At 64.8% G+C, this 57,671-nt stretch carries 44 protein-coding genes, 1 tRNA gene, 1 pseudogene and 1 riboswitch; of the genes and pseudogenes, 20 read left to right on the top strand and 26 right to left on the bottom strand.

What is annotated here, in order from left to right; genetic code table 11:
• The 4 genes and pseudogenes from L5014_RS29130 to L5014_RS29145 form a co-directional block, all read right to left on the bottom strand.
• Positions 1–127 (bottom strand): annotated as a pseudogene (locus L5014_RS29130) (IS110 family transposase); the annotation flags it as partial.
• Between the two features lie 146 nt (positions 128–273).
• Positions 274–2,415 (bottom strand): site-specific recombinase, encoded by a 2,142-nt coding sequence (locus L5014_RS29135; RefSeq protein WP_238467269.1) that lies wholly within the window; start codon positions 2,413–2,415, stop codon positions 274–276.
• 368 nt (positions 2,416–2,783) lie between these two features.
• Positions 2,784–2,860 (bottom strand) — tRNA-Met (locus L5014_RS29140).
• Between the two features lie 197 nt (positions 2,861–3,057).
• Positions 3,058–3,603, bottom strand: coding sequence for a PadR family transcriptional regulator (locus L5014_RS29145; RefSeq protein ID WP_238467270.1), 546 nt, complete (start codon positions 3,601–3,603; stop codon positions 3,058–3,060).
• 263 nt (positions 3,604–3,866) lie between these two features.
• Between L5014_RS29145 and L5014_RS29150 the strand changes: the two genes are divergently transcribed.
• Both L5014_RS29150 and xth read left to right on the top strand, forming a co-directional pair.
• Entirely contained in the window at positions 3,867–4,853 is a 987-nt protein-coding gene (locus L5014_RS29150) for an NAD(P)H-dependent flavin oxidoreductase (protein ID WP_238467271.1), read from the top strand.
• A 103-nt stretch (positions 4,854–4,956) separates the two neighbouring features.
• The gene (gene xth / locus L5014_RS29155; protein WP_238467272.1) at positions 4,957–5,742 is read left to right on the top strand and encodes an exodeoxyribonuclease III; all 786 of its coding nucleotides are present in this window, start codon (positions 4,957–4,959) and stop codon (positions 5,740–5,742) included.
• Between the two features lie 84 nt (positions 5,743–5,826).
• Here the strand turns inward: xth and L5014_RS29160 are convergent, their stop codons facing one another.
• From L5014_RS29160 to glnA, 4 genes are all read right to left on the bottom strand, one after another.
• Positions 5,827–7,908, bottom strand: coding sequence for a prolyl oligopeptidase family serine peptidase (locus L5014_RS29160; RefSeq protein WP_238467273.1), 2,082 nt, complete (start codon positions 7,906–7,908; stop codon positions 5,827–5,829).
• 146 nt (positions 7,909–8,054) lie between these two features.
• Positions 8,055–9,662, bottom strand: a complete 1,608-nt coding sequence (gene ntrC / locus L5014_RS29165; RefSeq protein WP_238467274.1) for a nitrogen regulation protein NR(I) — start codon at positions 9,660–9,662, stop codon at positions 8,055–8,057.
• Between the two features lie 49 nt (positions 9,663–9,711).
• Positions 9,712–10,854, bottom strand: coding sequence for a nitrogen regulation protein NR(II) (gene glnL, locus L5014_RS29170; protein WP_238467321.1), 1,143 nt, complete (start codon positions 10,852–10,854; stop codon positions 9,712–9,714).
• Between the two features lie 203 nt (positions 10,855–11,057).
• Entirely contained in the window at positions 11,058–12,473 is a 1,416-nt protein-coding gene (gene glnA, locus L5014_RS29175; protein WP_238467275.1) for a type I glutamate--ammonia ligase, read from the bottom strand.
• A gap of 497 nt (positions 12,474–12,970) precedes the next feature.
• Between glnA and L5014_RS29180 the strand changes: the two genes are divergently transcribed.
• Positions 12,971–13,435 (top strand): rhodanese-like domain-containing protein, encoded by a 465-nt coding sequence (locus tag L5014_RS29180; RefSeq protein WP_238467276.1) that lies wholly within the window; start codon positions 12,971–12,973, stop codon positions 13,433–13,435.
• Positions 13,436–13,672: 237 nt separating this feature from the next.
• Here L5014_RS29180 and L5014_RS29185 read toward each other — a convergent pair whose 3' ends face one another.
• From L5014_RS29185 to hrpA, 5 genes are all read right to left on the bottom strand, one after another.
• Positions 13,673–14,509 (bottom strand): competence/damage-inducible protein A, encoded by an 837-nt coding sequence (locus L5014_RS29185; RefSeq protein ID WP_238467277.1) that lies wholly within the window; start codon positions 14,507–14,509, stop codon positions 13,673–13,675.
• A gap of 90 nt (positions 14,510–14,599) precedes the next feature.
• The gene (locus L5014_RS29190; RefSeq protein ID WP_238467278.1) at positions 14,600–15,433 is read right to left on the bottom strand and encodes an EI24 domain-containing protein; all 834 of its coding nucleotides are present in this window, start codon (positions 15,431–15,433) and stop codon (positions 14,600–14,602) included.
• A 191-nt stretch (positions 15,434–15,624) separates the two neighbouring features.
• Complete coding sequence (locus L5014_RS29195; RefSeq protein WP_238467279.1) at positions 15,625–16,653, bottom strand: sterol desaturase family protein; 1,029 nt, start codon at positions 16,651–16,653, stop codon at positions 15,625–15,627.
• A gap of 58 nt (positions 16,654–16,711) precedes the next feature.
• On the bottom strand, positions 16,712–17,743 hold the full coding sequence (locus L5014_RS29200; protein WP_238467280.1) for a YVTN family beta-propeller repeat protein: 1,032 nt from the start codon (positions 17,741–17,743) through the stop codon (positions 16,712–16,714).
• Positions 17,744–17,976: 233 nt separating this feature from the next.
• Positions 17,977–22,698, bottom strand: coding sequence for an ATP-dependent RNA helicase HrpA (hrpA, locus tag L5014_RS29205; RefSeq protein WP_238467281.1), 4,722 nt, complete (start codon positions 22,696–22,698; stop codon positions 17,977–17,979).
• Positions 22,699–22,721: 23 nt separating this feature from the next.
• On the opposite strand from hrpA, the gene argA reads away from it, so the two are divergent.
• The 3 genes from argA (at position 22,722) to proP (ending at position 26,610) form a co-directional block, all read left to right on the top strand.
• Entirely contained in the window at positions 22,722–24,110 is a 1,389-nt protein-coding gene (gene argA / locus L5014_RS29210) for an amino-acid N-acetyltransferase (RefSeq protein ID WP_238467282.1), read from the top strand.
• A gap of 63 nt (positions 24,111–24,173) precedes the next feature.
• Positions 24,174–24,449 carry an oxidative damage protection protein gene (locus L5014_RS29215; RefSeq protein ID WP_028204208.1) on the top strand — a complete coding sequence of 92 codons (276 nt, stop codon included), beginning with the start codon at positions 24,174–24,176 and terminating at the stop codon, positions 24,447–24,449.
• Between the two features lie 691 nt (positions 24,450–25,140).
• Complete coding sequence (proP, locus tag L5014_RS29220) at positions 25,141–26,610, top strand: glycine betaine/L-proline transporter ProP (protein ID WP_420800161.1); 1,470 nt, start codon at positions 25,141–25,143, stop codon at positions 26,608–26,610.
• A gap of 156 nt (positions 26,611–26,766) precedes the next feature.
• Here proP and L5014_RS29225 read toward each other — a convergent pair whose 3' ends face one another.
• The 5 genes from L5014_RS29225 to L5014_RS29245 all read right to left on the bottom strand — a co-directional run bounded on the left by L5014_RS29225 (position 26,767) and on the right by L5014_RS29245 (position 30,602).
• A complete protein-coding gene (locus tag L5014_RS29225; protein ID WP_238467284.1) occupies positions 26,767–27,273 on the bottom strand; it encodes a metallophosphoesterase family protein in 507 nt (168 codons plus the stop codon).
• Positions 27,274–27,353: 80 nt separating this feature from the next.
• Positions 27,354–27,782, bottom strand: a complete 429-nt coding sequence (locus tag L5014_RS29230) for a cupin domain-containing protein (protein WP_238467285.1) — start codon at positions 27,780–27,782, stop codon at positions 27,354–27,356.
• Entirely contained in the window at positions 27,779–29,275 is a 1,497-nt protein-coding gene (locus L5014_RS29235) for a mercuric reductase (protein WP_238467286.1), read from the bottom strand. The genes L5014_RS29230 and L5014_RS29235 overlap by 4 nt, the downstream gene beginning before the upstream one ends.
• A gap of 310 nt (positions 29,276–29,585) precedes the next feature.
• Positions 29,586–29,795 carry a hypothetical protein gene (locus L5014_RS29240; RefSeq protein ID WP_238467322.1) on the bottom strand — a complete coding sequence of 70 codons (210 nt, stop codon included), beginning with the start codon at positions 29,793–29,795 and terminating at the stop codon, positions 29,586–29,588.
• A 192-nt stretch (positions 29,796–29,987) separates the two neighbouring features.
• Positions 29,988–30,602 (bottom strand): glutathione S-transferase family protein, encoded by a 615-nt coding sequence (locus L5014_RS29245; protein WP_238467287.1) that lies wholly within the window; start codon positions 30,600–30,602, stop codon positions 29,988–29,990.
• Between the two features lie 562 nt (positions 30,603–31,164).
• Between L5014_RS29245 and L5014_RS29250 the strand changes: the two genes are divergently transcribed.
• From L5014_RS29250 to L5014_RS29265, 4 genes are all read left to right on the top strand, one after another.
• The gene (locus tag L5014_RS29250) at positions 31,165–31,413 is read left to right on the top strand and encodes a hypothetical protein (RefSeq protein WP_238467288.1); all 249 of its coding nucleotides are present in this window, start codon (positions 31,165–31,167) and stop codon (positions 31,411–31,413) included.
• 429 nt (positions 31,414–31,842) lie between these two features.
• On the top strand, positions 31,843–32,115 hold the full coding sequence (locus L5014_RS29255; RefSeq protein ID WP_238467289.1) for a hypothetical protein: 273 nt from the start codon (positions 31,843–31,845) through the stop codon (positions 32,113–32,115).
• Between the two features lie 1,055 nt (positions 32,116–33,170).
• A complete protein-coding gene (locus tag L5014_RS29260; RefSeq protein ID WP_238467290.1) occupies positions 33,171–34,373 on the top strand; it encodes an MFS transporter in 1,203 nt (400 codons plus the stop codon).
• Positions 34,374–34,503: 130 nt separating this feature from the next.
• Positions 34,504–34,641 (top strand): entericidin A/B family lipoprotein, encoded by a 138-nt coding sequence (locus L5014_RS29265; protein ID WP_238467291.1) that lies wholly within the window; start codon positions 34,504–34,506, stop codon positions 34,639–34,641.
• A 106-nt stretch (positions 34,642–34,747) separates the two neighbouring features.
• Here L5014_RS29265 and L5014_RS29270 read toward each other — a convergent pair whose 3' ends face one another.
• On the bottom strand, positions 34,748–35,743 hold the full coding sequence (locus L5014_RS29270) for an EamA family transporter (RefSeq protein WP_238467292.1): 996 nt from the start codon (positions 35,741–35,743) through the stop codon (positions 34,748–34,750).
• 663 nt (positions 35,744–36,406) lie between these two features.
• On the opposite strand from L5014_RS29270, the gene L5014_RS29275 reads away from it, so the two are divergent.
• From L5014_RS29275 to L5014_RS29290, 4 genes are all read left to right on the top strand, one after another.
• Positions 36,407–36,814, top strand: coding sequence for a GreA/GreB family elongation factor (locus L5014_RS29275; protein ID WP_238467293.1), 408 nt, complete (start codon positions 36,407–36,409; stop codon positions 36,812–36,814).
• A 106-nt stretch (positions 36,815–36,920) separates the two neighbouring features.
• Positions 36,921–37,060: riboswitch (TPP riboswitch) on the top strand.
• Between the two features lie 100 nt (positions 37,061–37,160).
• Complete coding sequence (gene thiC / locus L5014_RS29280) at positions 37,161–39,092, top strand: phosphomethylpyrimidine synthase ThiC (protein ID WP_238467294.1); 1,932 nt, start codon at positions 37,161–37,163, stop codon at positions 39,090–39,092.
• A gap of 199 nt (positions 39,093–39,291) precedes the next feature.
• A complete protein-coding gene (locus L5014_RS29285) occupies positions 39,292–39,513 on the top strand; it encodes a glycine zipper 2TM domain-containing protein (RefSeq protein WP_238467295.1) in 222 nt (73 codons plus the stop codon).
• A 457-nt stretch (positions 39,514–39,970) separates the two neighbouring features.
• Entirely contained in the window at positions 39,971–41,572 is a 1,602-nt protein-coding gene (locus L5014_RS29290; protein WP_238467296.1) for an L-lactate permease, read from the top strand.
• A gap of 132 nt (positions 41,573–41,704) precedes the next feature.
• On the opposite strand, the gene bamC is transcribed toward L5014_RS29290, so the two are convergent.
• The gene (bamC, locus tag L5014_RS29295; protein WP_238467297.1) at positions 41,705–42,940 is read right to left on the bottom strand and encodes an outer membrane protein assembly factor BamC; all 1,236 of its coding nucleotides are present in this window, start codon (positions 42,938–42,940) and stop codon (positions 41,705–41,707) included.
• 395 nt (positions 42,941–43,335) lie between these two features.
• Between bamC and L5014_RS29300 the strand changes: the two genes are divergently transcribed.
• Positions 43,336–43,824: a DUF2844 domain-containing protein gene (locus tag L5014_RS29300; RefSeq protein WP_238467298.1), complete on the top strand. Its 489-nt coding sequence runs from the start codon at positions 43,336–43,338 to the stop codon at positions 43,822–43,824.
• On the opposite strand, the gene L5014_RS38865 is transcribed toward L5014_RS29300, so the two are convergent.
• Positions 43,802–44,134, bottom strand: coding sequence for a hypothetical protein (locus tag L5014_RS38865; RefSeq protein WP_338019350.1), 333 nt, complete (start codon positions 44,132–44,134; stop codon positions 43,802–43,804). The two genes, L5014_RS29300 and L5014_RS38865, sit on opposite strands and share 23 nt — an antisense overlap.
• Here L5014_RS38865 and L5014_RS29305 point away from each other — a divergent pair.
• Complete coding sequence (locus L5014_RS29305) at positions 44,133–45,158, top strand: DUF3443 domain-containing protein (protein ID WP_338019351.1); 1,026 nt, start codon at positions 44,133–44,135, stop codon at positions 45,156–45,158. The two genes, L5014_RS38865 and L5014_RS29305, sit on opposite strands and share 2 nt — an antisense overlap.
• Before the next feature lie 34 nt (positions 45,159–45,192).
• Here the strand turns inward: L5014_RS29305 and L5014_RS29310 are convergent, their stop codons facing one another.
• On the bottom strand, positions 45,193–45,807 hold the full coding sequence (locus L5014_RS29310) for a hypothetical protein (RefSeq protein ID WP_238467300.1): 615 nt from the start codon (positions 45,805–45,807) through the stop codon (positions 45,193–45,195).
• A 194-nt stretch (positions 45,808–46,001) separates the two neighbouring features.
• On the opposite strand from L5014_RS29310, the gene L5014_RS29315 reads away from it, so the two are divergent.
• Together L5014_RS29315 and L5014_RS29320 are read left to right on the top strand one after the other, a co-directional pair.
• Positions 46,002–47,894, top strand: a complete 1,893-nt coding sequence (locus L5014_RS29315) for a VRR-NUC domain-containing protein (protein ID WP_238467301.1) — start codon at positions 46,002–46,004, stop codon at positions 47,892–47,894.
• On the top strand, positions 47,891–50,182 hold the full coding sequence (locus L5014_RS29320; protein WP_238467302.1) for an ATP-dependent DNA helicase: 2,292 nt from the start codon (positions 47,891–47,893) through the stop codon (positions 50,180–50,182). Before L5014_RS29315 ends, L5014_RS29320 begins: the two co-directional genes overlap by 4 nt.
• Positions 50,183–50,209: 27 nt before the next feature.
• Here the strand turns inward: L5014_RS29320 and xylB are convergent, their stop codons facing one another.
• Together xylB and xylA are read right to left on the bottom strand one after the other, a co-directional pair.
• Complete coding sequence (gene xylB, locus L5014_RS29325; RefSeq protein WP_238467303.1) at positions 50,210–51,733, bottom strand: xylulokinase; 1,524 nt, start codon at positions 51,731–51,733, stop codon at positions 50,210–50,212.
• A 36-nt stretch (positions 51,734–51,769) separates the two neighbouring features.
• The gene (gene xylA, locus L5014_RS29330; protein WP_238467304.1) at positions 51,770–53,092 is read right to left on the bottom strand and encodes a xylose isomerase; all 1,323 of its coding nucleotides are present in this window, start codon (positions 53,090–53,092) and stop codon (positions 51,770–51,772) included.
• A 321-nt stretch (positions 53,093–53,413) separates the two neighbouring features.
• On the opposite strand from xylA, the gene L5014_RS29335 reads away from it, so the two are divergent.
• A complete protein-coding gene (locus tag L5014_RS29335) occupies positions 53,414–54,646 on the top strand; it encodes a XylR family transcriptional regulator (protein ID WP_238467305.1) in 1,233 nt (410 codons plus the stop codon).
• An 81-nt stretch (positions 54,647–54,727) separates the two neighbouring features.
• Positions 54,728–55,804 carry an aldose epimerase family protein gene (locus L5014_RS29340; RefSeq protein WP_238467306.1) on the top strand — a complete coding sequence of 359 codons (1,077 nt, stop codon included), beginning with the start codon at positions 54,728–54,730 and terminating at the stop codon, positions 55,802–55,804.
• Between the two features lie 58 nt (positions 55,805–55,862).
• On the opposite strand, the gene L5014_RS29345 is transcribed toward L5014_RS29340, so the two are convergent.
• Both L5014_RS29345 and L5014_RS29350 read right to left on the bottom strand, forming a co-directional pair.
• Entirely contained in the window at positions 55,863–56,723 is an 861-nt protein-coding gene (locus L5014_RS29345) for a 3-hydroxybutyryl-CoA dehydrogenase (RefSeq protein WP_238467307.1), read from the bottom strand.
• A 220-nt stretch (positions 56,724–56,943) separates the two neighbouring features.
• Positions 56,944–57,510, bottom strand: a complete 567-nt coding sequence (locus tag L5014_RS29350; RefSeq protein ID WP_238467308.1) for an acyloxyacyl hydrolase — start codon at positions 57,508–57,510, stop codon at positions 56,944–56,946.
• Between the last annotated feature and the right edge of the window lie 161 nt (positions 57,511–57,671).

Here is a 57,671-nt window from a genome sequence, read left to right on the forward strand (position 1 = left end):
CATCCGCCTGCGTCGTGCCAGCCTTGCCCAGCAGCTCGACTTCACCCGAACCGCGCGCATACGCGACCGTGATCGATTCCTTGTGTACATCGAGACCGACGTACAGCGTAGTGCTATCGTGTTCCATGCTGGCCTCCGTGCCGGAAATCGCCGGGTGCGGCCCTGTCCGCACCGTGCGGCTCTGGCAGCAATGCTAACCCGCGTCTGATTCCTCACGGCAGGCCAGCCTTTGCCTCACGGGAGTCATAGTGTCTAGCGGACGCGAGTACCGCTTCAGCCCGGGCCGCCGGACGCGTCGGAACGTGCGACGAGCGGGGAGCGAGGCGGAAAAACGAATTCTCTCGGGTGGTTGCGCAAGTGCCGCAGCACGTCACCGAACAGCCGCCGTGTTTCCGCAAAGCTGACGTTACGCGCACGCAGCGCGACCCACATCGCAAGGCTGAAGCTCACGAGCAGGTTGATCGCACCTATCGCCCACGTGCCCGCCATTGCCGCCAGCAGCAACGTATGCGGCACCGCGAAGTCGAGCGAGACGCTCGCGAAGCCCGAGTAGGTCGATGCGAACGCAACATGCCTGATGTCGAGCGGCAGCCCGAACAGCATACCGAGCCCCCATACGCTGCTCAGCATGAAGCCGAACACGAAGTTGCCGATCAGCGCGCCGAGATTGCCTCCCACGTAGTTCGCGATGCGCCACAGGTGACGCTCGCCGAACAGGCGCCGCGCCCAGCGGATATGCATGATGCGCTCGGGAATGCGCTCGTAGGCGCATACGTTGTCGCAATAGCCGTTGATCTGCCCAGCCAGGAAAAGGCAAATGCCCGCGATCGCGGCATAGATGAGCGTGGACGGCTTGAATGCCACCTCGCCGAGCAAGTGAGTGGCCCGCTCCGGGCTGAGAAACGAATGTCCGATCACCTGCCGGTAAGCGAATCCAATCAACATCGCCACGGGCACGGCAAGCGCGACGTTGCCGAAGATGGCTGCGGTCTGACTGCGCATGGTGCGCACGATCAGCGTGACGAGATGGTCGAGGTCGCGCCCGCCTTTGCGGCTACTGTCCTTGATCGCGGCGGCGAGCGCGTGCGCGGTCATCGCCGGCTGCTTGGTCGCCACGGTACCGCGCAGGATATGGATCAGCACGAAGCCGAGACCGTAATTCAGGCCGAAGCCGATCGATTCGTTGAGCGGCGTCCAGCCACATCCCGCGATCACGAACTTGAGCGCCGACATGCAGGCGATGATGATGCCGCCGAGCAGCGCGGATCGCAGCAGCGCAAAGTAGTCCTTACGACTTGATGCGATATAGTGCTCGCCAGCATGACCGGCATTCTCCGTGACGCGCAGGGCGATCAGTTCGACATTCTGGCGGAAGTAATCGCGCAGATTGTTGCGGCAGCATTCCGCCTGGATCAATTCGGAGGCCAGCTCGGCGATCATGGGCAGCACATTAGCCGCGCCATGCTTCTGGCGCAGGGCGTCCGCCACGTCGATCAGCAACTCCGCGCGTGCGAGATGCTGCTTCAGGCGCAACAGATGCAGCGTCAACGAAACGCTCGTGCCCGTATGCGCGGCGCGCCTGCGAATCCGGTCGCCGACTTCGCGGCACTGGTCGAGCAGCACCACGAGATGCGCTTTGTCGGTGCCGCTCGCGCGAAGATCGCTCGTGTCGGTGTCGGTGTCGGCATCGGCGCAGTGCGCGATGATCGAGGCAGGCGCCGCACCGCATGACGTCTCGAAGCGCGCGAGATACGCGAGCATTTCCTGGTTTTGCGCAATGAACGGCGAATGCTCCGAGTCGAGCGTCGGATCGTGCCGACACACTTCGGGTTCGAGGCCGATCGCCGCAATCCGGTAGGAGAGCACGCGCAGCGCTTCGAGCAACTGGCGCAGCGGCGGCATAGCGTCTGGCGCTTCGCGGGCACCCTCCTCACCGGGAGCCTCGTCAAAACGCAGCGCACGCAGCAGATCGGTCCATGTCCCGACACCGACGTCGCGCACCCACACATGATCGCTTGCCCGCTTGAAGACCTTGGCGATCACATCGCGCAACTGGCACAGGTCGAATAGATCGGGCAGCAGCGTGCTGCGAACGAATCGATGTGTGACCTCAGTGAAAAAGCCATTGTTCGGAAAGATGCCGACATCCGTATAGAGCGACTGCTGCCTGCGTTCCGACAGCAGTCGCCACAATGCGCCGCGCAGCGCAACCCGGTAATCCTCACGGTGCTCGAGCACAAAGCACAGCGTGTAGATTGCGTGACGGGCTGCATCGCAGTCGCGCGCACGCCGCGGACGCATGCAACTGACCAGATCGTTGAACAACGCGATATCGGGCTCAGCGGCTTCGACGAAGCTGTCGAGGACGCATTCGAGTGCGGACTGATGGTTTTGCGGATCGATGGCTTTCTTCATGGGCTGCTGGGCGACGCAGAGCAGTGAAACAGCTGAGGACGTCACCAGAGAGGCGTGGCATCGGCGGCAAAGGACGAAGCCAGCTACAGGGGTAGCATCTGGCGTGTGCCGGTAAGCGCAGAAGGTTAAGGGCATCACGGCGGCAGAGAAAGCCGGAAGTCGCCGTGAATTGTCGGCAGTCAACTCGATGCAGACGTGGCTCACATGCAGGCAGCGGCGCAGCGCCCAATTGGACAAGCCGATGTGAGAGGAAGTGCGGGAGGCAAGCAGATCGCCCGGCAGCAAGGACTGCTGCGAGCAGCGGACAACAAAAAACCCGCACGCGGCGGGTTCAATGTTTTGACGTTTCTACAGACATCTTGCGATGTTGGTTGCGGGGGTAGGATTTGAACCTACGACCTTCGGGTTATGAGCCCGACGAGCTGCCAGACTGCTCCACCCCGCGTCCGTCAGAGAAAGCTATTATAGGGATGCGCCCTGGCTACGTCAACTGTTTTTCCAATCATTCTTATCACTCGCCTTGCTGGATGCAGCGCTACGCGTCTCGACGCTGTTCAAACGCGCGCGCTGCACGAGTGCCGTGCGCCAACCTCAATCGATTCGGAATCCGAATATATTCGCAGCGGCATGCATCTTGCCGCTCTACGCATCGCCATTGTCCAAAAGCTGCCGGGTTTCGTCGGCCCATTCGAGCCACGATTCCTGCGTGCGTATCCCGGCCTTGAGAATCGCATACTGCAATTGCTGGCCGCGCGTGAGCGTCGGCGCGCTGAAATCGCGCTGCTCGATCTCGCGATAGGTCTTCAGGCGCGCACGCGCTTCATCGATGAGCCGTGGCAGTTCCTTATCCAGTCCAAGCGGACCGATTACGGCATCGGCGCGCAGTTTCAGCAAAAGGACGTTGCGGTCGTCCGCGCTCAGACGCGTTTCGCGCACCCAGCGCGCGACCTCCTCACGCCCCACCGGCAGCACGCGGTACACCTTCTTGCGCGTGGCAGCCGGTTGGGTGGCCCCTTCCTCGACGACCGCCACCCAGCCGGCCGCCACCATGCGGCCAAGCTCGCGGTAGATCTGCTGGTGCGTGGCCTGCCAGAAATAGCCAATCGCCCGGTCGAAGCGCCGGGCGAGGTCGTAGCCGGAGGACGGCTTTTCAAGCAGGGCTATCAGGATGGCGTGCGGAGTCGACATGGGGCGATTCTAAACCAGGTCCCCTGCGATGCCGCCCCGGTTAACCCCCTCCCTCATCCCGGGGGCGATCCCGAATGCGGACACTATGCAACCAGTTGCATAGTGTCATTGGGTTTGCTATGTTTAGCCCTGTCGGCCCGGAAGTACGGGCGCACAACGCGAACAACACGACGGCGCCCGAGCCGGGCCGCCGCCCTCATTCAGCTTTGCATGAGATGAGACTCGGCACCAAAGCCTCGGGTCTCATCGACAAGGAGATACGCATGGCCCTGCCCGCCGTCCTGCGACGCGGCCTCTCGATTCCGGTCGTCGGCTCGCCGCTTTTCATCATTTCGAACCCCAATCTCGTGATTGCGCAGTGCAAGGCCGGCGTGGTCGGCTCCTTCCCCGCGCTGAACGCGCGTCCCGAGCACGTGCTGGGCGAGTGGCTCGACCGCATCACGACCGAACTCGCGGAGTACAACGCGAAGCACCCCGAGAAGCCCGCCGCGCCGTTCGCGGTGAACCAGATCGTCCATAAGTCGAACGACCGCCTGCAGCACGACCTGGGGGTGTGCGCCGAGTACAAGGTGCCCATCGTCATCACGTCGCTGGGCGCGCGCGAGGACGTGAACCAGGCCATTCACGGTTGGGGCGGCATCGTCCTGCACGACGTGATCAACAACACGTTCGCCAGGAAAGCCATCGAGAAAGGCGCGGACGGCCTGATCGCCGTCGCGGCCGGTGCAGGCGGCCATGCAGGCACGCTCTCGCCGTTCGCGCTCATCCACGAAATTCGCGAATGGTTCGACGGCCCACTGCTGCTCTCGGGCGCGATCGGCAACGGCAACGCGATTCTCGCAGCGCAGGCCGCCGGCGCGGACCTCGCGTATGTCGGCTCGGCTTTCATCGCCACGCATGAAGCGAATGCGGTCGACGCCTACAAGCAGATGATCGTCGAAAGCGGCGCGAGCGATATCGTCTATTCGAATCTCTTCACCGGCGTGCACGGCAACTACCTGCGCTCTAGCATCGTGGCGAGCGGCCTGGATCCCGATGCGCTACCGCAATCCGATCCGTCGGCCATGAACTTCGGCTCGACCCGCGTGAAGCCATGGAAGGACATCTGGGGCGCGGGCCAAGGCATCGGTGCGGTCAAGGACGTCCTGCCCGCGGCCGAACTGATCGCGCGGCTGAAGCGCGAGTACGAAGCGGCGCGCGAACGCCTGGGCGTGGCGAGCGCAAGTGCCGAGGCAACGGCGGTAGCTTGATAGAGGAAGGGTGAGCGGCCAGGTCTTGTGGCGCGGCCGTGGCCCGCCCTGCTTGATCGGGCGCTATGATTCGGTATTTCGCCGATCCACCGCTCATCCATCCATGAAAATCGCCACCTGGAACGTCAATTCCCTGAAGGTCCGTCTGCAGCACGTCATCGACTGGCTCGCCGAGAGCAAGGTCGACGTGCTCTGCCTCCAGGAACTGAAGCTCACCGACGACAAATTCCCGCGCGCCGAACTCGAAGCACAAGGCTATCGCAGCTGGTTCGCGGGCCAGAAGACCTATAACGGCGTGGCCATTCTCGTGCGCGAGGGCCTGGCCGTCGAGGAAGCCACGGTCGTGCGTAACCTCCCCAGCTTCGAGGACCCGCAGCAGCGCGTGATTGCCGTCACGGTGGAAGGCATGCGCATCGTCAGCGCGTATTTCCCGAACGGCCAGGCGCCGGGCACCGAAAAGTTCACCTACAAGCTGAACTGGCTGGATGCGCTGCACGACTGGCTCATCCAGGAGACGCAGCAGCATCCGCGGCTCGCACTGCTCGGCGATTACAACATCGCTCCGGAAGACCGCGACGTGCACGACCCGAAGGCCTGGGAAGGCCAGAATCTCGTCTCGCCCGAAGAGCGCACGCAGTTCCAGCGCCTCATCGCGCTCGGCTTCGTCGACGCGTACCGCCAGTTCGAGCAGCCCGAAAAGATGTTCACGTGGTGGGACTACCGGATGTTCGCGTTCCGCCGCAACGCGGGACTGCGCATCGACCACATCCTGCTCTCGCCCACGCTCGCGCCCTCGCTCGTGTCGTGCGAGATCGACAAGGTGCCGCGCAAGTGGGAGCAGCCGTCGGACCACACGCCCGTCGTGGCCGATCTCAAGGTGGCGGGCTGAGCGCTCTCATCACGCTAATCACGCCCGTGGTGCCCGCCGTACCCATCGTACGCACTGCGCGCGGGCGCATGCAGCCCGCGCCGCTCACCACGTTCCGGCGAGCGTGGTCCACAAGAAACGGTACACGAGCGCATCGTACTGTGCGCGCTCGAGCGAATCGCTGCCCGGACCATGTCCGCCTTCGGTGTTTTCCAGGTACCAGACGTTCGCGTGCCCCTGCTCCTCCATGCGCGCGACCATCTTGCGCGCATGCGCCGGATGCACGCGGTCGTCGCTGGTCGAGGTCGTGAAGAGCACGGGTGGATACGCAACGCCAGCCTTCACGCGCTGATACGGCGAGTATTCGGCGAGCGCGCGTCCTTCTTCGGAATCCTCAGGATCGCCGTATTCATCCATCCATGACGCCCCCGCGTGCAGCAGCGGATAGCGCTGCATGTCGAGCAGCGGCACTTCGCACACCACCGCGCCGAACAGCTCGGGCCGCTGCACCATGCACGCGCCAACCAGCAGACCGCCGTTGCTGCCGCCCTTGATGCCCAGTTGCGCCGCGCTCGTGTAGCCCTCGGCCACCAGTTGCTGCGACACCGCGATGAAGTCGTCGAACGAGCGCTGCCGATGCTCGCGCTGCGCATCCACGTGCCAGGTGGTGCCGTACTCGCCGCCGCCGCGAATATGAGCGATGGCGACGATCCCGCCCTGCTCCAGCCAGCCGATGCCGGAGCCGACGAGATACTGCGGCGTGAGTGCGATCGCAAAGCCGCCATAGCCCGTCAACAGGCACGGCAGCGGCTTGCGCGCATCGCCCTCGAGCGCGGCGCGCGGGCCGACCACGGTGAACGGCACCATCGTGCCGTCCGCGGAACGTGCATGCGAGCGGATCACGGCAAGCGGTGCGGCGTCGAACTGCGTGGGCCAGCGGTCGAGCAATTCCCAGCTCTGCAAGTCCTGCTGCGCAAGATCGGCGAGCCAGTATTCGGGCGGCAGCAAATAATCGTCCACGTCGACGAAGACTTCGTCGTTGAGCGTGTCTTCGACGGGCGAGACGTCCACCTGCGAACTCGCGCGCGCCGGGAAAAGGCGCGATTGCCATGTCCACGCACCGTCCTTGCGCTGCGGCTGCCACATCATCGTGCGGCTTTGCACGTCGTCGAGCCACGAGACGATCAAGACATTTTTCGTATTGCTCCAGTCGCACGCGGACGTTACCGGCGTGGGCGTGAAGAGCGGCGTGACGTTACGCTCGCCGGCGAGAAATGCATCCTCGCGAATCGCGAGCAGCGAACCGCCTGCCCAGGTTTGCTCGCCGAACGTCCAGTCGAGCCTCGGCTCCAGCAGCAGCCAGCCGTGCCATGCGCCCACTGCCACGTGCGAGGGCACGTCGTAGAGCTGCCACTGGTTGCGCTCGTCGAGACGGTAAGTCAACGAGTCGAAGAAGTCGACGCTGCGCACCACGTCATGACGCTTCTCGACGGGGTCGTAATCGCCCTCCACGCTGATGTCGTCGAACTCGCCGCGAAACACCACGGGCGCATCGGCAAGCCGCGTGCCGCGCGTCCAGCGACGCACTTCGCGCGGGTAGCCCGAGCGCGTGAGCGTCTTCTTGCCATGATCCCAGCCCACATAGACGGTATCGCGGTCGATCCAGGAAACGATGTGCTTGCCTTCCTTCTCGATGGCAAACCCGCCGTCGACGAACACGCGCCGTGCGAGATCGAATTCGCGCACGATGATCGCATCGGCGCCGCCGTCCGAAAGCTGGATCAGTGCCCGATCGCCATCGGGATAGAGAATGTCGATTCCCGCGCAAACCCAAGGCATGCGTTCAGCCGCGCCGAGCGCATCGAAGTCGATGAGCGTCTGCCACTGCGGCTTGCGCGCGCGCCAGTCGGCCCACTTCGCGCGGCGCCACAGGCCCTTCGGATTGTCCTCGTCCTCCCAGAGATCGTAGGCCCACTCTTGCCAGCGGCTCGGAATCACGGGGCGCTCGCGTGGCAGATAGGCCTGCGCGAGACGTTTCTCCAACGCCTCGAATCGCGCGCCGCCTTGCCATGCGCTTCGCGTGCGCGTGTTCTGCGCTTCGACCCAAGCCATGGCGGCGGGGTCATCGAGCGATTCGAGGGAGAGGAACGGATCGGCCTCGGCGGGCCACGGGGAAGTCACGGGCATGTTCGATCATCGACGGGAAAACAGCGTCGATTATGCCCCACCGAGCGCGCGGCGCGCCTTGCGCCTGAACACCGTCCGTGCGCGGGCGGCGCAAGCCGGCCGCCGCGCACGATTCATGCCGCGCTCATTACAAGCTCACCAGGCGCTCACTCGAGGTCGAGCTCCTGGATCTTGCGCGTGATGGTGTTGCGGCCGATACCAAGGCGCTCGGCGGCTTCGACTTTACGCCCGCGCGTATAGTCGAGCGCCTCGCGAATCACCGCAGCCTCGAAGCGGCGCGAAAGCTCGTCCATGACGCCAGCACTGTTCTCGCGCAGAAGGCGCGCGACTTCGGTGCGCAGACCGCTCTCCCACACGCTCACGGGCAGCACCGCAGCGCCGTTGCCTGCGGGAAGCGCGCCCGCCAGCGCATCAGGCGCGCCGCCGGTCGTACTGCTCGCGCCTGGCACACTTGCGCCCCCCGCTACACCCGGCACGCCCCCGCCCGCCACGTCCAGTGCGCTCACACCGCCTGCCAGGGGCGCGCCCATTGGAACCGCTGCGGCCGGCACGGCTTCGCTCAACGGGCCCGCCTGGGCGCCCCCGGCTGCCCCGGCATGCGCAGGCAGCAGATCGGGCGGCAAATCCTTGATCTCGATGGTCTGCGCAGGCGCCATCACCGTGAGCCAGTTCGCGAGGTTTTCGAGCTGGCGCACATTGCCGGGGAACGCCAGCGACGACATATACGCAAGCGCCTCGTCGGACACGCGCTTGGGCTCGACGCCCAGCTCGCGTGCGCTCTTCTGCAGAAAATGGCGCGTGAGCAGCGGAATGTCCTCGCTGCGCTCGCGCAGCGCCGGCAAGCGCAGGCGGATCACATTGAGACGGTGATACAAGTCCTCGCGGAACAACCCCTGGCGCACCCGCGTTTCGAGGTTCTGGTGCGTGGCGGCGATCACGCGCACATTCGCGCGCAACGGGTTATGCCCGCCCACGCGATAGAACTGCCCATCGGAGAGCACGCGCAACAGCCGCGTCTGCAGATCGAACGGCATATCGCCGATTTCGTCGAGGAATAGCGTACCGTTCTCGGCCTGCTCGAAGCGGCCCTGGCGCATCGCCTGCGCGCCCGTGAACGCGCCGCGCTCGTGACCAAACAATTCGGATTCCAGAAGATCCTTGGGAATGGCCGCAGTGTTCAGGGCGATGAACGGACCGTTCGCGCGTGGGCTATGACGGTGCAAGGCGCGCGCGACAAGCTCCTTTCCGGTGCCCGATTCGCCGGTGATGAGCACGGTGGCCGCCGAATGCGAAAGGCGGCCGATGGCGCGAAACATGTCCTGCATCGCCGGCGCCTGGCCGAGCATCTCGGGCGCCTCGGCGGGCCGCTCGTCCCAATGATGCTCGCCGCGCATGCTCTCATCCACGGCGCGGCGGATCAGCTCGACGGCCTTGGCCACGTCGAAAGGCTTGGCGAGATATTCGAACGCGCCGCCCTGAAACGCGGCCACTGCGCTGTCGAGATCGGAGAACGCGGTCATGATGATGACGGGCAGCCCCGGCAAGCGCTCGCGCACCGTCTGCAGCAATTCGAGACCCGAGCCGCCCGGCATGCGAATGTCCGAGACGAGCACCTGCGGGCTGTCGTGATCGAGTGCGCTTGCGGCGTCGCGCACGTTCGAGAAGCTGCGGGTCGCGAAATTCTCGCGCGCAAGGGCCTTTTCGAGCACCCAGCGTATCGATTGGTCGTCGTCTACTATCCAGATCGGCTTCATAGGTCGGTCAGAAGTCCTGAGGGCTTGCGCCAGGGGTAAGGTCGGTAGATCAGTAGTCGAGCGGCAGCAGGATCTGAAACTCCGTGTGGCCCGGCCGGCTTTCCACTTCGATCAGCCCGTCGTGCTGCTGAACGAATGTCTGCGCGAGCGTGAGCCCGAGACCGCTGCCATCCTCGCGCCCGGAGACGAGCGGGTAGAAGATGCGGTCGCGGATCTCCTCGGGAATGCCGGGTCCGTTATCGATGACATGCAAGTCCAGTGCCAGCTTGCACAGGCGCTTGGATATCGTGACCTTGCGCGCGATGCGCGTGCGCAACTCGATGCGCGCGTCGCCTTGCGCGATCCGTTCGCGCAGCGCCTGCGCCGCGTTGCGCACGATGTTCAGCAGCGCCTGAATGAGCTGCTCCTTGTCGCCGCGCAGGTCGGGCACGCTCACGTCGTAGTCGCGCTCGATCGTGAGTCCGCGCGGAAACTCGGCGAGGATCACGGCGCGCACGCGCTCGCACACTTCGTGAATATTCACGTCGCCGACAATATGCGGATGCCGGTGCGGCTCGAGCAGCCGGTCGACGAGCGTCTGCAGCCGGTCCGACTCTTTGATGACGACCTGCGTGTACTCGCGCAGCTCATCGCGCCCGAGCGTGCCGAGCTCGAATTCGAGCAACTGTGCCGCGCCGCGAATGCCGCCGAGCGGATTCTTGATCTCGTGCGCGAGATTGCGTATCAGATGCTTGTTGACGGTCGCGAGGTCGTGAATGCGCTCCTCGCGATCGCTCTTGAGATGCCGCTCGTTCTCGAACAGTTCGAGCAGCACGTAATCGGGCGCGCTCTCGAGGAAGCCGACGATCGCGTGCACGTGCAACGCCTCGCGGCCCGGGCGCTCGAGCGTGGCGTCGAGGCGCGTCGCATGAAAGCGGTGCGCCGCGATCGACGCGATCGTTTCGAGCAGCTCGTCCGCATTGGAAAAAAGATCGGACCACGCCATCTGCGCGAGCTGACGCCGCGAGAGATCGAGCATCGCCTCGGCCGTGGGGTTCGCGAACGCCACGCGCAAGGTGCGCTTGTCGAGCACGAGCACGACGGTGGGCAGCGCTTCGAAGCCGGGCAACAGACCCGACTCCACGAGCGACACCTCGTCCGAGAGCGGCTCCGCGTGGCCCTTCCTTGCCTTGATCAGATTCTTTAGCGCCATGTTGCGGGTGGGCTGGTTCAATCCATGTCGGTAAAAAGACAGCGACGCGGCAATCACGCCGGCTTCGGAGCAACGATTCGGCCCAACGAAAAAGGGACGGCAGCGCCGTCCCTTTGAGACCGAAGTGGGCACCGCAGTTGATACGATTGCCGACGTCGGACAGGTGCTTCGCCGCGTACCCGCCAGCGAAGCACCATCGTCGATTACAGCGAGTAGTACAGTTCGAACTCGATCGGGTGCGTGGTCATGCGCACGCGCTGGAGCTCGCCTTCCTTCAGTTCGAGGTAGGCGTCGAGCATCGAATCCGTGAACACGCCACCGCGCGTCAGGAACTCGCGATCCTTGTCGAGCGCTTCCAGTGCCTGGTCGAGGCCCGCGCAGACGGTCGGGATCTTTGCATCCTCTTCCGGCGGCAGGTCGTACAGGTTCTTGTCGGCAGCTTCGCCCGGGTGAATCTTGTTCTGCACGCCGTCCAGACCCGCCATCATCAGTGCCGAGAAGCACAGGTACGGGTTGGCCAGCGGATCCGGGAAGCGCGTTTCGATACGGCGGCCCTTCGGATTCGACACGTGCGGAATACGGATCGATGCCGAGCGGTTGCGTGCCGAGTAAGCGAGCTTGACCGGTGCTTCGAAGTGCGGAACCAGGCGCTTGTACGAGTTCGTGCCCGGGTTCGTGATGGCGTTCAGCGCGCGAGCGTGCTTGATGATGCCGCCGATGTAGAACAGCGCGAATTCCGAGAGGCCTGCGTAGCCGTTACCCGCGAACAGGTTCTGGCCGTCCTTCCAGATCGACTGGTGAACGTGCATGCCCGAACCGTTGTCGCCAACGATCGGCTTCGGCATGAACGTGGCCGTCTTGCCGTACGTGTGCGCGACGTTGTGGATGATGTACTTCATCTGCTGCGTCCAGTCCGCGCGCTCAACCAGCGTCGAGAACTTGGTGCCGATTTCGTTCTGGCCCTGGCCCGCCACTTCGTGGTGGTGCACTTCGACCGGAATGCCGATCTGTTCGAGCAGCAGACACATTTCCGAGCGGATGTCCTGGAACGTGTCGACCGGCGCGACCGGGAAGTAGCCGCCCTTCACGCCCGGACGGTGACCCGGATTGCCGCCTTCGATTTCGCGCCCCGACGACCACGGTGCTTCATCCGAGCCGATCTTGACGAACGTGCCCGACATGTCCGTGTTCCACTGGACCGAGTCGAAAATGAAGAATTCGGGTTCCGGACCGAAGAAGGCCGTGTCGCCGAGGCCCGTGCTCTTCAGGTACGCTTCGGCGCGCTTCGCGAGCGAGCGCGGGTCGCGCTCGTAGCCCTTGCCGTCTGCCGGCTCGACCACGTCGCAGGTCAGCACCAGCGTCGACTCTTCGTAGAACGGGTCGATGAACGCGGTGTTTGCGTCCGGAACGAGCAACATGTCCGAGGCTTCGATGCCCTTCCAGCCGGCGATCGACGAACCGTCAAACGCATGGCCCGACTCGAACTTGTCTTCGTCGAAATGCGACAGCGGAACCGAGACGTGCTGCTCCTTGCCGCGCGTGTCCGTGAAGCGGAAGTCGACAAACTTGACGTCTTCGTCCTTGACGAGTTGCATGACGTCAGCCACGGATTTGCTCATAACCTATTCTCCTGATTAACGATTTTCGGCGAACGTTGCCGCCGTACCCATTCTGTTGATCCACACTGGCCGCTATGACACGCCTCGAACAAGCCGGCTGCGAATCGATCGCGACATATAAAGCAGCTTCCGTGCCAAGTTGGCGTGAAACCGGCGCAAACCCAATATGGGCGAGCACTTGGACTGAAACGGCGCGCGCCACAACCGTGCCGGTTCCACAAACCGCCCTTCCGCTCGCACCAATTCCGTGCGCCCCCGGAATTGGTGCGCAAGACCAGCTCCATTATGGTGCATAAAAATCCATATGCACCAATTCGATGCAACTTCACCGGTGTGGCAAAGCACCCGCACCGGGCACGCATGTGCGGACCGGCTATACCAATGCACCTCCACCCAGCCCGCGCCGATTCGTGCGCCAGTGAGCCCACTTCCCGCACCCATGCAGCGCGCTAGAATGATCCTTTGATTCAACACGAGACACAAGGAGATCTGCTGTCATGAGTACGCTCGAACAGTTGTACGCCCAAGCCGAAAAGCGCCGCGCCGAGAACCAGTTGCCCTACACGGGCGCGGTCTCGCCCGCCGAGGCGTTCGAGCTTCTGCAACTCGATCCGCGCGTGAAGCTCGTCGATGTGCGCACGCGCGCCGAGCTCGACTGGGTCGGACGCCCCGTGGTCGGCGACGGTCAGTATGCCCATGTCGAGTGGACGCGCTACCCCGGCGGCGTGCCCAACGCCGAATTTATCGCCCAGCTCAAGAGCGTCGCCGAACCCGAAACGCCGGTGCTGTTCCTCTGCCGCAGCGCCGCGCGCTCGAAGCTCGCGGCCATCGAAGCCGCCAAGGCCGGCTTCACGCAGGCGTACGATCTGCTGGAAGGCTTCGAAGGCGACAAAAACAGCGAAGGACATCGCAAGACGGTTACGGGCTGGTGCTTCCGCGGTTTGCCCTGGCTGGGTGCCTGACACGCGTCTGACACGCGCCTGACACCCAGGCAGCCTGATTGACCTGGGTCGGCCGGGTTTGGCTCCATCGGCTGAATCGGCAACAATTGTGGTCCGCCGGCGCTAGCCCGGCGGGCCACTTTGAGCGCCACATATAACACGGCGATGATGGCGCCTCGGGGCGACCGGGTCCGGGACCAATCTCGCGCCAATCTCGTGCCAATCCCCGCAAGAACCCGCCGCCACCCACAGGCAGCGTTACCGGCGCGGCGCAGCGCTCTGGATGGCGGCCGGCTCGGGCGACTCCACAATGTCGCCGCCCAGCAGATGCACCCCTTCGCGCAACTTCACGAACGCTGCCGCCACGGCCTCCGGCTCCCCCTTCACGCCCAGATCGATATGCCGGCGCGCATAAACGCCGCCGCGCTCCGCGTCGCCCACGCTCGGCAGGCTGAACACGCGCACGCCCGGGAAGTCGCGCTCGATGCGCTCCATGAGCGGCGTGAGCGTCGACTCCGGCAGCTCGAACACCAGCAGCGACTTCTCCGCGTGCGGCATCTGATGATGTAGATGGGCGTACTTCGTATCCAGCACCCATTCGATCATCGGCCAGGCCATCACCGGAAAGCCCGGTACGAAATAGTGCTCGCGAATCGAAAAGCCCGGGATCTTGTTATAGCCGTTCGGAATGATTTCGCAGCCCAGCGGAAACGTCCCCATCTGGAAGCGATGCTGGTTCTCGTGCGAATTGAAGTCGACCGGGTCGGCGCCCGTATGCATCTCGCGGATGCGCTCGCGAATCGCCGTCTCGGCGTCAGGATGCAGCGCGAGCGGCACGCCGAGCGCGGCCGCGGCGCACTGACGTGTGTGGTCGTCCGGCGTCGCGCCAATGCCGCCCGTGGAGAACACGATATCGCCCGATTCAAACGAGCGCTTGAGCGTCGCGACGATGCGCGCCGGGTCGTCGCCGACGTATTCGGCCCAGTCGAGCGCGAGGCCGCGCGCGCCAAGCAGTTCGATGACCTTCGGCAGATGCTTGTCGGTGCGACGGCCCGAGAGAATCTCGTCGCCGATGATGATGACGCCAAATGCCATGAATAACCTCGTCGTGATTCGTTTTAATTCGTCGTGATTCGTCGCAATTCGTGGTAATCGCAGGAATCGCAGGAATGGATGCAGCGAACTTCAGCGCGTGATGGTCACATCATGCCCCGCCTGGCGCACCTCCTCCGCGCGCAGGCGCTGGAGCGCGCGCAGGCAGTAGTGGCCGAACCAGAGCGCCGTGAACACCAGAATGAACGCATAGATCCAGACGGTCGCCACGGCAACGAACGGGAAAAACAGCAGTAGCCACGCGGAGGCGATCCAGATCGCCGTGGGCAGCGAGCCGAGCAGACCGCTCGCCACGCCGATCGCGAGCAGCGGCAACCGGTGCCGGCGCACGAGTTCGCGCCGCTCCTCTGCGCTGGCGTGCAACGCGAGCGCGTCGTAGGTCATCACGCGATAGGTCAGCCAGCCCCATAGCAGCGGCGGCACGACCGCGAAGAACGGCGGAAAGAACCAGAACGGCAGCGAGACGCACAGCAACACGATGCAAACCACCGTGGTCCAGAGCGAATGCAACAGGCTGCCGTACCAGCTGCCGCCGTGCCGCTCTTCCAGCATGGCGTACTGCCGGGCCGTGAGATGGCGGATCACGCGCGGCATCGAGATTCCGACGATCAGCAGCAGCACGGTAATGACGATGAGCGGAACCGACAGGACGATCACCACGAACGGCCCGATCATGTTGCGCAGCGCGCCATAGCCGAGCAAGTCGAACAGATGGTAGAGGTATGCGGTGGCCCACCAATGTTCGAGCGCGGGACGCAGCGCATCGACAAGCGGTTGCCAGAAGGCATAGAGCAAGCTGCCCCACAGCCCCGCCGCCACGAGAAATGGCACGAAGGTAAGGAACAGCATGGAGGGGTGGAACGCGCCGGCAAGTGCGCGTCCGAGCGAGCGCAACAGATCGTTCATGCGAGGGAGAAAGCAACGGTCAGACGAGCAAGCATCGTGAGGCCCACGGGTTCGGTGCGTCAAATCGACAGCATAAACCACGGCGCGGTGGGCCTGCCAAAGACACGAGAGTCACGATACTCACAAAGCGCGAGAACCGATCGTGCGTCGGCGGGAAAGCGGAAGAACGGCTAAGGCTTCAGATCAGCGGATCAGGCGGCGCTGGCGTCGTCGCGGGCTCCGCCTTTGGCGCGCCGCGGCGCCGAGAGCCGCCGCGCGATGCGTCGGAACGCGAACCCTTGCTGCGCCCAGAACCCTTCGCCATAGCGCTCGCCTTCGAGCTGATCGCGAATGCCGGTAGGCTCGATTTCGCGATTGAACGAGGCGCTGCCGAACATCATGTCCCACCACGGAAACAGCACGCCGAAGTTGCAGCCATAGGTCGTGCCTTCATGGCCATAGCCGATGGCGTGATGGCGACGGTGAAAGCGCGGGCTCACGAGGAGCCGCTCGCCGAGCCAGCCGAAGTGCAGGCGGATATTGGCGTGCTGCACGTTCTGCACGAAGTTCGTGAGCGCGACGAGCCCGACGAACTGTGCGGGCGGCACACCCACCACGAGCGCGATGCCGGCGAACATGCAGGACTGCCCCAGCACGTCCAGCAGGTGATTGCGGTTATCGCACCAGAACGACATCTTGCGCTGGCTATGATGGACCGCGTGCAGCTCCCACCAGAGGCCGAAGCGGTGCGAAAGCCGGTGATACCAGTAGCCGAAGAAGTCGAGCGCCACCAGATAGATCACGAATGTGACGAGCGGCACGGTCGTCACACCCGGCCAGAGATTGTCGATGTCGACGCTCATCACGCCGTGCAACCTCAGCCAGCCCTGCGTCCGGTCAAAAACCGGCTGCAGCGCGAAAAAGAACAGCAGGTTGAAGATGCCGAGCCGCGTGATCCAGGTATAGAGGGCGTCCACGCCCACGCCCTTGCGGTCGCGCCATTTTTCCGCCGGCATGCATGCTTCGAGCGGACGCAGGATCGCGTACATCGCGGCGATTGCCAGCACCCCGACGATCACCCAGTACAGCGCGTCGAACGTGTCCTCATCCACGTCCATGAAGCCGGCGTAAAAGAGCAGCGGCTGCAGGACGTTCACATAGATGAGCGTCTGGAGCCACGACACGAGGTCGTTGGCGCCGGACGCGGCCCAATGTGCCCAGGAACTCAGAAAAGCTGGCATGTACGGAAGCAATCCATCGACGGAGCGCTTGCAGAAGCTCGCAACTCAGGCGCTAAATTCAGGCACCATTAGGCGACATGACCGGCGCGCGGTCGTAGAAGTAGATGCCATGCGGCGAGCGGCCCACGGCGATCGTCTTGATGAGCTTCTTCGTCTGCATGTCGATCACGCCGATGCGCCTGGCAAAGCGGAACGTAACCCACAGATAGCGCTTGTCGGCGGTAAGTTCCATGTCGTCGGGTCCGGGCAGCAGGCCGTTGATCTCGCCCACTTTCTCGAGCGACTCTTCGTCGAGGATGCTGATGACGTTGGACAGGCGGCTCGACACCAGCACGTGGCGGCCATCAACCAGCGAGCGGAAGTTGTGCGCCGCCTTGCCCACCTGGATCGTCTTGATGACCTTCTGGTTGCGCCAGTCCACCACCGCGACGTAGTCGGCGCCCGTCATGCCCACGAGCAGGTACTTGTCGCCGGGCGTGAGCCAGAGGCCCGCGGGCGCCGCGCCCACTTTCATCTTCCAGAGCACGCGCTGGGTGGGCAGGTCGACCGCAGCGATCTCGCCCGACACCTGCAGCGAGACGAACACCGTATTGCTGTCCTTCGTGAACGCCAGGTGGCTCGGCATGGCCGAGAGCGGCAGGCGCTTTGCAACGGTGAAATTGCCAGCGCCCCCATAATGGTAGATATCGAGGCGATCGAGACGCAGGCCCGTGGTCACGAACCACTTGTTGTCGGGCGAAAAGCCAAGCTGATATGGGTCTTCGATATTCTCGATCCAGCGCTGCGGCTTGCCCGTCTTCGGGTCGACGAACAGCAGGTTGTTCGACACCGAATTCGCGACGATGAGCGAGCTGTTGTCGGGCGTGGGGAACAGATGGTGCGGCTCCTTGCCCGTGGGCACGGTGCCAACCACGTCGTGGGTCTTGTCGTCGATGAGGCTCAGCGTAGCTTCGCCCGAATTCAGCACGATGATATTGTTCGCGCGCGCGGCGCTCGCGGTAATGCCCGCGAACGCGGCACAGGCCAGCGCCGCGCAAGCGGCCTTCGCAACGAGGCGGCCGGCGGCGCGGCGAAATGATTGATTACGCATGGAGAGTCGTTTCCGGACAGGTTCGTCATTGTAGAACGCCTACCTTTCCGCAAGGTTGACGTAGTGCCGATGAAATATGGCGGGGTGCGACACCTCGTCCCGTTTTGCCCTGCCTGCGTTGTCCGCTTTGTCCGCTTTGCCCTCTCTCCCCTCGCCGTTTTCGAATTTTTGCGATCGTCCAGTGCCTGTTCATGCCGGATGGCCCGCGCAGTGCCGCGAGCCGTCGCATGGCGTCAGCGCAGCATCGATTCCCAGACCTTGTGCAGCCGCTTGACCGACACCGGCATCGGCGTGCGCAGTTCCTGCGCGAAGAGCGAAATACGCAGTTCCTCGAGCAGCCAGCGGAACTCGGCCAGGCGCGGATCGAACACGCCGCCGCGCTGCGAAAGCGCGCGCTGATACTGCTGCGCAAGCGGCAGGAATTCGGCCGCCTGGCGCGCATCGCGGGCCGGATCGGCGCGCAGCTTGTCGATGCGCAGCGCCACGCCCTTGAGGTAGCGCGGGAAATGCACGAGCTGCGCATAGGGCGTCTCCAGAATAAAGCGCTTGCCGATGAGCGCATCGACCTGCGCCTGCATATCCGCCGCCGGCGCACCGAAGGCCTTCGCCTGCACGAGCTTCTTCGCCAACGCGGCGTATTCGGCGAGGATCTGGCCCACGAGCCGCGCGATCTCCTGCGCGAGCAGCGAGAGACGTCCGCGGCCTTCGTCCTTGCGCGCGTGGAAGCTCGCATCGTCGTCGGGCAGCGGGTCTTGCAGGCAAGCGCGGTCAAGTGCGAGCTCGATCAACTGGTCACGCAATTCCTCCTGCGTGGCCCGCGCCATGAACTGCATCGCCATCTCGCGCAGGCCCGGCAGATTCTTCTCCATATAACGGATCGGCTCGCGCAGCTGCAGCGCGAACAGGCGCCGCAAGCCCGCGCGATGGACGCGCGCGGCCTCTTCGGGCGAATCGAACACTTCGACATCGCAATGACTGCCGCGATCGACCAGCGCCGGATAGCCGAACAGCGTCTGGCCGCCCCGCCGGATCTCCAGCAGCTCTGGCAGCTTGCCGAAGTTCCATGTCGTAAGGTTCTCGTACAGCGCGGTCGGGGTCGGCTGCGCGGCGGCGGCGGCCGCGGGCGTGTGCGGCGCGTTGCCCTGCCTGGAGCCACTCTCGGCGCCGCCTTTCGGCGCGCTCGTCGACGCGTCGGCGCCCGGCTGCGACGCGTCTTGCGCAGCGGTGCGCGGCTCACCGGTCCCGCGCGCCTCCAGTGCCGCCAGCGCGGTCGCGCTCGCGAGCTTCTGGAACTGCTGCTGCGCCTGCGCGCCAAGCTCGCTGCGCAGTTGCGCGAGATTGCGGCCCATCGCAAGCTGGCGACCGTGCTCGTCGATCACCTTGAAGTTCATGAACAGGTGCGCCGGCAGCAATTCGAGTTTGAAGTCGGCCGACTTCAAGGCGACTTGCTTTTGCTCGCGCACATCGGCGATGAGCGCCTCCACGAGGCCGCCCGCGCCGAAGCGCTCGCCGCCCACGCGCTCGGCAAAGCCCGCCGCGTACTCGGGCAGCGGCACGCAATGGCGGCGTAGCTTCTGCGGCAGCGACTTCAGCAACAGATGAGCCTTTTCCTTGAGCATGCCCGGCACGAGCCATTCACAGCGGCGCGCGTCCACCTGGTTGAGCGCGTAGAGCGGCACCGCGAGCGTCACGCCATCGCGCGGCGAGCCCGGCTCGAAGTGATAGGTGAGCGCCATCGCCACGCCCGACATCGTCATGCGCTTCGGGAACAGCTCGGTCGTCACGCCGGCCGCCTCATGGCGCATCAGGTCGTCGCGAGAGAGATAGAGCAGGCGCAACTTGTCTTCGGGCTGTCCGCTCTTTTTCACCTCGTCGCGATACCAGCGCTCGAACGACGCGCCCGAATAGAGGCCCTCGGGAAGCGCCTGATCGTAGAAGCCGAAGATCAGTTCATCGTCGACCAGCACGTCCTGGCGGCGCGACTTGTGCTCGAGCTGCTCGATATCGGCGAGCAGCTTGCGGTTGTGCGCGAAGAACGCGAGCTTCGTATCGAACTCGCCCTCCACCAGCGCACCGCGAATGAAGAGTTCGCGCGCACGCGCCGGGTCCTGCTTGCCGAACGCCACCCGCCGGCGCTGATACACCGGCAAGCCATACAGCACGCCGCGCTCGAACGCGCTCACCTGCGCCGCACGCTTTTCCCAGTGCGGCTCGGAAAGCGACTTGCGCAACAGATGCGCGCCCACTCTCTCGAGCCACTCAGGTTCGATCTTCGCGATGCAGCGCGCGTAGAGCCGGCTCGTTTCGATCAGCTCGGCGGCCACGACCCAGCGCCCCGCCTTCTTCACGAGCGCCGAGCCCGGCCACAGATGGAACTTGATGCCGCGCGCGCCGAGGTAGTGCGGCTCGTCGTCGGCTTTCAGGCCGATATTGCCGAGCAGGCCCGTGAGCAGTGCGTGATGGATCTGCTCGTAGGTCGCGTCCGCTTCGTTGATGCGCCAGCCGTGCTCGCGCACCACCGTAAGCAGTTGCGAGTGGACGTCGCGCCATTCGCGCAAGCGCAGGTGCGAGAGGAAGTTCGCACGGCACGAATCCACGAGCTGCTTGTTCGACTTCTTGTGCGCGACCGCCTCCTCGAACCAGGCCCAGATCTTGAGCCACTGGAGGAATTCAGAGCGCTCGTCTACAAAGCGGCGATGCGCCTGGTCGGCCTGCTCCTGCGCCTCGATGGGCCGGTCACGCGGGTCCTGCACCGAAAGCGCGCTCGCGATGATCAGCACTTCGCGCATGGCCTGCTCGTCGCGCGCGGCGAGAATCATGCGGCCCACACGCGGATCGAGCGGCAGGCGCGCAAGCTCGCGGCCCAATGGCGTGAGCGCGTTGTCGTCGTCGACTGCGCCCAGTTCGTTGAGCAACTGATAGCCGTCCGCGATCGCGCGGCCCGGCGGCGGCTCGATGAACGGGAACGTCTCGATCGCCGTGAGATGCAGCGATTTCATGCGCAGAATCACCGCCGCGAGCGACGAACGCAAAATTTCCGGATCGGAAAATTTTGGCCGCGAAAGGAAATCCTGTTCCTCGTAGAGGCGGATGCAGATGCCGTCGGCCACACGACCGCAGCGGCCCGCACGCTGGTTCGCGGCGGCCTGCGAAATCGACTCGATCTGCAACTGCTCGACCTTGTTGCGGTACGAGTAGCGCTTCACGCGCGCAAGACCCGTGTCGACCACATAGCGGATGCCCGGCACCGTGAGCGAGGTTTCCGCGACGTTGGTGGCCAGCACAATGCGGCGCGCGTTCGACGGCTTGAACACGCGCTCCTGCTCCTGCGCGGAAAGCCGCGCGAATAGCGGCAGGATTTCGGTGTGCGGCGGGTGGTGCTTGCGCAGCGCTTCGGCTGCGTCGCGAATCTCGCGCTCGCCGGGCAGGAACACGAGCACGTCGCCGGAGCCCTCGCGGCACAGCTCGTTGACTGCATCGACAATCGCGTCCATCAGATCGCGGTCGGTATCTCTTTGCGACTTGCCTTTTTCTCGTCCAGTCGTCCCCTGCGCGGCCTTCACCGCCGGGCTGTCCTCCTGCACCGGCCGATAGCGCACTTCGACGGGATACAAGCGCCCGCTCACCTCGATCACGGGCGCGGGCTTTTCCTCGCTGCCGAAATGGCGGGCGAAGCGATCGGCATCGATGGTCGCCGAGGTCACGATCAGCTTCAGATCGGGCCGGCGCGGCAGGATCTCTTTCAGATAGCCGAGCAGGAAGTCGATGTTCAGACTGCGCTCGTGCGCCTCGTCGATGATGATCGTGTCGTAGGCCTTGAGCAGCGGATCGGTTTGCGTCTCGGCGAGCAGGATGCCGTCGGTCATGAGCTTGACCGACGCGCCCGGCGCGAGATTGTCCGTGAAGCGCACCTTGTAGCCGACCACTTCGCCGAACGGCGTGCCGAGCTCTTCGGCAATGCGCCTGCCCGTGGCCGACGCCGCGATCCGGCGCGGCTGCGTATGGCCGATGAGGCCGGTGCCGCCCGCGCCGCGCCCACGCCCGAGCGAGAGCGCGATCTTCGGCAACTGCGTGGTCTTGCCCGAGCCGGTCTCGCCGCTCACGATCACGACCTGGTTTTCGGCGATGGCGCGCGCGATTTCCTCGCGGCGGCCCGAGACGGGCAGCGCTTCGGGGAACGTGATGGGCGGAATGGGATTCGGCGTGATTGGCGCGCGCGGTTCACGAGGTTCACGTGGCGTGCGCGGCTGGCGTTCGGCGCGCGGCGCGCGCTCGCCTCCGTTGGCGGGGCGCGATGCGTTTTCGGATTTCGGCTCGGCCGGATTAGGCTCGGCCGGATTCGGCTTGGCCGGCCGCGGTGAATTCGGCTCGCGCGGCTGACGCGATGGCTTCGGTTGCTTCGGCTGTTCCGGGCGCGGCGGTTGATGGCGCTGCGTCTGCGCTTGCGCATCGCGCGGTTCGCCGCGCTGTGCCGCGCGTTGATCGGTGTGCGTTGCTCCCGGCTGCGCGCCCCTACGTTGCTGTTGCCGCGGATCGCGACGCGCCTCGCCGGCCCGCTGCTGAGTCTCAACCCGCGCTGCCGGTTTGTTCTCGCTTTGCTGCTGTGCTGTCTGCGCAGCCGGATGCGTTCCAGCGCGCGCTTCGCGCACCGCTGCCGTCTTCGCCGAGGCTTGTTCCCGCACTTGCGGACGCGCCGGCTGCACGCTCTTCTGCTCGCCGGCCTGGCTACTTTTCTGCTCGACCGCCTGCGCGCCTTTCTGCTGATCAGGCTGATTCGGCTGATTCCGCGCCCCACCGCCCACGAGCGCGGCGAGCCGCTCGGCAGACGCCAGCTTTGGCCCCTCGCCATACTTCTGCGACGCGCGCTTTTCCTGCGCGCCGCCGTGCGCCGCGTCTTTTCCTTCAGGGGTGTTGCTGCCCTGCGCCGAGGCAGGTCTTTTGGGTACATTCGACATGGGGGCGCATTATAATCCCGGGCATGAATTCCCAAACCGACCTCGTCCCCGCCACCGCGAGCGCGCCGGCCTCCGCCGCCGCGGATCCCGCTTCCCAGCTCGTCGCGCAGCACGCGCAGTTCGTCGACTGGATGCGATCGGTCGCGCCCTACATCCACATGTTCCAGGGCAAGACCTTCGTCGTCGGTTTCGGCGGCGAAGTCGTGCACCAGAATCTGCTCAATGCACTCGTCGCCGACATCGCGCTGTTGCAGGCCATGGGCATCCAGATCGTGCTCGTGCACGGCTCGCGCCCGCAAGTCGAAGAGCAGATGAGCCTGCACGGCGTCGAGTCCGAGTTCTCGCACGGCATGCGCATCACCAATGCCCGGGCGCTGGAATCGGCGAAAGAAGCCGCCGGCGAAGTGCGTCTCGACATCGAAGCCGCGATCAGCCAGGGTCTGCCGAACACGCCGATGGCGCACGCGCACATCAGCGTCGTCTCAGGCAATTTCGTGACGGCGCGCCCGGTCGGCATCCTGGACGGCGTCGACTTCCAGCACACGGGCGTCGTGCGCAAGATCGACGCGGACTCGATCCGCCATTCGCTCGCAAGCCGCAAGCTCGTGCTGCTCTCGCCGCTCGGCTTCTCGCCCACGGGCGAGGCGTTCAATCTGTCGATGGAAGACGTCGCCTCGGCAGCGGCTATCGCGCTGCGCGCCGACAAGATCATTTTCCTCACGGAAACGCCAGGCCTCATCAGCGAGGAAGGCGAGCTGATCCGCGAAATGTCGCTCGACGACGCCTACAAGCTGCAGGAAAGCGGCACCGTGCTCGGCGACGAGGGCTTCTACCTGAAGCACTCGATTCGCGCCTGCCGCGGTGGCGTGGGCCGCGCGCACATCCTGCCCTACGCGCTCGACGGCAGCGTGCTGCTCGAACTGTTCCTGCACGACGGCGTGGGCACCATGATCTCGTACGAGAACCTGGAGAGCCTGCGCGAAGCCACGCCGGACGACGTCGGCGGCATTCTCACGCTGATCGAGCCGCTCGAAAGCGACGGCACGCTGGTGCGCCGCGGGCGTCACCAGATCGAGCGCGACATCGACCACTTCTCGGTGATCGAGCACGACGGCGTGCTGTTCGGCTGCGCCGCGCTCTACGCGTATTCGCAGGAGCGCATCGGGGAAATGGCGTGCCTCACGGTCTCGCCCGAGGCGCAAGGCTCCGGCGACGGCGAGCGGCTTCTGCGCCGCATCGAGCAGCGCGCGCGGGCACGCGGCCTCACACGCATTTTCGTGCTCACCACGCGCACCGAGCACTGGTTCCTGAAGCGCGGCTTCGTGAAGGCCACGGTCGACGACCTGCCCGAAGACCGCCGCCGCCTCTACAACTGGCAGCGCAAGTCGCTCGTGCTGATGAAACAGCTCTGAGCGCCCCCATCTACGGATGAAGCGCCTCGCCGCCCACACATACGACTACAGGAGAAGCACAGCATGGCCCGTATGATCCAATGCGCGAAGCTCGGCAAGGAAGCCGAGGGACTCGACTTTCCCCCGCTGCCGGGCGAACTCGGCAAGCGCATCTACGAAAACGTCTCGAAAGAAGCATGGCAGCAGTGGCTCAAGCAGCAGACCATGCTCATCAACGAGAACCGGCTGAACATGGCCGACCCGCGCGCGCGTCAATATCTGATGAAGCAGACTGAGAAGTTCTTCTTTGGCGAAGGCGCCGATCAGGCGTCGGGCTACGTGCCGCCGACCGAAGGCTGAAGGTTCGGCGAGGCATGCCGGGCCCATCTCCGGCGTCAGGCCCACGCCCTGTCCACGATGGCCCGAAGGCGGCCATAACCACCGCAAAAACCGCGCCCGAGGGCGCGGTTTTTTTATGCGCTTCATGCGTTATCCGGGTCCATCGCAGGGTGCGCCAGCCGGTGCTTCAGCGAGGTGCGTCATCATGGCCGGCAGATCGCGCAATCCCCCGCCACACGGGGGCTGGCGCGCGCCCCCCAGAGCCCCGCCGGACGGGCCGTTTGCGCGATCTTGCGTTATCGTGCTACCATAACGCTCTGTTCGACACACATTAGTCATCAACCTCGCATCAATTGCGATCGGGCTGGCGCCCAAAAACGCCTTCTTCCTGATCGCTTTCATACAAAAAGAACGTTCCGCCACGCGGGCCTTCTTTTTCGTTTCAGCGGCGCTTCACGGGCACCCTCGTGCCGGTCCAGCGTCCTCATGCGTCTTGCCCCCCAACCACGGCCACGCAAGGCGCAACGCATACGCACAATTCGACCGAGTGTTGTTTCGCGACACTTCAGCATGCCATTCGTGCGCCGCCTGCCTCGCAGGCGCACCGGACGCCCTTGCTTTGCGGCGCTCGCGCACGACATTGCCGCTATCGCGAAACGATACTCTCCGGCAACCGTGGCGAGGCTTCGCAGGCCCGTCGCTGTCATTGGAGATGCAGACCTTGACCGCTTCCACTTCCGGTTCATCGGCGACTTCGACCGATCTTACCCTCGACGAGATTACGATCGTCGACAACAACCTCCTCAAACGCGCCGTCGGCGCCATGGCGCTCGGCAACGCCATGGAATGGTTCGACTTCGGCGTGTACAGCTACATCGCCGTCACACTCGGCCAGGTGTTCTTCCCGTCGAGCAGCCCGTCGGCGCAGTTGATTGCGACCTTCGGCACGTTCGCTGCGGCGTTCCTCGTGCGCCCGATCGGCGGCATGGTGTTCGGGCCGCTCGGCGACCGCATCGGGCGCCAGCGCGTGCTCGCGATGACCATGATCATGATGGCCTGCGGCACCTTCGCGATCGGCCTGATCCCGTCGTACCACTCGATCGGCATTGCCGCGCCCATTCTGCTGCTCGTGGCCCGCCTGATCCAGGGCTTCTCGACGGGCGGCGAATACGGCGGCGCGGCGACCTTCATCGCCGAATTCGCTCCCGACAAGCGCCGCGGCTTCATGGGCAGCTTCCTCGAGTTCGGCACGCTGATCGGCTACGTGTTCGGCGCGGGCACGGTCGCCGTGCTGACGGCCACGCTCTCGCACCAGCAACTGCTTGACTGGGGCTGGCGCGTGCCGTTCATGATCGCGGGTCCGCTCGGCCTCGTGGGTCTCTACATCCGCACGAAGCTCGAGGAAACGCCCGCGTTCAAGCGCGAAGCCGAACTGCGCGAAGCCGAAGAGCATGCGCGTCCGAAGCTCACGCTGAAGTCGCTCGTCACGGAGCATCTGCGCCCCTTCCTGCTGTGCGTGGGCCTCGTGCTGATCTTCAACGTGACCGACTACATGGCGCTCTCGTACCTGCCCAGCTATCTCTCGGCGACGCTGCACTTTAACGAAACGCACGGCCTCTTTCTCGTGCTGATCGTGATGGTCCTGATGATGCCGATGACGCTCGCGTTCGGCCGTCTTTCGGACACCATCGGCCGCAAGCCCGTAATGCTCGCGGGCTGCGTGGGGCTGATCGTGCTGTCGATTCCCTCGCTCACGCTGATCCAGACGGGCGAGCTGCTGCCGGTATTCTTCGGCCTCCTGATTCTCGGCACGCTGCTCTCGTGCTTTACGGGCGTGATGCCCTCCGCGCTGCCGGCGCTGTTCCCGACCGCGATCCGCTACGGCGCGCTCGCCATCGGCTTCAACGTGTCGGTGTCGCTGTTCGGCGGCACGACGCCGCGGGTCGCGGCCTGGCTCGTCGAGCACACGCAGAACCTGATGATGCCCGCGTACTACCTGATGGGCGCGGCAGTGATCGGCATCGTCACGGTAGTGTCGCTGCGCGAGACGGCACGCAAGCCGCTGCCGGGCTCCGCGCCGTGCGTCGGCACCAAGGCCGAAGCCCACGCGGTGATGCGCGGGGTGCGCGTTGCCCGCGAAATGGACGAGCGCTATGCCGCGCATGCCACAGTGCGGGTGTAACACTGTCATAGCGTAGCCATAACGCTTCAGACGCTGCGGATTTCGCATCGGAAACCATCGGAAGGCCAGCCGCGTGCTGGCCTTTTTTGCGTCCGGCCAAGGGCGCCTCTACTCGGGGCGTCTCCACGCGGAATGCCTCCCTTGCGTGCGACTTGCTCAGTCGATCAGCCGTGTATGCTCGATGCGCAGTGCGCCATCATTTCCGATCGTCAACATCGCAGCGGAAATCGGCAATTTGAAGCGGCGCGGTCCTGCGCTGCCAGGATTCACGTAGTGCACACCATCGCGCATTTCGAGTGCGGGCTTGTGCGAATGGCCGCTGACCACGACGGAGATGCGCTGCGCGGCCTTATCGGCGTTCAGATTGCCCTGGTTGTCCAGACCGCGCAGGTCCGTCAGTTCGTGGACGACAGCAATCGCGATTCCGCCGATTTCGACCACGGTTTGCACAGGCAGCGCCTCGGCCCATGCGCCGTGATCGTTGTTGCCGCGCACCGCAGTCAGCGGCGCCATCTGGGCGAGCCGGTCGAGCACGCCTTGCTCGCAGATATCGCCCGCGTGGACGATCGCATCGCTGCCATCCAGGAAACGTAGCAGTTCGGGTCGCACGAGATTGTGCGTATCAGAAACCAGCGCGACGCGCAGAGAATGTTGACGTGACATGGGGCAGCGTTTCGTAGCGGAAAAAACGGATGCGGCGCGCCTCGTGTCCGAAAGGAAACAACATCGCTGCGCCGACTCTCTCACTCGCGGGCATCAACGTCCGTGCCGAAATACACAGCGAGCCAGACGGTAGGCGCTGTCGTGTCAGTCCACGCCACGCGATGCCGGCAGTGTGCGGGAATATGTACGTAGTCGCCAGGATGCATCCGCTGGCGCGCGCCGCCTTGCCCCTCGAATTCCAGTTCCGCCGCGCCCGTAAGCAAAACAACCCACTCGTCGCGCGGATCGTCGTACCAGAACCCTTCTGGACTCGCCTGCCCTGTCGAGACGATCCGCTCGATCAACACGCCGGCTTGCGCAACGAGTCGCTCGAAACGCTCATCACGCGCGGCGGATTCGATGCCGGCGTAGAGGTTTCCCGAAGCGATGCCTGAAGCATTGACGGACGGACTAACCACGGGATCGCGAGCAGACTCGCCGGAGTGGGCGTTTTCGCCGGGCGCGCTCATGCGAGCGGCCTCAGCCCGCCGAGCAAGGTCGGCACCAGTTCGCTCACCGTCGGATGGATATGCATCGCGTATTCGAGCGTCGTATAGGGCGCGTCGGCGGTCATCGTGTCGATGAACGTATGAATCGCCTCATCGCCTTCCATACCGAAGATCGTCGCGCCCAGAATGCGCCGCGTTCGCGCATCCACGAGTGCCTTCATGAATCCGTCCGTCTCGCCGCGCTCGCGTGCACGGCCGACGCGCGACATCGGCATTGTCGCGATCAGCGCGGGCCGCCCGCTCGCGCGCACTTCGCGCTCGCTCAAGCCCGCGCGCGCAAGCGGCGGATCCACGAACACGGCATAGGCGGGAATGCGTGAGTCGGCGCTGCGATGCGCGCCGTCGAGCAGATTCGCCGCGACGATCTGGTAATCGTCGTAAGAAGTGTGCGTGAATGCCCCGCGCCCGTTCACGTCGCCGAGCGCCCAGACACCTGGCACGCGAGTCCGCAACTCTCCGTCGACGGGAATAAGGCCGTGCTTGTCTCGCTCGATGCCTGCCGCGTCGAGTCCGAGATCGTCGGTATTCGGAATGCGCCCCGTGGCGAACAGCAGATGCGAAACATCGAGCGCTTCGCCGCCGAGTTCGATGCGTATCCCCTCCGGGCGCGGACCGCCCGCGGCCACGCTTGCAGCCGCCACGCCGCCAGTGCCGCCAGTGCCGCCTGCGCCGCTCACGCCGAGTGGCGCCACGCTGCGCGGCGCGTTGCCGAAGCGAAACTCCACGCCTTCGCGCGCCAGCACGTCCTGTACCGCACGGGCGACGTCGTCGTCCTCGCGCGCCAGCACGCGCTCCCCGCGCACGAGCACCGTCACCCGGCTGCCGAAGCGGCGAAACATCTGTGCAAATTCGAGCGCCACATAGCTGCCGCCAACAATCGCCAGATGTGCCGGCAACGTCTCCAAAGCCAGCAACGTCGAGTTGGTTTCGTATCGGATACGGTCGAGCCCGGGCAGGTCGGGCACGGCGGCGCGTGTTCCGGTATTGACGAAGATCTTGGGCGCTTCGAGCGTCACCGTTTCGCCGCTCGCCAACGTCACGCTGACCGCATGTGCAGCACTAAAGCGCGCATGTCCTTGCAGCACCGTAACGTTGGGAGCACTACGCAGCCAGTGTTCGACACCATCGCGCGACGCACCAATGATGCGGTCTTTGCGCGCCTTCACGAACGCGAGATCGACGTTCACGCCCGCGACTTGCGCGCCGTTTTCCACGCCGTCCTGCACGGCATTGCCGATTCGCACGCCGAAGTCCGCCGCATGACGCGCCACATGTGCGGCACGCGCACAGGCCACATAGGCCTTGGTCGGCGTGCAACCGACATTTACGCAAGTGCCGCCGAACGCCGCGCGCTCGATCACCGCCGTCTTGCGTCCGCTGGCTCCAAGCCGCACCGCGAGCGGAGGACCGCTCTGCCCCGTGCCGATCACGATCGCATCAAAACGCTGTGCCATGCCGACCTCCTCGTGCAATCAACGTGCAGCTCACATGCCTGCACCACGTTCGCGCCATCTTACGCCGGCCACGCCACGTGCGAGCGCGCCGCCCCGTTGCACGTTGGTTGCGCGTTGGAGCGCCGGCATGACAGCGCAGCGAGCCCGCTAAAGCGCTCGAGTTTCGAATCGGAAAACGGGAAAAAAAGAGCCGCCCCGGATCATGAGGCGGCTCACAAGGTGACGTCACAACAGCAAACGGGCGATGCCGCTGCGCGTCGGGGGGGATCGTAAAACCAGTGCGCTATCTGTCCCTCGAAGGGAAACAGAATCAGTGGACGCGTTCGACCGGCGCCGCGCATCCATGGCTCGCGCACCAGAGTTCGCGTGAGCGCTGCAGCGCCGCGCGCGCACCGCGCGTCGCCACCAAAAGCCCGATCTGGCCCATGTTGAAGTCGAGCGACACCATCAGCTGCATGAGGTCTACCATCGGCAAGACCAGTGCTGGCTGATACAACTGTCGTTCGATAAAGGATTTCATGACGGCTCCCGCTGGAACCGCCGCGTCGCGGTGACGTAGCGGCATTTCGATGAGAGCCATTCTAGGAATGTAGCGTCCGCCGATAAATGGCCCGGACGCGAAGTCACTTGTCGCCAAACGCGAACAATCGCGCCAACGGCGAAACCGACAATCGGAAGAAGCGATCTGCGGGTCCGCTCGCGGACCCGTGGCTTATTCGAGCGGCGTCGCCACGAACTCGGGCAACGCTTCGGCGCGCTCGGAGTGCGCGGCGAGCGCCGGATAACGCGCGGGGTCCGCGATGCCCGGCAGGATGTGCTGTGTAAAGCGCCAGGCCACCGCGGCCGTGATGTCGGCCTGTGTGATCCGCCCTGCGCACAGCCAGCCAGCGCGGCCGTTCAGCAGCTTATCGAGCACCGCGTACGCGGCGTGCATCTGGACATTGACGCGCTGGAGCCACGGCTCGTGCTGGCGCTCCTCGGGCCGCAACTGGCGCTCGTAAATCTGCTGGATCGTCTTCTCCATGGCCGCCAGAGCGAAACCGTTCACGCGCAGCGCAAAGGTGCGCTCCTGCGATTCCTCGGGCATCAGACGCTTCGCTGCCGGCACCTTGCGGTCGAGATGATCGAGGATCAGCGTGGAGTCGATCAGCAGCGTGCCGTCGTCGTCGATGAACGTCGGGGCCTTCACGACCGGATTGATCTGAGCGAACTCGTCGTAGTGCCGGAACACCGAGACACTGCGATGCTCGAACGGCATCCCGAGCACGTGCAATGAAATCGCGACGCGGCGCACATACGGGGAGTCCATCATGCCAATCAACTGCATTGCCGCACCTCGCTCGAGAAAAGGGGAAAAAGGGGACTGGACAGCCGATAGTGCAACATCGGCGGATGTATTTCAAGATTCGTCTCGCCATCCCATGACTAGCCGATCCCGCCTCCACCGCCACGACGATCACGCCCGGGAAAATAGTGCCGGAAGATCTTGATTCGAACGGCTGGTGCTATGTGCATCGCGTTAACGGCTCAGCAAGAAATGATCGATATCAAACATTAAAACGGCTCAAACGAGGCCGTGTCGATGTGCCACCCAGGACTTAATTTGTCCAACGCTACATTCATTAGCTGACGGCACGCGTGACGCGACGCGCCATTGTTGCGCCGCAACGTTCCCGCGTCTCGCAGACCATCGTGACGCGCCTGCTCGCACAGGCGCGCCACATAAGGCTCGGCGCGTTGCGCTCCACAACACAAGGATGCCGAAACATTACTCCCCCGCATTTCAAGGCGTTTTCGGGCGCCGCATGTGTTGCAGTGCATCGCCGGGAAACTCCTGGATTCGTACGCCGAAAGGCTGAGATAGTCTGACTGCACAAGGAGACGAAATCATGAGACAAGCATTCAATGTTGGCATCGTCATCATCCTCGCACTCCTCCTCGGGAATCGGGTGATGACCCGCGTGCAGGCGCACGAAAACGGCGCGGTCACCTGCGCCCGGGGGTCGGAACTCGTTCGGCTCGACGCGCTCACGCGTGGCTTCACCGCCATCGGCGCGCGTAGCCAGGGAGAGAACTTCCTCTCGTCTTGCCTCGTCTCTGGCCAGGCGCAGGTTGGCGATATCATCGCGCACGACTGATTCGCCCAATCGTCCCGGACGCCCCGCATGCGGGCGTGCCGCAAGCGAAACGTGCAGCTCGCGTGTGGCGCTACTGCGCGGCGCATGGACGACCTTGGCACGTTCTGTGACATAGATATGTGTCGCGACTGCACTCGCGCCCGACTCCTGCGAGCACGCCTTGGCGCCTGCCCTAAAGCCTGCTTGTGAGCGCCTGGCGCGGCGGCGCGATTGGGCGCTGCGCACGCCACAAAGTGTTAACCCTCTTCGGGCGGTGTGTTCCGCGCTTACGAACGCACACCGTCTTCTCACAGCGCCCTCACGCTACATCCGCATGACGCGCGCTAGCGCACCCATGCTCAGCGTTTAAGGACGTTAATTAACCTCCAGCCCCGAGTTGCCAACGCCTGCATTTGGCGGCGACAATGGTGCGCGATCAGGAGGAAATTTATGAAAGGCAGCATCCTGTTGCTTGGTCTCAGCATGCTAACGGCATGCACGTCGGTAACCAGTGTGAATTCAAGACAGGATGGGCATCTTTCGCTAACGAGCCGGGCGCGCTGGGACATCGTCTCGTGGAATCATGTGCGCAGCGCCGGTTTCAAGGAAGCGCAGGCTTATTGCCACAAGCAGCATAAGGAGATGCACGCCGTCGATGTGCACAGCGAAGGCCTGCGTGGCGTCACTGCCCAAACAGTAGAGGTAATCTTCGACTGCATTTAAATCGTTCTCTCGCAGATACCCCACCCCACGCAACAAGCATTTCGCCAATCAACTCCGGCTTTTCGCGCACAAACCTTGCATAAACGCAATGGTTTGTTGTCGTTCTCCCTGATACTCAATCCGCATCTTGCAGATACACTGACGAAACATTTTGTTACGGCTTGTATCATGCTCACAGCCTTTTTCATCGCGTGTCCATTGGCGATAGCGGCGCTTTTCGGCTTTGCGCGGCTCGTCAATCCCCACACCGGCCAGATTCGCAGCCGTTGAGCGCCCGCCACGTCTTCTGCGAATCCACGAGCCCATGCAACAAAAAACCCGCGAGGCGTTGCGCCATCGCGGGTTTAGGGCTTCTTGCAAAGCATGTTCAGGATATGTCCTGGTGCCGGCGACCGGACTCGAACCGGTAAGCCGTGAGGCGGCGGATTTTCGTCACACTACGTCTTTCGACGCCGCCCGCGAGCTTCTTGCGGGTGTTCGTGCGCTGGACTATGCCTTCGCCTTAGCCCTGTGGTGCGCGGTCGAGCCGCACCGGGACCTTAGGCGCCCCCCGTCTAGTCTCTACACCTTCCTGGCCAGCGCAAAAAAGCGCCAGCCGGCTTGGCTCGGCGTCGCCTCGGCACGATGCGCGCTCGCGCACTGCAAAGTCCAGGGGGTTCGCCGAATTTGAGGGGTTCTGCACCGGCCGTTTCCGGCTGGGCACTCAATCTAGTTTTAAGTCCGCTATGTTTACCAATTTCATCACGCCGGCAAAGCGGACGCGATTCTACCATTGCCCCGCTCGCCCTCCCAAGCGCCCGCTTCACCGGGCCGCCCACGCGACGGCAACCATGCGTGAACGCCGCACCATCGAAAAGTTGTGAACACAACATCTTTGAGATCCGATGCTGACAGTCACCGTCTCGGCACGCGGTGTTCAAGACATGGCCAGCACGATCGCATACGCTCCGGTATGATCGGCACGCCCGGGCTCGTTCGGATCGCGTTTCGCCTGTACGAGCCCGGGCAGCCTTTTGCAGCACCCGGTATCGCCGGGCTCCGCCCTCACTGCGCACATGTCCACACCCGATTCCGCATCCGCTGGCGAACGCCAGTCGCTGCGCGGCCTGCTGCTTCTGCTCGCGACCATCGCGGGCGTAGCGGTCGCGAACATCTATTACAACCAGCCGCTGCTCGATGACTTCCGCCAGGCCTTTCCCGCCGGAGCCGAATGGATCGGCGCGGTGCCCGCCGCGACACAGCTCGGCTACGCGTTGGGCATGCTGCTGCTCGCGCCGCTCGGCGACCGCTTCGACCGTCGCCGCATCATCCTCGTACAGACGGGGCTGCTCTGCCTCGCGCTGCTCGCCGCCACCACCGCGCCCACGCTGCCGGTGTTGATCGGCGCGAGCCTCGCCATCGGCGTGCTCGCCACCATCGCGCAGCAGGCCGTGCCGTTCTCGGCGGAACTCGCACCGCCCGAGCAGCGTGGCCACGCCGTGGGCACCGTCATGAGCGGTCTGCTGCTCGGCATCCTGCTCGCGCGCACGGCAGCGGGGTTCGTCGGCCAGTACTTCGGCTGGCGCACGGTATTCGGTGCATCGATCGCGGCGCTGCTCGTGCTCGCCGTGGTGGTCGTGAAGAAGCTGCCGAAGAGCCAGCCGACCTCGACGCTCGGCTACGGCAAGCTGCTTGCCACGCTCTGGCATCTCACGGTCGAATTGCGCGGCTTGCGCGAGGCATCGGCGATTGGCGCGTGCCTCTTTGCCGCATTCAGTTTGTTTTGGCCCGTGCTCACGCTGCTGCTCGCAGGCGAGCCGTTCCACCTCGGTCCCCAGGTCGCCGGGCTCTTCGGCATCGTCGGCGCGGCGGGCGCGCTCGCCGCGCCCTGGGCGGGCCGTTCCGCCGACAAGCGCGGCCCGCGCGCCGTCATCACGCTCTCGATCGTGCTCATCGCCATCTCGTTCGTGATCTTCGCGTTCTCGGGCAAGAGCCTGATCGGCCTCGTGATCGGCGTGATCGTGCTCGACGTGGGCGTGCAGGCCGCGCAGATCTCGAACCAGTCGCGCATCTATGCACTGCGCCCCGAAGCGCGCAGCCGCGTGAACACCGTATTCATGGTCTGCTATTTCATCGGCGGAGCAACGGGGTCGGCAGTGGGCGCGGCCACGTGGCATGCGTTCGGCTGGATCGGCGTATGCGTAGCGGGTCTGTGCTTCAGCGCGCTCGCAGCATGGATCCACTACGCCACGCGGGCACAGTCCGATGCAAACACCTGAACGCGCGACGCGCTTTCGCCGCGCGAGTGCCGCGCCAAGTACGTGTGCGGCCAGCATCGCGAGTTCGTAAATTGGGTCAGGCACGGGGTGTGCTGAAGAAGGTTTCCCTCACTCAGTGGAGACCCCCCTCATGAAACGCCTGATTGCCTTGCTTCTCGTCACCGCGTCGGTTGCGGCGCTGGCCGCCTGCAACACCGTCGCGGGCGCGGGCCAGGATCTGTCCTCGGGTGGCCACGCCATCACGAACAGCGCCGAGAAGGCGAAGTAACCGGCGCGGCAATCGCGGCGCCAGCGCATTTGCCGGAGCCGCGACTGTTCGCCAGCATTGCGCCATAGACTGAAAAACGATTCGTGGTCCAAATGATCTCGCGAGATCAGGATGCCTTTCGCCGATCGTCGAACAGGAACGAGAGTCCGACGCTACCAAGGATCAGCACGGTTGCGACGATCGTGCCGACGGTAATCGGCTCGCCGAGCGTGAGCGCGCCCAGTATCACCGCGACGACCGGGTTCACATACATGCAGCTGCTCGCCACGATCGGGCTCGTGTGCCGAATCAGATAGCCATAAGCCACATACGCAGCCATCGTGCCGATCAGCATCAGATAGACGAACGCGACGATCGGCAGGAAATGCAGCGTGCCCATGCGCTCGCCCGTGATCCATGCCACCAGCGTCGAGATCGCGCCACCCAGACCGATCTGCAGCGCCGTCGCGATGAAGAGATCGGCCGGCAGTTCGAGCCGCCCCGCGAGATGCGCGCCAATCGCCCAGAAGAGCGCGCCGCCGAGAATCGCGAGGCTGCCGCCCGCTGTGCCGCTCGCACCGCCGCCGTGGCTGAGTATCGCGATACCGACGAGCCCCAACGCCACCGCCGCCCATTCGCCGTTCGCGATACGCCGCCCGGCTGCGGCGGCAATGAGCGTGGCGAACAGCGGCACGGTCGCGACCATCACGGCTGCGGTGCCGGTGCCGACCGTGCGCATGCCGTAAGCCAGCATGCCGCTCGACAGGCCTACCAGCATCGTGCCGACGACACCTGCGTTACGCACCTGTGCGACGGTGGGCATGGGGGGGCGCCGACGCACGGCAAATACGAATAGCCCGATGCCGGCAAGCAGATTGCGCAAGCCCGAGAGCAGCAACGGCGGAAAGGAGCCGAGCGCCACGTGTACGCCGAGATAGGTCGAGCCCCAGACGAAATAGACGACCGCGAGTGATAGCGCGACGCGGCCGCCGCGCGACTGCGGTAGCCGCACGCTGCACGCAAGGCGCCAGCACTGTGCGCCGGCCTGGATCAGGGTCTGTAGCAGCCCTTGAGCGATCGAACTGCCGGTCCAGCGGGAAGGCAAACGGGGAGGCATCGTCATTGCACCGCGGAAAGGCTGAGGGCGGACCGCGGACATCCCGCCGGACGTGAGACGGGACGAATGAGGCGCAACGGCATGATGGAAGCGGCGAAAAAAGAAAGTGCGAGATGTACCCAGGAAGGGCACGAAGGACACCCATTACAGCAACTGCGCGAAGGACCCGGACCGGGCGCCACGCATTATGCAACAAGGCACCGCGCAGCGGACGTAGCGAGCGCGCTTTATGCTCAGGCGCGCAGCTTGCGCGCAACGCCCGGTGAAACGCGGCGCTGATACCGACGCCACGACCAATGCGCAGCAAGCCGCCGTAAATCGTTCGCTTCGGCCGCGCGCAATGTCCACGGTAATTGAGGCCGTGTTAGCATGTTATCTGCTTTCAATAATCTTTCAATTCCTCTCGTCTCTCATGTATCCGTCGCTCACGCACCTTGCCGTGCACCTTGCCGCATCTTTGCCGCCGCGCGCCCAGCGCGGCGCGCAGGCGTGCGCGGGAGCGTTTCCGGATGCGCGCGCCGCCGCCCGACGACACCTCCCCGGCTCTCCGGCCCCGCTCGCCGCCGCCCGGCGTCCATACTGAACCGCCCTCCGCTTCCCGGAGCCGTTCGGTCGGGCTCCGGGCCGATCCCCCACCTTTTTCTATCCCGGATCGTAAGGAGAACCACCATGTCGAAGAAAATCCGCTATTTGACCGAGCTCGATCTCGCTCGCCTCGAAAAATGCGCCGCCGAACCTGGTGCCGCGCCCGCACGCCAGATCATGCTCGACGAACTGCTCGAACGCGCAGAAATCGTCGACTCGCGCAAGGTCGCAGCCAACGTCGTCACCATGAACTCGCAGGTCACGCTTGTGAACCAGCGCTCGGGCGAGGAAGTCACGTTCACCGTGGTCTATCCGGTGAGCGCCAACCTCGCCGCCGGGCGGCTGAACGTTTTTTCGCCCGCGGGCCTCGCGCTGCTGGGCGCCAAACGCGGCGAGTCCGTGCGCTTCACGCCCCCCAGCGGCGCCGTGGAGACGTTCAAGATCGACCGCATCCTGTTTCAACCCGAAGCTGCGGACGATTTCACGCTGTAAGCATCGCGCCATGAGCATCACCCCACTACGATCTTCCCGCCTCGCCTGACACGTTTCACACGCCAGAGCACTTGCCAGATCGTCGCACCACGGTGTATTGTTTGGCCTGCTTACGCGGGGGTCCTGCGTCATGCGCCGCTTCGAACTGTTCATATGAATATTCAAGCCGCGTATTGCGTGGGTGAGAAATACCCTTTGAACCTGATCTGGATAATGCCAGCGCAGGGAAGCGTCCGGACTTCGCAACGCATCACGCCTCACCTCACCCAGCGAAGTCCGTCAACGTTCCGTCTCATCTCCTGCTAAGCCGCTGTTCCCAATTTGCTTTGCATGGAGAGAGAGACGTATGAACGCGAATCCGAAGTTCATTTCCGCCAACGCGCACGTTGACGAAGCCGCAATCGCGCCGCTGCCCAATTCCCGCAAGGTCTACGTGACCGGTTCGCAGCCCGACATCCGCGTGCCGATGCGCGAAATCACGCAATCGGACACGCCCACGGGCTTCGGCGGCGAAAAGAATCCGCCCATCTACGTCTACGACACCTCGGGTCCGTACACCGATCCTGAAGCGAAGATCGACATCCGCGCAGGTCTGCCCGCGCTGCGTCAGGGCTGGATCGAGAAGCGCGACGACACCGAAGCGCTGCCCGGCCTCTCCTCCGAGTACGGCCGCGAGCGCGCCGCCGATTCGGCTACGGCCGAACTGCGCTTCCCGGGCCTGCATCGCACGCCGCGCCGCGCGAAGGCCGGCAAGAACGTCACGCAGATGCACTACGCGCGCCAAGGCATCATTACGCCCGAGATGGAATACATCGCGATCCGCGAGAACCAGCGCCGCGCCGAGTATCTGGAAAGCCTCAAGACGAGCGGCCCGAACGGCGCAAAGCTCGCCGCGATGATGGGTCGCCAGCACCCGGGCCAGGCGTTCGGCGCCGCGGCTTTCGGTGCAAACGCGCTGCAGGAGATCACGCCCGAATTCGTGCGTGAGGAAATCGCGCGCGGCCGCGCGATCATCCCCGCGAACATCAACCACCCGGAAAGCGAGCCGATGATCATCGGCCGTAACTTCCTCGTGAAGATCAACGCGAACATCGGCAATTCGGCGGTCACGTCGTCGATCGGCGAGGAAGTCGACAAGATGACGTGGGCGATCCGCTGGGGCGGCGACACGGTCATGGACCTCTCGACCGGCAAGCACATTCACGAAACGCGCGAGTGGATCATCCGCAACTCGCCGGTGCCCATCGGCACGGTGCCCATTTATCAAGCGCTCGAGAAGGTCAACGGCAAGGCGGAAGACCTCACGTGGGAAATGTTCCGCGACACGCTCATCGAGCAGGCTGAACAGGGCGTCGATTACTTCACGATTCACGCGGGCGTGCGCCTGCAATACGTGCCGCTCACGGCCAACCGCATGACGGGCATCGTCTCGCGCGGCGGTTCGATCATGGCCAAATGGTGCCTGGCTCACCATAAGGAATCCTTCATTTACGAGCATTTCGAAGAGATCTGCGAAATCATGAAGGCCTATGACGTGAGCTTCTCGCTCGGCGACGGCCTGCGTCCCGGCTCGATCTACGACGCCAACGACGAAGCGCAGCTCGGCGAACTCAAGACGCTCGGCGAGCTCACGCAGATCGCGTGGAAGCATGACGTGCAGGTCATGATCGAAGGCCCGGGCCACGTGCCGATGCAGCTCATCAAGGAGAACATGGATCTCCAGCTCGACTGGTGCAAGGAAGCGCCGTTCTACACGCTCGGACCGCTCACCACCGACATCGCGCCTGGCTACGACCACATCACCTCGGGCATTGGCGCCGCGATGATCGGCTGGTTCGGCACGGCGATGCTCTGCTACGTCACGCCGAAGGAACACCTGGGCCTGCCGAACAAGGACGACGTGAAGGAAGGCATCATCACGTACAAGCTCGCGGCACATGCGGCCGACCTCGCGAAGGGCCACCCGGGCGCGCAGGTGCGCGATAACGCGCTCTCGAAGGCACGCTTCGAGTTCCGTTGGGAAGACCAGTTCAACATCGGTCTCGATCCGGACAAGGCACGCGAGTTCCACGACGAAACGCTGCCGAAGGACTCCGCGAAGGTCGCGCACTTCTGCTCGATGTGCGGCCCGCACTTCTGCTCGATGAAGATCACCCAGGACGTGCGCGACTTCGCGGCGAAACAGGGCGTGAGCGACGATGAGGCACTGAAGAAGGGCATGGAAGTGAAGGCCGTCGAGTTCGTCAAGCAAGGCGCGGAGATTTATCAGCGCCAGTAAGGCACGCAAGACGGTTCGCTGCGCCGCCGCATTCGGGCCCCTCTGCGGGGCCCGAAACAATTTCTAACGACTCCCACAACTCGTTGACAAGCGCACACACCCGGATACCGGACGCGCCACTACGATGAACGTATTGGTAGTGCTCAACGGGCATGCAAACGCCCGAGGCGCCCCACCCCGATACAAAAGGAGTCGAAAAATGAAAACCCTTGCTCGCGCACGCACCCTTCTCACTGTCACAACGCTCGTCGCCGTGATCGGCAGCCTCTCGGCTTGCGACAACATGTCGAGGCGCGACCGCGACACGGCAATCGGCGCGGGTGTCGGCGGCGTCGCTGGCGCAGCGATCGGCGGCAGTGCGCTCTCCACGATCGGCGGTGCCGCGGTGGGCGGCATCATCGGCAACCAGGTCGGCAAGTAAGGGCGGCATTCGCTCCACCGCATTCGCCACATCTAACGCAGCGAAAAAACCAACGACATTACAACAGGCAAATTAGCCGGCAATACTGGATTCACAGACCGGCTTCAGAGAGGATACGCGGCGCACGTCTCGCAAGAGCGTGCGCCGCGCTTGTATCTGGCCCCACCGAAAAGCGGCCGCGGGCACTGGCGTCGCCAGGATCCACCGGTGCCAGTGACAAGCCATGCCGCCCGTTCGCGCCGCACGACCGTACTTTCCCTCCTTGACCCTCCCGAACCATTTTCTATGCTGCAATTGGGTATCGGGGACGGAAGCACAGCCTTACTGAACTCGCCCTCCCTCACGGCGGCACCCCGGTTCTACCCGCGCACCACGCGCGTCGCCGACGCCACGCCCGGCACACCCTTGCGCTCGCACGCATCGATGCACCGATACCAATCAGCATAAAGGAGACGTCATGTTCCATCAGCTGTTGACCCCCATCGGCAATTCGCTATTCCTGTCGTTCCTCGTGGCGGTGCTGCCGATCGTAGTGGTGCTCGTCCTGCTCGGCTGGGCGCGCCGGCCCGCGTGGCAGGCTTCGCTCGCGGGCCTCATCGTGGGCCTGGTCGTCGCCATCGTGGGCTGGCAGTTTCCCGTCAACCTCGCCATCAGTTCGGTGCTCAACGGCGTGGTCTTCGCGCTGTGGCCGGTCATGTGGATCGTCGTCACGGCCATCCTGCTCTACAACATCGCGCTGCGCTCGGGGCGTTTCGCGGCCTTTCGCATGTGGCTGCTCGACAATCTGCCCAACGACCGGCGCATCGTGCTCGTGGTGGTGGGCTTTTCGTTCGGCGCGCTGTTCGAGGGCATCTCCGGCTTCGGCACGCCCGTCGCGATCACCAGTTCGCTCTTGATCATGCTCGGCTTCCCGGCGCTCGAGGCACTCACCTTCACGCTGATCTTCAACACGGCACCGGTGGCGTTCGGCGCGCTCGGCGTGCCGATCACGGTGCTCGGCGCAGTCACCCACCTGCCGGCCGATGCGCTCGGGCAAATGGTCGGCCGCCAGTTGCCGTTCTTCGCCCTGGCGCTGCCCTTCTACGTCATCGCCATCTATGCGGGCGTGCGCGGCATGCTGCGCATCTGGCCGGTGCTGCTGGTCTCGGGCGGCAGCTTCGCGATCACGCAGTTCGTCACCGCTAACTTCATCAACTACAGCCTGACCGACGTGCTTTCGTCGCTTGTCTCGCTGATCCTGACGATCCTGTTTCTGCGCATCTGGAAGCCAGCGGCCGATCCGCGCTTCGAGATCAAGGTCGACCGTGCGAAGGAAGTGCGCAGCGACGTGCCGGGCGCGCAGGGATGGTATCCATGGATCATCGTGTCCGTCGTCGTGATTCTCTGGACGATCGCCAAGGTGTTTGCGATCGGCGACTTGAAGGTGCACTGGCCGGGCCTCGACAAGGCCGTCTACATCACGCTGTACAAGACGCCGTATGGCGCGATCTGGGACTTCCAGCCGCTCGGCACGGGCACGGCGATTCTCCTCGCGGCGATCCTCACCGCGTTGATCGTGCGACTGAAGCCCGCCGACTTCGGCGCCGCGATCGTCGACACCTGGGTGCAGACGCGTATCGCCATCCTGACCGTCGCGACCATCGTCGGGCTCGCGTTCCTGATGAACTACTCGGGTCTCACCTACACGCTGGGTCTGGGCGTTGCCTCGGTAGGCGCGTTCTTTCCGCTCGTCTCGGCGTTCCTCGGCTGGGTTGCCGTGTTCCTCTCGGGCAGCGATACCTCGGGCAACGCGCTGTTCGGCAATCTGCAGGTGGTGGCCGCGAACCAGCTCAACCTCAACCCCGTGCTGATGGCGGCGACCAATTCGTCAGGCGGCGTCATGGGCAAAATGATCTCGCCGCAGAACATCGCGACAGGTGTGGCGACAACGGATCTCAAGGGCAAGGAAGGCCACGTGTTCGCGAAGACCTTCAAGCACTCGATCCTGCTGACAGTGCTGCTCGGCATTCTCGTGTGGCTGCAGCAGAACGTATTCACGTGGATGATTCCGCCGCATTGAAAGCGTCGCGCGGCGCGCGTGAATGCGCACAAAAACGGCATAAAAAAACCGCCTGCGAATCGATGAATCGCAGGCGGTTTTCTTGATTGCCCTGGGGCGGCCTCGGTGCCGCCCGCTGCGTCTCGAGAACGCTTATTGCAACTGTTCGACCACGAGGCCCATGATCTCTTGAGCCGGACGCGACGAGTCGACCTGGTCTTTGTCGTCGAGCACCGACACGCGGGTCTGGTTCTCGGTCACGGCGCGCACGTTGAGCTTGTACTGCTTCGCGACCTTGTCCTTGTGGCCGTGGAAGAGCTGGCTCCAGAAGCCCTGCTCCACCGAGCTCAGGTCCTGCGGATCGACATAGCGCAGGTAGTAGATGCCCTTCGTGCGGTCGCGGTCGTCCACCGTGAAGTTCGCGCGGTCGAGCGCGACACCCACACGCAGCCATGCGCGGTCGTACGGCTCGGAGAGCGTGAGCTCGGTCGACGTGTACTGCCCGCCCGCGGCGCCGTTCGACGAGGAGGACGGCGTGCTCTGGCCAGCGGCGGCCGCGTTCTGCGCCGCGATGGCGGCTGCTGCGGCGTCGGGACCCTTGGCCGACGCATTCTTCGCGCTGCCGTTCGCCTTCGCGTCGGCCTCGGCGGAGATCTGTGCGTCGGGCACACCGGGCTTGGCGCGCGCGAGCGTCACCATGAGCCGCTTGAGGTATTCCGTTTCGAGCGCCGGATCGTTGGGCTTCGGCACCCACTTGCTGGTGTCGTTGTTGGTGCCGGTCAGCTGCTCGCTCAGGCCCTTCTGGCTGATGAAGATATACGTGCCACCCGTGGGCGACGTTTCGAGACGCGTGCGGTACTTGTTGCGCTCCGCCGTGACGTACGAATTGCCCATGGCCCACGACAGCGTATTGCGGATGAGACCGTCGTTGATCTTCGGATGGGTCTCGTTCCAGTCGGTTTCCATCACGCCCTTGTCGCGCTGGTCGACCACCAGCAGGAAGCCCTGCTCCTGCCAGAAGCGGCGCACCTGCGGCCAGACCTGGTCGGGCGTGCGGCTGTCGATGACAAGCCAGCTTTCCGTGCCGTCACGCTGAATGTGCATGCCGGGCACCTGCGGGAGCACCTGGGTCTCGTCGGAGGGCGGCGCGGCGGCCTGAACCTGCTTGAGCGCGGACAGCGAGGTTTCGCCGCCCTGCGGAGGCAGCGAGCGCTGATCGCCCGCTTCGTCGAGCATGTTGGGCGGAACGGCCAGCGACGCCTGCTTCGCCTTTGCGTCGCTGCGGTAATCGATCTTGCCGGGCGTCGGCGAGCTGCAGCCGGCGACCAGCCCGCCCGCCATCAGGAGCGCGAGCGCGCGTGCGGCAAGACGTTGGTGAAAATCACTCATGTTCGGGTAATCCCTTCGGCTAGGCCACGGGCTAGTTTCCGTGGATCAACCCGAGATTTTACCGGCGAGATGCCGTGCTGTGCAAAAACCGGATACAGCGGCGCCACCAGGCGCGCATCGGCCCGGCAAACAAAGGCCCTAACCCGCCGGGTGACGGGTCGCGAGGCCAGCTTTGACACCATCCATGTAACGTTTTTCAACATTCAAAAAAGCCCTCTCCGGGCCTGCATATCAGAAAAATCTCTTTATTGATCAATGGCTTGCGAGGAAAAGCGGCGTGCCACCGAATTTGCGCCGGTCGGCACTGGCGTCTCGCGGGTCTTGTACAAGCGACCCGGTGCTAATTTCCCCAAGAAAAAAGAGATAAGTCTGAAGAACAACATCCGGAGAGATTAATGACAGCTTGCAGCCGCTTGCAGGCGGGCCGCGCAGCGGCCTTCGCCTGCGTCTTCTCGTGCCTTGCGGCCAGCGCAGCACCGGCCCAGGCAGCGCTCGGCGACACGGCCCCGCCCAACGTCCCCCAAACCTCCGCCCTCGCTGCCTCCCAGACATTCGCGGGCGGCGCGGCGCGCGTGACGAGCTATGTCGACGCGGGCGGCACGCGCTTGAACGAGTACATCGCCACCCGCAGCGGCGAAATTTTCGCCTATACGTGGCAAGGCCCCACCCCGCCGGATTTCGATACGCTGCTCGGCCGCTATGCCGCCGACTGGCGCAGCGGCGCAGCCGTGCTTCATGCCGCCGGACGCGACGGCTTGCACGCAGCACGCGTCGATACACCCACGGTCGTCGTCGAATCCGGCGGCCACATGCGCAGCTATGTCGGCCGCGCGTGGCTGCCGGCGGCGCTGCCTGCGGGCATCACGGAAGGAGACCTGCGATGAGCACGCCGATACGACAAGCCTTGACGCGGGGAAGGCGCGCAAACACGCGCTCGATCGTGCTCGCCGGTATTTTCGCGGTGGCGCTCGTGGCCTGCGGCGGCAGCAGCGGCAACAACGGCGCGGCAGGCGCCACCGCACCGGCGAGCGCACCCGCTGCCGCCAGTGCGCCGTTGGGGGCGAGTTCGCCGCCCTCGACCGGCTCGGGCACCTCGAGCACCTCTGGCAGCACGTCGGGCACCGTGCCGCAATCGACTACGCCGAATGTCGTCGCGGTCAGCGTCGCCGCCACCGCCAACTCAGCACGCAACATGCTCATGGCCAGCGTGACCGTGTGCGTGCCGGGCACGAACACCTGCGCCACCGTCGACAACGTGCAGGTCGACACCGGCTCGCAAGGCCTGCGCCTGCTTGCCTCCGCCCTGCCGGCCGGATTCGCGCTGCCCGCCGTCAACGCCGGCGCCGGCTCGGCGCCTGCCGGCGAATGCGCGGCCTTCGGCACCGGCTACACATGGGGCGCGGTGCGCAGCGCCGACGTGCGGCTCGCGGGCGAGGTGGCTCCCTCGCTGCCGATCCAGGTGATCGCCGATCCGTCCGTGCCGACCACGCCGAGTGTCTGCCAGGGCTTCGGACTCGCGATGATCAATACCACGGCGCTGCGCTCGAACGGCATTCTCGGCGTCGGGCTCTTCAGCGCCGACTGCGGCGCGGCCTGCGTCAAACAGGCCAATAGTTCGTGGTACTACGCATGCCCTTCCGGCGTCTGCACAGCGAGTGCGCAACCGCTCGCGCAGCAGGTGAGCAATCCCGTTGCGTCGTTTGCCACCGACAACAACGGCGTCGTGATCGACCTGCCCGCAGTGCCCGACACGGGCCAAAGCGCGGTGAGCGGATCCTTGATCTTCGGCATCGGCTCGCAGTCGAATAACGCGCTCGGCGGCGCGACGGTGCTGCGCACGAATACGGTGACGGGCTTCGTGACGACCACGACCTCGGACGGCTCGGTCTATCCGCTGAGCTATCTGGACAGCGGCTCGAACGGCTTTTTCTTCGCGAGCCCGGCCCTCACCCGCTGTGGCGTGTGGTACTGCCCGAGTTCGCCGCTAAGCATCGGCGCGACGATCAAGGGAACGGATGGCATCAGCGCGCCGGCGTCTGTCTCGGTCGCGAACGCGCAAACGCTCCTCGCGAGCGGCAACTGGGCGTTCGACAACCTCGCGGGCTACAACGGCAACATGTTCGGCTGGGGACTGCCGTTCTTCTTCGGGCGGCGCATCTACACGGCTATCGAAGCTCAGGTGACCCCGGCGGGAACGGGGCCGTATTTCGCGTTCTGATCGCGTTCCGGGCTTCGTGCAAGCGCGCGCCGGGTCACTCGTCGTCGGCGTCCGGGGCGGGCGTGGTCTTCGCGAGCGCGCCCGGCGAAAGCCAGCGGAACGACGTGAGGCTACCCGTTCTGTCGTAGGTGCACTCGGCGGCCGTGGACGGGCGCGGCGCCTTGTGCAGACCGAGCTTGACGGCAAGCACGGCCATCGGCGTGGTGGGCTTGCTCTCGACGACCGGAGCCGCGACAGGAGCGGACGCTGCTGACGCACCGGACGCCGCCGAGGCCATGGATGCGATCGACGACGCCGAAGCGCCGTATGCAGCTGCGGCACCGGACGTCGCCGAGGCCACGGTGGCGCTCGCACCCGAGGCGCCGACCGCGACCGCGCCAGGCGTACCCGCGGCGGCGGCGGCGGCCGACGTGCTGAGCACCCCCGAGGCCGGCAGCGCGCCGCGCGCAAGGACCCCTTCGACGACGACACGCTTGCCGCGATACGCCACCGCGGTATGCGTGACGGACAATTCGCCCAGCGATGCGTTGGCGAGCCGGGTGCGCATTTCCTGCTCGCACGCGCTGGGGTTCTGATACTGCGCGACGCATCCCGCGAGCAGAGTGGCACCGGCGGCGAGGCCGACGAGGCAGGCTTTCCGTTTGTTCATCGCTCTTGTTGCGCTTCTCGCGCGGTTCGGTTTTCAGGCTGCGGCAATTGTAGCGTACAGGCCGCGAAGACCCGAGGCACGCCGGGTCCTTTGGTACTTTGGTAGCCACTCAGCCATCACAACCGCCACCCCCGGCGCTCGCTGGCCGCGCCGGCCTGCTATCATCGCGGCTGTATATCCATACAGTGCCGCGCGTGCTTCCCGAATCTCCCGATCCGTTCTATTACCTCGCGAACTTCGAGCGCGCGCTCGCCTCGCTCGATGCGCGCTGCGCCGATCTGTTCGACGACGCCGAGCGGCGCTTCGTACAGGGCTTCGGCGCCTTGCCGCGCGCCTCACGCGCGCTGTTCGTACGCATGCTGATGCGCAAGGGCCCGGTCTTTCGCGCGAGCAAGCTCGACTACGCCGAGATTGGCTGCCCGCGCGCGGCGGCAACGCCCCTTGTCGAAGCGCGCTGGCTGGACGCCGCGCCCGTGCTCGCGCTCGACGCGCTCGCGGCGCTCGTCAGCAAAGCCGAGTTGCAGGAGCTCGATGCGCGCCTCGCAGCGGACGCTCATGCGCATGGCGCGCACGGTGCGTCTGAGGCATTCGATGCAGCCGACGCGTCTGACGTGCCCGACGCGCTCAAGGCGCCGAACGCGCCGTTTGCCGGTACCTCCTCGCGCGCCACGCGTACCCGGTGCATCCCGCAGACCACCCGAACCACCCGAACCACACGCGCCGAGACGCTCGAAGCCCTGCATGCCGCCGCGCCCGAGCCGCGCGGCTGGTCCGCATGGTTTCCGGACTCGGCCGATACGGTCTTCCATCTGAGCGCCGCGCCGCTGTGCGAGCGGCTCAGGCTGATGTTCTTCGGCAATCTGCGGCAGGACTGGTCCGAGTTCGTGCTCACCGACCTGGGCGTCTACCGCTACGAGCCGGTGCCGCTCGATAGCGCGTCGCGCGCGTTCCAGCAACGCGCCGACATCGACGCCTGGCTTGCGCTGCGCGACTGCCGCGAGACCTTCGATCTCGCGCCGGACGCTGCGTCGGCCGTCACCGCCCTTGGCGCGGCGCTCGATACGCTCGACTCGCTCGCACCGCATACGAGGAACAACGACTGGCTGCGCGCGCGCCACGACCGGGTACGGCACGCGGCCGGCCAGGCGGCCGAGCGCCTGGACGAGCCGGCGCTTGCGTGGCGCGCCTATCTCGACAGCGGCCATCCCGAATCGCGCTACCGGCGCGTGCGCGTTCTGGAGCAACTGGGCCGCTGCGAAGAAGCCCTCGCGCTCGCACAAGCGATTGCCAACGCGCCCGCGAACGAGGAGGAAGCGCAGCGCGCAACGCGCACGCTCGCGCGTCTGGAGCGACGGCGCCCCGCAGACACGACACGGGCAAAGCCGGCAACATGCACGACGCAGACGACGCAGACGGCCACCGACACGCCGACTTTCGCAAACGCCGAACTCACGCTACCCGCCGCTTTTGCGGGCCTGCGCGTGGAAGAAGCCGCACGCCGGACGCTCGAAAGTGCCGGCGCGCCCGTCTTCTACGTCGAGAACACGCTCATCAACGGCCTTTTCGGCCTGCTCTGCTGGCCCGCGCTCTTCGCGGCGCTACCGGGTGCATTCTTCCATCCGTTCCAGCGGGGCCCCGCCGATCTGCACGCCGCCGACTTCGTCGCGCGGCGTGCCGGGCTCTTTGCCGCCTGTCTCGCCGAACTGGAAAGCGGCACGTATCGCGCGACCATCGAGCGGCGTTTTGGCGATAAGTACGGCATCCAGTCACCTTATGTCGCGTGGCCCGCGCTCGATGCCGCGCTGCTGGCGCTCGCGCTCGACTGCTTTCCCGCTGCCCACTTGCGGCTATGGTTCGAGCGTCTCCTGCGCGAGCCCGCCGCGAACCGTTCGGGCCTGCCCGACCTCGTGCGCTTCTGGCCGCACGAGCGACGTTACGAGCTGATCGAGGTAAAGGGTCCCGGCGACCGGCTCCAGGACAACCAGCGCCGCTGGCTCGCGTACTGCGCCGCGCACGGCCTGCCCGTGACGGTGCTGCAAGTCCGCTGGGCCGCGCAGGAAAGCGCGACGGCTGCGCCAGTGCCATGAGCTACACCGTCGCGGTCCGTACGCTCTGCGAGTTCACCGCGAAACGCGGCGACCTCGATCTGCGCTTCACGCCTTCGCCCGATGCAAGCGAAGGCCGCGCCGGCCACGCCGCAATCGCTGCACGCCGCCCCGCCGGCTACGAAACCGAAGTCGCGCTCACCAGTGTGTTCGGCACGCTCACCGTGCGCGGCCGCGCCGACGGCTATGACCCCGCACGCCAGCGGCTCGAAGAATTCAAAACGTATCGCGGCGATCTGGACGCGATGCGCGAGAACCAGCGCGCACTGCACTGGGCGCAACTGCGCGTCTACGGCGCGCTGATGTGCGAGAAGCTCGGCCTCGACGCGCTCGAACTCGCGCTCGTCTACTACGAGATCGGCTCGGGCCACGAGACGGCGCTCGTCGAGCACGCGAGCGCCCAGCAACTGCGCGCCGAATTCGAGTCGCAATGCACGCGCTTCGTCGCGTGGGCGGAACAGGAGAGCACCCATCGCGCGGCGCGCGACGTTGCGCTCGCGGCATTGCGGCTGCCGCATGCGACGTTCCGCGCAGGACAGCGCGATCTCGCCGAGGCCGTGTGGCGCGCGGCAACGCAAGGACGCTGCCTGCTCGCGGAAGCGCCCACCGGCATCGGCAAGACCATCGGTACGTTGTTCCCACAACTGAAAGCCTGCGCGCGCGCCGGCATCGACAAGGTGCTGTTCTTGAGCGCGAAGAGTTCGGGACGCCAGCTCGCCATCGACGCACTCAGCGCGCTCGCCACTGCGCAAGTCGATAGCGAGCCCGACGTGAATGGCGGTAGTGCTGCGCTGCCGCTGCGCGTGCTCGAACTCGTCGCGCGCGATAAGGCCTGCGAGCACCCGGACCTCGCGTGCCACGGGCAATCGTGTCCGCTCGCGCGCGGTTTCTACGACCGCCTGCCCGCTGCGCGCGCCGCCGCGCTCACGCGTATGCGGCTCGAGCGAGCGGCGCTGCGCGAGGTCGCACGCGAACATGAGGTGTGTCCGTACTACCTCGGCCAGGAGCTCGCGCGCTGGAGCGACGTGATCGTCGGCGACTACAACTACTACTTCGATGTGAGCGCCATGCTATTCATGCTCAGTGCGCACAATCAGTGGCGCGTGAGCGTGCTCGTGGACGAAGCGCACAACCTGCCTGAACGCGCCCGCGCGATGTATTCCGCCGAGCTCGTGCAAACTCGCCTGGACGCCGTGCGGCGCGCCGCGAGCGCCCCCGTGAAACGCGCGCTGACCCGCCTCGCGCGTCACTGGAACGCGCAGAACGCCGTGGAGCCGAACGCCTGGCGCGCGAGCGAGACGCTGCCCGAGGGTTTGGTCGCCGCGCTCGGCGACGTGATCGCGGCCATTGGCGATCAACTCGAGCAACCTGCCCTGGTGCGCGATGTCGAACTCGAACGCTTCTATTTCGACGCACTGCACTTCGTGCGCATGGCCGAGCGCTTCGACGCGCAATCGATCTTCGACGTCACCCCGCTTGCTGCGCGAGACGCAAAGCGCACACGTTCGACGCTCTGCATCCGCAACATCGTGCCCGCCGGTGCGCTGCGCGCGCGCATGGCGGCGGCTCACAGCGTCACGCTTTTCTCGGCGACGCTCACGCCCACGCACTACTACACCGACATGCTCGGCCTGCCTTCGAATACGGTGAACGTGGAAATCGGCACGCCGTTTCGCGCCGAGCAACTCGACGTGCGGATCGCGCGCGATATCTCGACACGCTACAAGGACCGCGAGCGCTCGCTCGATACGCTGATCGAGCGCCTCGCCAATCAATATGACGCGCGCCCCGGCAATTACCTGTGTTTCTTCAGCAGCTACGACTATCTCCAGCTTGCCGCCGATGCCTTCGTCGCACGACATCCGCACGTGAGCACATGGATGCAGTCGCGCACGATGGACGAAGCGCAACAGCAAGCCTTCGTCGCGCGCTTCGTGGAGGGCGGCTGCGGGATCGGCTTTGCCGTGCTCGGCGGGGCATTCGGCGAGGGCATCGACCTGCCGGGCACGCGCCTCATCGGCACCTTTATCGCGACGCTCGGCATGCCTCAGGTGAATCCCGTGAACGAGGCGATGCGCGAGCGCATGCAAACGCTCTACGGCGCCGGATTCGACTACACCTATCTGATCCCCGGGTTGCGCAAGGTCGTGCAGGCTGCGGGCCGCGTGATTCGCACCGAACGCGATTCCGGCGTCGTGCATCTGCTCGACGACCGCTTCGCGCGGCCGGATGTGCGCGCGCTATTGCCCGCGTGGTGGCACGTAGGCTAAACGCTCTCGATCAATAGTCCGAATCAATTATTTCGATGTTGCATTGGCGCCGTGATTTTTCAGGCGGCCCATGGCGAATACCGGTTCGAGTGCGCGATAGAGCGCATGAAACGTCGGACGACGCGTCTCGCGATACCACGCGTGACGGCCTGCGTCCGGCTCGCGCACAGCCAGCACGGGCGGTTGTGGGCACACTTCGTCGAGCGACGCTTGCGGCTCGAGCGCGAGGTGGGCCAGGCGCGCCGCGCCCAAGGCCGGACCGACCTCGCCGCCCGCGCGCAGCGTGAGCGCCCGCCCGCTGATATCGGCGAGCATCTGCGTCCACCACGCGCTGCGCGAGCCGCCGCCGATCACGGTGATCGCCTCGGGCACGAGGCCCGCCGCATGCAGCGCGTCCATGCCGTCGAGCAGCGCAAAGCCCACGCCTTCGAGCGTGGCGTTGGCGAGATCGGCGCGCGTGGTCTCCGGCGTCATGCCGTAGAACACGCCCTTCGCATTGACGTTGTTATGCGGCGTGCGCTCGCCGCTCAGATAAGGCAGGAACCAGGGCCTGCGCGCATCGAGCGTGGCGCCCGCCTGCGCGTGCGCGTCGGCGAGCAATGCGGCGACGCTTTCATGGCCCGTCAAACGCGTCGTGAAATCGAGGCAACTCGCGGCGTTGAGCATTACCGACATCAAATGCCACGTATGCGGCAACGCATGGCAGAAGCTATGGACGGCGGAATCCGGGTTCGCAAGAAAGCCGTCCGAGACGGCGAAATACACGCCCGACGTACCCAGCGACAGCATCGCATCGCCGGGCCGCACGATCCCCACGCCCACCGCACCCGCCGCGTTGTCGCCGCCGCCCGCCGCCACCGGAATCTCGCGCAAGCCGAATTCGCGCGCGATCCCGGCGCGCAGCGTACCGGTCACCTCGTTGCCTTCGAAGACCTCGGGCATCTGCGCGCGCGTCAGGCCGCAAGCGCACAGCAACGCCTCGCTATAGTCGCGCTTCGCAACGTCGAGCCAGAGCGTGCCGGCTGCATCTGACGGGTCGGTTGCGAACACGCCCGTCAACAGCCAGCGCAGATAGTCCTTGGGCAGCAGCACGTGTGCGATGCGTGCGAAAACCTCGGGCTCGTGCTTGCGCACCCAGAGCAGCTTGGGCGCGGTGAAGCCCGGCATCGCGAGGTTGCCGGCCACGGCATGAAGATCGGGCACGGCCTTTTCCAGCTCGACACATTCGGAATCCGAACGACCGTCGTTCCAGAGAATCGCCGGACGCAGCACCTCGCCTTTCGCATCGAGCAGCGTCGCGCCATGCATCTGTCCGGTGAGGCCGATCGCTTCGATACGCGCCGTGTCGATGCCATTGCGCCGCACCGTGTCGAGCAGTTCGCGCAGCGCACTGCGTGTGGCGCGCCACCAGTCCTGAGGCGCCTGCTCCGACCAGCGCGGCTGCGGCCGGCTCGCCGCGAGCGGTGCGCTCGCACTGCCGAGCACGTCGCCGGCGCGATCGAGCAACACCGCCTTCACACCCGATGTGCCGAGATCGATACCGATAAACATGTCCGCATCCCTTTCCTTGTGCTTCGCAGCACGCGTTCAACGCTGGCTGTAGATCGCCTGATTGACGATGTTTTCGAGCCGCTCCTGCTGGCCGCTCGCATGCTGCGGATTCAGGTCACGCGCAGCGGCATCGGCGGCCAACGACGCCAGCGAATAGCCGCCAGCGAGGATCTTGCGGCCGAACTCGGTATCCCATCCCGCGTAACGCTGACGCCTGAACTGTTCGAGGCGGTCGTTCTCCACCAGGGTAGCCGCGCGCTCGAGTGCGAGGGCGAGCACGTCGATCGCGCCCACGTGGCCATAGAACAGATCTTCGGGATCGACGCTTTGGCGCCGCAGCTTCGCATCGAAATTCATGCCCCCCGTGGTGAAGCCGCCATGGCGCAGGATCTCGTAGAACGCCAATGTGAGTTCTTCCACGCTGTTCGGAAATTGATCGGTGTCCCAGCCGTTCTGCGGATCGCCGCGGTTGGCGTCGACACTGCCGAACACGCCGAGCGCGCAGGCCATCGCAATCTCGTGATGAAACGAATGGCCCGCGAGCGTGGCATGATTCGCTTCGATATTCACGCGAATTTCGTTCTGCAGTCCGTACTGCGTGAGAAAACCATGGACCGTGGCGACATCGTAATCGTACTGGTGTTTGGTGGGCTCCTGCGGCTTCGGCTCGATCAGCAGCGTGCCCTTGAAACCGATGCGCTCCTTGTGCTCGACCACCATCGAAAGAAAGCGTGCGAACTGTTCGCGCTCACGCACGAGGTCCGTGTTGAGCAGCGTTTCGTAGCCCTCGCGACCACCCCACAACACGTAATTTTCGCCCCCCAGCCGATGCGTGGCGTCGAGCGCATGGCACACCTGGGTCGCCGCATAGGCAAAGACTTCGGGGTTCGGGTTCGTGGCCGCGCCCGCGGCGTAGCGCGGGTGCGAAAACAGATTCGCCGTTCCCCACAGCAGTTTCATGCCGCTCGCCTGCTGCTTGCCGGCGAGGTAATCCACCATGCGCGCGAAGTTTTCCTTGTAGTCCTTGAGATCCTTGCCTTCAGGCGCGACATCGGTGTCATGGAACGTGTAGAACGGCACGCCGAGTTTCGTGAAGAACTCGAATGCCGCATCGGCCTTCTGGTGCGCACGCTCCATCGCGTCGCCAGGCTGCTGCCACGGCCGATGAAAAGTGCCCTGCCCGAAGATATCGACGCCGGGCCACACGAACGTATGCCAGTAGCAAACCGCAATACGCAGATGCTCTTCCAACGTCTTGCCGAGTATCTTCTTCGTGCGATCGTAGTGGCGCCAGGCCAGCGGATTGTCCGATTGCGGGCCTTCGTAGCGGATCGCGGGAATAGCTTCGAAATACGACATGGCGTCTCCTGTCCCATTCAAAACCGTCATGTTGCGGCGCAACGGCATGCGTCCTGGCGTTCTGACGCCATACTGCCCGCGTCGCTCGAAAGGCCGCAATTGCGAAATTGCGCGACCTGCATAACGTTTCCTGCCAGTGGCCCGGCAGACGCGCGCGCTCGGCACGCTCTCGGCCTAAAATAGCCGGACGCTTAAAAGGACGCGCGCCCGCGCCTCTTCACCGTGAAGTTGGCACAAGCACCGCGCAAGCCCCACGCCCGAACCGGAGACAAGTGCGCTTGCCGCAATGCGAGCAAGCGCCGGCACCACCCATCGCATGCCATGAACCGTGCTCCCGCTTCTCAGAAAGCGCATCGCATCGCGCTGCTCTTCAATGCGAACAAGGTGTACGACCGCGAGATCATCGCGGGCATCGGCCATTACCTGCGCTCGACGCGCGTGGCGTGGAACCTCTTTCTCGAAGAGGATTTCCGCTGCCGGCTCGCGGGCATCGAGCGCTTTAACGGCGACGGCATCATCGCCGACTTCGACGACCCCGCCGTTGCCGATGCGCTTGCTGACTGTCCGCTGCCGGTGGTGGCGGTCGGCTCCTCGTTCGAGGATCCGGCGCAGTACCCCGCCACGCTGCCCTATATCGCCACCGACAACCACAAGCTCGTCTCGCTTGCATGGACGCACCTGATCGGCGCTGGCCTGCCGCATCTCGCCATGTACAGCCTGCCCGTCGCGCAAGAAAACCGCTGGGCGCAGGAACGCGAGCGGGCCTTCATGGCGCTCGCGCAAGCAGAGGGTGTGCAGGCGCCCATCTATCGCGGCCTTGCCACGAGTGCACCGTCGTGGAACCAGGCCATCGAGCAATTGAGCGCATGGCTGCATGCATTGCCCAAGCCCGCGGGCGTGATCGCCGTGACCGACGCACGCGCACGACATCTGTTGCAGGCTTGCCTGATGCACGGCATCGCTGTGCCGGAACAGGTAGCGATCATCGGTATCGACAACGACCCGCTCACGCGCACACTCACACGCATCCCGCTTTCCTCGGTCATTCAGGGCACCGAGGAAATGGGCAAGACGGCAGCGCACCTGCTGCATCAAATGCTGGGCGGTGCACGTTTTCCGGGACGACGCATTCTGGTTCCGCCCGTTGGCATCAATGTGCTGGAATCGACGCGGCATGAACCGCTGTCGAGCCCGCATGTGATGCGTGCACGGCACTTCATCCGCCAGTACGCATGCCAGGGCATCAAGACCGAGCAGGTTGCCGATTACGTGGGCGTGTCGCGCTCGTCGCTGGAAGAATATTTCCGGCGCGAGTTGCATTGCACCGTCCACCAGGAAATCCTGCGGCACAAGCTCGACGCCGCGAAGGCCATGCTCGCGAGCCGTGATGCGTCGAGCGCCGAAGTGGCCATCCGCTGTGGCTTCACCTCGCTCCAGTACATGTATGCGGTGTTCCGACGTGAACTGGACTGCACGCCGCGCGAGTATCAAGACAGCGTGGCGACGCCCTCCGGCAAGGCTTTGCCAGCCGCTCCCCCGCGGCCGGATCGGTGAACTGAGCGGTGACCTGAGCAGCGAACTGAGCAGTGAACTGAGCCGAGCCTGAGCCCCAACGACCTTTCAGACCCACGCCACATGAACCGAATCGCCCAATTGAGTTCCGAACCTTGGGGTACCCTGCCAGGCGGCGACGCCTGCCGGCTCTACACGCTGCGCAACGCGCAGGACATGAAAGTGCAGATCAGCGACCTCGGTGCGACGCTGGTGGCCTGGCACGCGCCCGACCGCGCTGGACGGATCGCCGACATTCTGCTGGGCCACGACACGCCTGCCGCGTACTACACGGCCACGACCTACATGGGCGGCCTGATCGGCCGCTGGGCCAACCGCATTGCCGGCGCGCGCTTCACGCTGGACGGCATCGGCTACGCACTCGATCGCAACGAGAACGGCAATCTGCTGCATGGCGGAACGAACGGGTTTCACCGCACGATATGGCAAGCCGAGGACGAGCGTGGCGCGCTGCTGCTACGGCTCGATTCGCCCGAGGGCGACGGCGGCTTTCCCGGCAACGTGAGCGTGCAGGTGCGCTACACGCTCGACGACAGCGGCACGCTCACCATCGACTACGAAGCGTTCAGCGACGCGCCCACGCCGCTGAACCTGACGAGCCACGGCTATTTCAACCTCGGCGGCGAGCCGGGCTCGGACATTCGCGGCCATATCCTCATGATCGACGCCGACGCGTACTTCGAAGTCGATCCGCAGATGATCCCCATCGGCGTGGCCGATGTCCGCGGCACTGCGTTCGACTTCCGCCAGGGTGCACCGCTCGGCGCACGGCTCGACTGGCCCCACGCGCAAATCGCACTGGCAAGCGGCTTCGACCACTGCTACATCCTGCGCGACGCCGCTCAAGCAGGCCATGCACCGGCCGTGCGCACCGTGGCGAGCGTCTACGAGCCCGCCAGCGGGCGCGAACTCACGATCGCAACCGATCAGCGTGGCTTGCAGTGCTATACGGGAAATTATCTGGAAGGTCAGCCGGGGCGCCACGGTGTGCCGTGCGTACGCCATGCGGCGCTATGCCTGGAAGCGGGGGGATTCCCGAACCAGATCAACATGGATGCACCGGAATGCAATGAAGCGATACTGCGTCCCGGCGGCACTTACCGCCAGGTCACGCAGTATAAGGTCGGCGTGCGCGCCTGAAGCAAAGTGCAGGCGTGAGCACTTGCGCCCCAACCTGCACCAAAGTGCTCCTGATTCCTCAGGAGACCCTGTCGTACTGGTACACGCCGCGACCGGCCTTGCGGCCGAGCTGCCCCGCCGCCACCATCTCGCGCAAGAGCGGACATGCACGATACTTCGAGTCGCCGAAGTCCTTCAGGAACACGTCCATCACCGAGAGGCACACGTCGAGACCGATCAGGTCCGCAAGCGCGAGCGGTCCAATCGGATGATTCGCACCGAGCTTCATGCCGGCATCGATTTCCTCGGCGCTCGCGACGCCTTCAGCGAGCACGAAGAACGCCTCGTTGATCATGGGCACGAGAATGCGGTTCACGACGAAGCCCGGCGCGTTCTTCACCGCGATAGGCGTCTTCTCGAGGCGTTGCGCGAGATCGCGCACGGCATCGGCCACGGCCTGGCGCGTCTGCAGGCCGCGAATGACCTCGACGAGCGGCATCATCGGCACCGGGTTGAAGAAGTGCATGCCGATGAAACGCGCAGGATCGGCCAGCGTCGTCGCGAGCGCCGTGATCGAAATGGACGAGGTGTTGGAAGCGATGATCGCGTCGGGACGCGCAGCGGCTTCGATCTGCTTGAGGATACGCGTCTTGAGTTCGCCGTTCTCCGTGGCCGCCTCGATCACGAGATCGGCGCTGCCAAGGCGCGAATAATCGGTGCTGGTCTCGATGCGCGCGAGCGCCGCATCGCGCACGGCTGCATCGAGCTTGCCCTTCGAAACGAGCCGCTCGAGGCTGTGCGTGAGCGTCGCCACGCCTTTCTCGAGCGCCGCTTCCGTCACGTCGATCATCACCGCCTTCAGGCCAGCCACGGCCACCGCCTGCGCGATGCCGTTGCCCATGGTGCCCGCGCCCACGATCCCAACCGTTTCGATTGCCATGCCTGCTCCTCACACTCTGGTCTGCGACGCCGGTGCATCGCCGATGAAAAAAACCGGCCATGCAGTGCGCGTGGTGCACTGCATCATGAAGCGACAGTGTAACGGGTTGTGAAGTCAGACTGGAACCGCTGCGATGGGGGCACGATAATGCCGCCCCACTCGCTGCGAATAAAGGAGAACCACCGCGAACGAACGCGAGGGAAACCAGGATAAACCCGACTCAGAAGTTGTACTGCAAGTAAATCTGGCTGAAGTTCAGGCCTGGGTTCGGCGTCTTGATGTCGGCATTGGAGATGTGCTGAAAGCGAAAGCCCGCCTGATAGTTCTGATGCTCGCCAAACTGCGCACCGATACCCACCATGTCCGCGAACTGGAATGCACTCGACAAGGTGCGGTCACCCGCGAGTTGCACGTGTGAAAGCAATCGCACGCCCACGCCAGCCTCGAAGAACGGTCTGATCCACCCAGTGTCCTTGATGATGCGAAACACCGGTGTCACACCGAATTCCCAGATGTTCGGGTGCGATGCGCCCTTCTCCGTGAGATCCCAATACGCGACGTGCGCCTCGCCCACCACCGTGAAGTGAAAACCCGCGAAATGCCACCACTGGAGCCCCGGATCCCAGACCAGGCCGAGGTCGAGTTTCTTCACCCCATAGCTCGCGACACCCGGCCCGAACTGGATGCCGAATTGGTCTGCGTGCGCCCCCGCTGCTCCCAAGGCCAGGACGACCGCGCATGCGCCGCGCGCCATTCGGACCTGCCAGCCCCCTCTTCTTTCTGTCATGAATATCCCCGGAAACGAACGACACTTCACGACGCGACTTTTGAACAGCCTGCTTGCCTTCGCGGCGGACATCTGCTGCATCACATCGTGCATAGAAGACCACCCCGGAAGCCGTGCCAAACAACATGGCATTGACCAGAAACGGAGTGCGGTGATCAGCC

The sequence above is a fragment of the Paraburkholderia tagetis genome (assembly GCF_022213065.1).
GTDB lineage: Bacteria > Pseudomonadota > Gammaproteobacteria > Burkholderiales > Burkholderiaceae > Paraburkholderia > Paraburkholderia tagetis.

Excerpts from the sequence above, each read along its gene's own strand:
- L5014_RS29335 (WP_238467305.1), top strand. The coding sequence starts at position 53,414 with ATGAACCGTGCTCCCGCTTCTCAGAAAGCGCATCGCATCGCGCTGCTC.
- L5014_RS29250 (WP_238467288.1), top strand. The coding sequence starts at position 31,165 with ATGAGACAAGCATTCAATGTTGGCATCGTCATCATCCTCGCACTCCTC.
- bamC (WP_238467297.1), bottom strand. The coding sequence starts at position 42,940 with ATGAGTGATTTTCACCAACGTCTTGCCGCACGCGCGCTCGCGCTCCTG.
- L5014_RS29275 (WP_238467293.1), top strand. The coding sequence starts at position 36,407 with ATGTCGAAGAAAATCCGCTATTTGACCGAGCTCGATCTCGCTCGCCTC.
- xylA (WP_238467304.1), bottom strand. The coding sequence starts at position 53,092 with ATGTCGTATTTCGAAGCTATTCCCGCGATCCGCTACGAAGGCCCGCAA.
- L5014_RS29160 (WP_238467273.1), bottom strand. The coding sequence starts at position 7,908 with ATGCCCGTGACTTCCCCGTGGCCCGCCGAGGCCGATCCGTTCCTCTCC.
- L5014_RS29135 (WP_238467269.1), bottom strand. The coding sequence starts at position 2,415 with ATGAAGAAAGCCATCGATCCGCAAAACCATCAGTCCGCACTCGAATGC.
- L5014_RS29225 (WP_238467284.1), bottom strand. The coding sequence starts at position 27,273 with ATGTCACGTCAACATTCTCTGCGCGTCGCGCTGGTTTCTGATACGCAC.
- L5014_RS29195 (WP_238467279.1), bottom strand. The coding sequence starts at position 16,653 with ATGCCAGCTTTTCTGAGTTCCTGGGCACATTGGGCCGCGTCCGGCGCC.
- L5014_RS29345 (WP_238467307.1), bottom strand. The coding sequence starts at position 56,723 with ATGGCAATCGAAACGGTTGGGATCGTGGGCGCGGGCACCATGGGCAAC.
- L5014_RS29265 (WP_238467291.1), top strand. The coding sequence starts at position 34,504 with ATGAAACGCCTGATTGCCTTGCTTCTCGTCACCGCGTCGGTTGCGGCG.
- L5014_RS29285 (WP_238467295.1), top strand. The coding sequence starts at position 39,292 with ATGAAAACCCTTGCTCGCGCACGCACCCTTCTCACTGTCACAACGCTC.
- argA (WP_238467282.1), top strand. The coding sequence starts at position 22,722 with ATGAATTCCCAAACCGACCTCGTCCCCGCCACCGCGAGCGCGCCGGCC.
- L5014_RS29255 (WP_238467289.1), top strand. The coding sequence starts at position 31,843 with ATGAAAGGCAGCATCCTGTTGCTTGGTCTCAGCATGCTAACGGCATGC.
- L5014_RS29300 (WP_238467298.1), top strand. The coding sequence starts at position 43,336 with ATGACAGCTTGCAGCCGCTTGCAGGCGGGCCGCGCAGCGGCCTTCGCC.
- L5014_RS29305 (WP_338019351.1), top strand. The coding sequence starts at position 44,133 with ATGCTCATGGCCAGCGTGACCGTGTGCGTGCCGGGCACGAACACCTGC.
- L5014_RS29310 (WP_238467300.1), bottom strand. The coding sequence starts at position 45,807 with ATGAACAAACGGAAAGCCTGCCTCGTCGGCCTCGCCGCCGGTGCCACT.
- L5014_RS29260 (WP_238467290.1), top strand. The coding sequence starts at position 33,171 with ATGTCCACACCCGATTCCGCATCCGCTGGCGAACGCCAGTCGCTGCGC.
- L5014_RS29215 (WP_028204208.1), top strand. The coding sequence starts at position 24,174 with ATGGCCCGTATGATCCAATGCGCGAAGCTCGGCAAGGAAGCCGAGGGA.
- L5014_RS38865 (WP_338019350.1), bottom strand. The coding sequence starts at position 44,134 with ATGTTGCGTGCTGAGTTGGCGGTGGCGGCGACGCTGACCGCGACGACA.
- L5014_RS29245 (WP_238467287.1), bottom strand. The coding sequence starts at position 30,602 with ATGCAGTTGATTGGCATGATGGACTCCCCGTATGTGCGCCGCGTCGCG.
- L5014_RS29270 (WP_238467292.1), bottom strand. The coding sequence starts at position 35,743 with ATGACGATGCCTCCCCGTTTGCCTTCCCGCTGGACCGGCAGTTCGATC.
- xylB (WP_238467303.1), bottom strand. The coding sequence starts at position 51,733 with ATGTTTATCGGTATCGATCTCGGCACATCGGGTGTGAAGGCGGTGTTG.
- L5014_RS29290 (WP_238467296.1), top strand. The coding sequence starts at position 39,971 with ATGTTCCATCAGCTGTTGACCCCCATCGGCAATTCGCTATTCCTGTCG.
- L5014_RS29150 (WP_238467271.1), top strand. The coding sequence starts at position 3,867 with ATGGCCCTGCCCGCCGTCCTGCGACGCGGCCTCTCGATTCCGGTCGTC.
- L5014_RS29350 (WP_238467308.1), bottom strand. The coding sequence starts at position 57,510 with ATGACAGAAAGAAGAGGGGGCTGGCAGGTCCGAATGGCGCGCGGCGCA.
- glnL (WP_238467321.1), bottom strand. The coding sequence starts at position 10,854 with ATGGCGCTAAAGAATCTGATCAAGGCAAGGAAGGGCCACGCGGAGCCG.
- L5014_RS29190 (WP_238467278.1), bottom strand. The coding sequence starts at position 15,433 with ATGAACGATCTGTTGCGCTCGCTCGGACGCGCACTTGCCGGCGCGTTC.
- thiC (WP_238467294.1), top strand. The coding sequence starts at position 37,161 with ATGAACGCGAATCCGAAGTTCATTTCCGCCAACGCGCACGTTGACGAA.
- xth (WP_238467272.1), top strand. The coding sequence starts at position 4,957 with ATGAAAATCGCCACCTGGAACGTCAATTCCCTGAAGGTCCGTCTGCAG.
- L5014_RS29145 (WP_238467270.1), bottom strand. The coding sequence starts at position 3,603 with ATGTCGACTCCGCACGCCATCCTGATAGCCCTGCTTGAAAAGCCGTCC.
- proP (WP_420800161.1), top strand. The coding sequence starts at position 25,141 with ATGCAGACCTTGACCGCTTCCACTTCCGGTTCATCGGCGACTTCGACC.
- ntrC (WP_238467274.1), bottom strand. The coding sequence starts at position 9,662 with ATGAAGCCGATCTGGATAGTAGACGACGACCAATCGATACGCTGGGTG.
- L5014_RS29200 (WP_238467280.1), bottom strand. The coding sequence starts at position 17,743 with ATGCGTAATCAATCATTTCGCCGCGCCGCCGGCCGCCTCGTTGCGAAG.
- L5014_RS29320 (WP_238467302.1), top strand. The coding sequence starts at position 47,891 with ATGAGCTACACCGTCGCGGTCCGTACGCTCTGCGAGTTCACCGCGAAA.
- glnA (WP_238467275.1), bottom strand. The coding sequence starts at position 12,473 with ATGAGCAAATCCGTGGCTGACGTCATGCAACTCGTCAAGGACGAAGAC.
- L5014_RS29180 (WP_238467276.1), top strand. The coding sequence starts at position 12,971 with ATGAGTACGCTCGAACAGTTGTACGCCCAAGCCGAAAAGCGCCGCGCC.
- L5014_RS29240 (WP_238467322.1), bottom strand. The coding sequence starts at position 29,795 with ATGAAATCCTTTATCGAACGACAGTTGTATCAGCCAGCACTGGTCTTG.
- L5014_RS29185 (WP_238467277.1), bottom strand. The coding sequence starts at position 14,509 with ATGGCATTTGGCGTCATCATCATCGGCGACGAGATTCTCTCGGGCCGT.
- L5014_RS29340 (WP_238467306.1), top strand. The coding sequence starts at position 54,728 with ATGAACCGAATCGCCCAATTGAGTTCCGAACCTTGGGGTACCCTGCCA.
- L5014_RS29235 (WP_238467286.1), bottom strand. The coding sequence starts at position 29,275 with ATGGCACAGCGTTTTGATGCGATCGTGATCGGCACGGGGCAGAGCGGT.
- hrpA (WP_238467281.1), bottom strand. The coding sequence starts at position 22,698 with ATGTCGAATGTACCCAAAAGACCTGCCTCGGCGCAGGGCAGCAACACC.
- L5014_RS29230 (WP_238467285.1), bottom strand. The coding sequence starts at position 27,782 with ATGAGCGCGCCCGGCGAAAACGCCCACTCCGGCGAGTCTGCTCGCGAT.